This window comes from Leptospira haakeii (assembly GCF_002812045.1).
Classification (GTDB): domain Bacteria; phylum Spirochaetota; class Leptospiria; order Leptospirales; family Leptospiraceae; genus Leptospira_B; species Leptospira_B haakeii.
The window spans coordinates 57,672-115,342 of sequence record NZ_NPEG01000011.1; the positions used below are offsets into that span (position 1 = coordinate 57,672).

Genomic DNA, 57,671 nt, shown 5'->3' on the forward strand with positions numbered 1-57,671 from the left:
CCGTCTTTCGCAAGTTCGTTGATAAACTCGGAGTGGTGGATTACTTCGAAGTTTCCACCGAACTGAGGATATTCATTTTTAATTGTGTTATAGCAGTGAGGACAAGCGGTTACAACTTTTTTCACATTGTATCCGTTCATTGTGTCCACATTAGATTGTGCTAATGTTTGGTAGAGATATTCGTTACCACCTCTACGTGCGGAGTCTCCGGAACATCCTTCTTCAGTTCCTAAGATACCGAACTTAACATCTGCTTTTTGCATAATCTTAACGAAGGATTGAGCGATCCTTTTGTTACGATCATCAAAAGCTCCAGCGCAACCAACCCAATACAGAACATCCACATTGGAATCTTCTGCCATGGTTTTAACGCCAAGACCTTCTGCCCAATCCGCTCTGGAGTGTGCAGCAACTCCCCATGGGTTGGAGTTGTTTTCCATGTTTACGAATGCACCTTGTAATTCAGCAGGGAAGTTAGAATCAACTAGTACTAAGTGTCTTCTCATTTCCATAATCGCGTTCACTTGGTTGTTTCCAACTGGACAAGCTTCTACGCAAGCGTAACAAGTAGTACATCCCCAAAGAGCTTCTTCGGAAAGACCTTCGTATTTTCCGATTACAGAAGTGTCTAATGCAGCAACTGCGTCTGCAGCTCCTTCCGGATTTGTTTCTCTGATCTTTACAACTTCCGGCATTTTATCCATAAGCGCGTGTTTTAATTCCACGATGATCGCTTTAGGATTCAGGACTTTACCAGTACGGTTTGCAGGACATTGCACTTGGCAACGACCACACTCGATACAAGAAAGTCCGTCTAAAAGATTTGGCCAAGGGAAATCTTCAGTTCTTGTAACTCCCCAAACAGCAGTCTCATCTTCTAAATTTAATTTAGAAAGAGCACCCTTAGGAGTATCTGATTGTAAGAAATAGTTAAATGGCGCGAAAATCAAGTGAGCGTGTTTGGATGTCGGAACATACAACATGAACGCGAACACAGAAAGAATATGAGTCCACCACATGATCTGGAAGACCAAGTCAGCGGAAGAATATTCTATACCGATTGCTTCCCAAAAAGCCCCGATAGCGGAAGCGATAGGAGCTGCATCATGGAATGGGTTTGCGTATTCTGCTCCAACTGCTCTTGCACCTTCTCCCAATAGGGTAGAGAGCATGAGTAGTGAGATCATTCCTATTACGATTGCAGAAGCAGGAGAATGAACATCTAATCCTTTTGCTTTTTGGATCCAACGTCTCCATGCAAAGAATCCAAGTCCTATTAATACCAAAATAGAAACTACTTGAAGAGCAGCTTCATAATAATGGTTGGCAGTTTCGCCGAATAGACTTCCAACCAAGGTGAATTTGTAAGGATCATCCAACGCATATCCAAATACACCGGAGATGAACTGACTGGTAGTATGCAGTAAGTAAGTGACGAATCCGTAAAATACGAATGCGTGCATGATACCGCGTAATGGTTCTTGGAAGTTCTTTTTTTGTAAGATTACGTTTAATACGAAACTTTTGATCCGGAATCCCCAGTTTTTATGTTCCAGGAAGTTTTCGGTTCCGTTTGCCTTTCTAGCATTAAATACAAGATTTAATCTGTAGAGAACGGCACGAACGAATACAACATTTGCTACTATAAATAGAGCCGTGAAGATCACGTGGAAGGCGATTTGAGAAATAGCCATAGTTTTTCAGGTTACCCTTTGTATTTGGATGGTCTTTCATAGCAGGCTACTGATTAGGAGGCGCCCTGTCCAGGAAAAAAGATACTTAGTCTCTTTGTAGGAATTCCTACATGCATAGAAAAGGCCCGGTCCCTTCTTCCCTTAAATCGTGTACATATTTAACTGCGACTCAATCGCAATAAATGAGAATGTGATTTAAAAAGGACGTGCATTTTTGAAGAAATAGAAAACTTTGAAGAAGTTAAAGGAAGAAAACTTTCCATCCAGATGAGCCGAATATTCCCAAATCATTCCACAGATTCTATATTAGAAAAATCCTTAGATGGAGAACGTATTTCTCCCCAAGAGGCGCTGGAGTTATACGAGTTTGGAGACCATCTTAAGATTATGGCAACCGCTAGAACCTTGAGAGAAAGGGTTCTTCCGCATACTAGTGCCAGCTATACAATGTTCCGAGTGGTGAACTACACCAACTATTGCAATGTTGAATGTAATTTTTGTTCCTTCATGGATGAGATAGGAAATGGAAAAGGTTACGTACTTTCTAAAGAAGAAATATTAGAAAAAATGGATTATGCCGTTTCGGAAGGAGCGGACCAAATGTTTTTGCAAGGTGGTGTTTATCCCGATCTACCTTTCGATTATTATTTGGATGTGATCTCTACCGTAAAATCTAAATATCCTGACATGCATATACGTGCATTCTCTCCTGTAGAAATTATCAATTTAGAAAAAATCACAGGCAAATCTTTATTCGAAGTTTTGCAAATCTTGAAATCAGTTGGTTTGGATTCTGTTCCCGGAGCAGGCGCTGAAATTTTAACGGATAGAATGAGAAACATCATCTCTCCTAAAAAAGCAACCACTGAAGAATGGGTTCGTGCAATGGAAACTTGCCATGAAGCAGGACTTCTTGGAAGTGCAAATATCGTTTTTGGTTCAGAAGAAACTAAAGAAGAAGTGATAGAACATCTCACTGTCGTGCGTAATCTGCAAGATAGGACTGGAGGATTTCTTTCTTTTATTCCTTGGACATTCCAACCTCAAACTAAAAGATTTAAAGTAAGAGCAGTTTCTACCCAAGAATATCTGAAAGTTCTTGGGATTTGCAGGATCTTCTTAGACAATATTAAACATATTGAAACTTCTGTGATGGTTCTCGGAAAAGGTGTAGGACAGTTGGCACTTACAAGTGGCGCGGATGATATCTCTTCCGTGGTGATTGAGGAGAATGTGCTACGTTCCTTCGGTTTAAAAACCGAAAAAGAAGCCATCAAGTTCCTGAAAGAAGGTGGATTTACACCTAAAAGAAGAGACCTTCTCTATAATTACGAAAGATATGAGGGAAGGGAACTTTCAGCAGTCTGATCTTTTCTTTTTAAATTGTAAATTTTTTTCAAAAATCCGAGTGACTTAAGTCCGTTAACCTTCCCATATAGATAGATTCGAACGGGGGAAGAATGAAAAAATCTTTGAGCTCTAAAATACTGCAGTTATCCGCGATCTGCGGATTTTTATTCTGTGTATCGAATTGTTTGGATTCTCATAGAGAACGGATCCATATGGATACCGGAGTCAGTGTAAAAACCTTAGGTCCTCATAAATACCAATTCATAGCAATCGGAAAGGCCTCCGTTCCTTCCGTAGAAGAACAGGATTTTTTTAAAATGAAAAAGACTTCCTGCGAGGCCGCGAAATTGCAAGTTACCCAAAGATTGGATGAGTTAGAATCAGACCAAAAACATAGACAATTCTTCCTGGAACAAAAGGAACAGAAATATTTTGGCGACGGGGAATACTGCGAACTTACTTATATATACGAACTTCCTCAGGCCAAGAAGCAGAAAGATCAACCATAGTATTTAGTTTAGTAGCTTCTACTATAGTCACTCTGTTTCGACCGGAGGATTTTGATTTATACAATCCTGAGTCTATGGATTGGTATAAATCGTCGAAAGTAAAATCTTCGTCATAAGAAAGAATAGCTGCGCCTATGGATACTGTGATATTCACAGGTTTGTTATCCGAATCTCTGATGGAAAGTGGATGAGACTCTACACCTTTACGCAAAGATTCACATAAAGTTTTTAAACTTTTAGGATCTACTGAATCTAAAAGAACACAGAATTCATCTCCGCCGATACGTGCACAAATGTCGGTGGATCTTACTCTAGATTTCATAACTGCAGAAAGAGTTTGGAGAGCATCATCCCCTGCCATATGTCCATACTTATCATTGATCTCTTTTAAATGATCTAGGTCCAAGATCACAAGTGCCATTTGGAAACTATGGCGTTTTGCTCTCTTCTTGAAGATATCGAATTGTTCTATCAAGTATCTGCGATTATAAAGATCAGTCAGATCATCCAAATTGGAGATCATTCTGATATGCAGATTTTTTGCCTTTAGTCTCAGAACCGCGCCGGATAATTTCCTTTTATCACGGTAATCCATGGTTCTCCAATAATTCATGATCACATTCCCGAAAGTTCCTACAAACAAATAGGTTAGAAGGATGGGGAATTCTTGCATTGCCTCTACAGGAGAATCTCCCAAGTAGCATACACCTAAGAACATCAGACAGAATGCAAGGTTAGTGGCGACTGCAGTGGTAGTGGTTAACCAAAGAAGAAGGTTCATACTAAGCAAGATCGCGGATGCCTGGTGAAGATAGACATCATAGTGAACCTTATCGGAATATAGGAAAGGAAAGAATGAGATCAGAAGTGTAGAAGAAGTCCATACTTTGTAGAACTCCAGTTTTTTAGGGACCCAATCCTTTTTACGTGCATGTCTCCATAAGAATATGAGTGAAAGAATGATTAAAGTGATTCTGCTGGATTGTAGAAGGATCAGAGATTCATCTTCGAAGTCCCGCGAATTCGGCAGGAAATAGGTGATTAAACTGATTACAATACAAAGAGAATAGTGGGCTACCAAGGATTGCCGGATTTCGCTCCAATTGGTCTCTAAAAATCCTTGGGGGTATCGATTAAAGAAGATCCGCTTTGATAGTAAGCGAATTCTTCGGTCTATGCCTGGGAACCACTTGAACATATGTTTTCATTTCCGCATGGAAGGTTTTTTGGAAAAAACCTCCATAATAAGACCACGGTTCGCGCATAACGTGCCTTGGGGCAAGAAAGAATCAAACTAAGTCAAAAAAATTCCAGCCAAAAGATTGTGTCGACTTTGTCAGAAGAAAGGAATTCCAGTTTCTTATCCCTTTTCGGATAGGTTTTTCAATATGGTCTTATCTACATAAAATGTTCCGAATGGAATGCTTGATGCCAAAAGTACAATCCAAGTCCTTTCTCTAAAACTCCAGGAGTGTTCGATCGAAAAATGAAACGTTTGGAGAATGAATAATAGGAAGAGTCCTCCGTGGATCGGGCCAACTAATTTGACTAAGTCAGGGATTCCAAGGCCGTATTTAAGAGGAACTCCGACTAGAACTAATAAAAGTAAGGAACTTCCTTCCAAAAACCCTAGAAGCCTGAGTCTTCCTAAATCGGTGCTAAAAAACTTTCCCATTAAAATCCTCTAAAATACGGCCTTTCTACGAATGGTGAAAAGGGCCAAGGTATTGCTATGAATATGAGTAAGAGTGAGGTTATAAACCAGAATAATAAACTTTTGAATTTTTCCTGGTTTTCCGTTTTTCTTTTGGCAATTGCGGATCCCAAAGTGAGTAAAATAACGGAAGCGATCATGAGGGAGATATGAGTAGAGCCAAAAAAGCGGGCTTCCGGAACAAGAATCGATTCTGCTTTATTTGCGAAAAATGATCTGACGATCGGGCTATAAAAATATAAGGTAAAACCGATTACCAATTGTAGGTGAGAAAGGGATATCACGAGTATTCGAAATAGATCATCTATTTTTCCAAAAGACCTTCTTCTTAAAAATCCCAAAAGGGAAAGACTTATGGAAATTAAAATTACAACTAATACTACCCAGCGCACATGAGAGTGAATGATCAATAAATATGGATATATCATAGATTAGATTTTTTCCCTTTTTGTTTTTGGATCGGATAAGATCTATCTAATAGAGCTTGGAAGGCTTTCTCTGCGCGGCGATCCGCTTTCGGGTCTTTTAAAAAACGAAACGATGTATGATGGACCAAGTAAATTCCACAAAGCTCCCATACAAATTGGTCCAAATCCAGATCAGATCTTAATTCTCCCAGATCCACGCAGTCTTTTGTGAACTTCTTTAAAAGGGCTCTCCATTCCGATTCCATAGACAATAGTTTTTCCCGGACTGGACCTTTTGAATCATCTAATTCGAATAATCCTGCAGCAATAGGGCATCCTCCAGGAAGTCCTGCTTTTTTAGACCAACCCAGCCAGTGTTTTACCAAAGAACGAAGTCTAGGAAGTCCTTCCTTGGACTTTAATGTAGGCTCCAAAACTTTTGATTTAGAGAACTCCGCTGTATGATCCAGAATAGAAATTTGAATTTCTTCTTTAGAGCCGAAATGAGCAAACAAACCGCTCTTGGACAAACCGGAAAGTTCCGCCAAAGGACCGAGGCTTAAACCTTCCAAACCGGATCTACTTACGACTTGAAGTCCTTTCTCTAAAATACGATTCCTCGTTTCTTGGCTAAGTTTTCCGCCTGAGATCATAAATAAAAAGAACGACCGATCGTGCTATTTATGCAAGAAAAATATATCAAATCTAAAAGATTTTAAAATTAAAGAGTAGCGATCTTTCTTGGATTTTTGGTCAGGACTTCAGGTATAGGAAGCCCCACGCCGCCTAAAGAGCGGACTTGTTTTCCGTTAATAAATAGTCTGATCCCTCTTAGTTCCGAGTTTTCCAGAATACTATAACAGATCTGGTCCACTCTATCTTTCAAAAGTTCAGGGCCTGCACCTGCTTCGAAGTCAGGGCCAAGATATAGCTTTAAAACTCCATTCTCCACGGAGTATTCTTTGGAATATTCCATTCTATTAGGAAGTGCGTTCAAAACACCTTGGGTTTTTTCATCGGAAGAAGGTCCCTTTGTGAGTTCCTTCAGTATAAATAGGATCTTATCCCCATGATCGAATTTTCTTTTTAACTGAACTAGTCTGGAATGACTTTTGTTTCCTCTTCCATAAAACTTCAAAAAGTAAAGTTTGATCTCTCCTGGAGAATGATCCAAACGGATTTTGGGAGAAGGCCCGATCGGTCCAGGTTTAGGCATTTCCACGATAGGGATAAACATTTCTTCGGGATCGTTTGAATCGGAGGTAATATCTTCAGAAGAGGAGTTTTCCGCATTCTGCATTAACTCGGTTAAAATTTCATCTTCTGCTTGGTCCATTACCTGTTCATGGGTCTGTTTTCCCTTGTTCTCTGAAGAAGAAGGAGATAATGGATTTGTTTTTCCGATCGTATTAAATTTTGAAAAGAAAGAAGGGGATTCTTGTCCGGGGGAGGATATACTCTTATTCCCCATAGACTTATCTAATAAAACTAGAACGAATAGAGCCCCTGTCAGGATATAAAGAAGCGATTTAAGTTTATCCGATTCGGGCACAATACAATTTTCGGCTGATCCGGAAACTGCCTTCTCACTTTTTCCGCAGAAAACGGATTAGAATATTCGATCCAGGTCTTCTAGTTGGGCCAGACTCACTTCCCAATCCGGGATTTCTCCCTCAGGAGCGTGGCCATAGGCGCAGAATGCAAAAGGGCTACCGTTTTTGCGGGCTGCCTCATGGTCGGAACTTCTGTCCCCGATCATGAGGATCTCCTCTGGGGAATAAGAATAATCTCGGATATATTTTGCGACTATGTCCGGCTTGGTTTTGATCGTTTCGTTGTCCAAAACCACGATTGGATCGAATAAGGGCAGGATTCCGGAAACTTCCAGGATGGTTTTTACGTAAGGCATTCTTCCATTGGAAGCCGCTAAGATCTGGTACCCCTTATTTTTGAGAGAAGTGACCGTTTCTTTGACCTTCGGGTAGAATTCACCTTCTCCTTGTCGGATCTTAGACACTAAAAGTTCCAGGACTGAGTCGGAGATCTGGTCTCTTTCCGACTCCTTAAGTTGAGGAACCAGGTTTAAAAAGATGGTTTTGACCGGTTTTCCGATTTCTAACATGATCCTGTCTCTGTCTGGGACCTCGAGTGGGATCTGGGAGTTTACCGAAAATCTGCGGATTGCTTCCGCATAGGTTTCTAAGATGATTCCTTCAGAAGAAAATAGGGTTCCGTCCACATCGAAGGCAAGTGCGCGGACCCGTTTGGGATTCCAATCCATTAGCAAGACAATAGTTTTGGCTGGGGAATTCGAGGCATTCCTTTTTTCCTTCGCTTGATTTTCCCTGCCTGGGCATAAGGATGGGAAAAGAGTTCCGGATGGAGAGATTGGGGAAAAACCGGGGAATAGCGGATCTAGAGTCACCTGCTGATTCTAGGAAGAGTTTATATTCTTCTTTCGCCTGGACAGATTATAAAGCCCAACTCCAAAAGAGAATAAGGGCAGAAGACCTTTCCAAATATTTTCATTTAACCGAATCCGAAAAAATCGGGATCCAAGAAACCATCCGACTGAATGTAGGAACTACTCCTTATTATCTTTCTCTTTCCGATCCAAACGATCCGAATTGTCCCATCCGAAAAATGATCGTTCCAAGAAGAGAAGAGTCCTTCTTCTCTCCGGAAGAAACATTAGATCCATTACATGAAGAGGATCTTTCCCCTGTAAAAGGGCTCACTCATATGTATCCGGATCGAGTATTACTTTTTTCGAATCATGAATGTTCCGTCTATTGCAGACATTGTATGAGAGGAAGAAAGGTATCTGATTCTTCCGAAAGAATGGAAACTACTGATTTGGAATTATGTTTTGATTATATTCGAAATCATCCTGAAATTTCGGATGTGGTGATCTCAGGCGGGGATCCGCTTAATCTTTCCGATTCCAAAATAGATTGGATCTTGGAGAATTTAGAAAAAATACCTCATATAAAAATTTGCAGGCTGGGAACTCGAAACCCGGTCACACTTCCTATGAGGATTACTTCTGATCTATGCAAAATCATAGAATCCCATAATACGGATCGTTTATCCATTTTTTGTAATACTCAATTCAATCATGAAAAAGAATGCACACCTGAAGCAAAAGAAGCAATCCTAAAACTTCTGAAAGCCGGAGTGAACGTCGGAAACCAATGTGTGATCCTGAAAGGTATCAACGATGATGGAGAAATAATGCTTAGGCTCCATCGAAAACTTTTGGAACTTAGGATTCGTGCTTATTATATGTATGATCCCGAACTGATCCCGGGTTCTCGCGGCTTCCGAACACCTCTCGCAAAAGGGATTCAAATAATCGAATATATGCGTGGAAAAGTTGCCGGTATGGGAATTCCTCAGTTTGTGAATGATCTTCCAGGTGGTGGGGGAAAAGTAAGCCTTGGTCCGAACTGGTATTTAGGATTTCATAAACCTTCTAGAAATCATGTGTTCCGATCTGCGGTGAGAGGAACTTATCATCTGAGTCCTGAGCCAATCGACAGTGAATATGAGGAATTTTATCCGGAGATCAGCGAGGAAACTTGGTCGCAAATACTACAGAATTCCTATTCCGCATTTAAAGGCCTTGGTCCTTTAGGAGAATCTGGAAAATGAATTCAGATTCTCCATCTGTTTTGATCGTTGCAGATATCCAAAATCCAGGCTTGGATCCAAAGGATACACAGGAATGGGAAGACCAGAATTCCGTCCAAGAAATCAAACGTTACTTGGAAGAACTGGGAGAGAGAGTGGAGATTATTGAATTTCCGTCGAAGCTACTACAAAAACTCTCTAATTATTCTGACTTAGAGCCGCAAAATCGACCTGTTCTATTCCATTTAGTCGAAGGTTTTCGTTCCAGAAATAGAGAAGCACTGCTTCCCGGGGTTGCGGAATATTCAGGATTTCCTCATACGGGTTCTGATGCTTATGCGCAAACATTGAGTTTGGATAAACATCTTTCTAAATTGTTTTGTATGTCTGCAGGTGTTCCTACCAGTCCTTGGACGATATGGGAGAAAAATTCTGTCGAAGATACTACAAATTCGCCGCAGAACGCAGATTCCTCGATATTCAAAGGCACGCGACTTCCTTTGGAATTTGAATTTCCTGTTTTTTTCAAACCAAGATTCGAAGGTTCAAGCTTAGGGGTGGGGGAAGAAAACCTGATTGGCGATTCAGTGGCTTTAGATCAATTTCTCCAATCCAAGTTTAAGGAATACTCTTCCTGGATCTGCGAATCCTATTTACCGGGAGAAGAATGGACATTGGCTATTATAGGTTCGCCGACCTATGGATATAAGGCAAGCAAGGTCGCAAGGATCGGATTAGAAAATTCTACCGAAAAAATTTACGGAGAAATTACTAAGACCAAATTGAGTATGCCTGAAAAATTATATTTTGATTTGGATAAAGAGAGATCGGATTTTGTCCAAAAGAGTTCATTAGAATTATGTAAATTGCTTAAAACTTCCGGAGCAGTCCGTTTGGATTGGAAAGCGGATGCCGGGGGAAAGCCAATGTTCATAGAATGGAATTTAACCCCAGGCTTATCTTCCTTTTATAGCGCTTTTCCGATCTGTTATTCGGAAAGTTTCGGGACTTATTCGGATCTGATGAAAGAATTATTGGAAATTGCAAGAGAGGAATTTTTAACGGAAAGATTCCTCTATTCTAAACTGAAAAAAGAAAAACAAACGAGCGGGATCGAAGGATGAAAACGTTTCGAGAAGAATTAATAGACCAAGTCAAATATCATCCTGTATTGACTGCAAATTTATGGTTGGAAGAAAAAGAAGAGAGAATGGAACATTCCGATCTTCTCCTTTGGTTGAAGCAGGAATATTTTGTGTCTGTGGAATTTGTGAACTGGTTCTTAAATACTGCGGCTCTTACTAATTTTGTGCCATCTAAAATAGTTCTAGTGCAAAATATTTGGGAAGAATTGGGAGAAGGTAAAGAAGAAGATTCACATGTTTCTATCCTTCGAAAATTTCTTTCTGAAATGGGGGAGGTTGTGACCGGGGAAGATATACTTCCTGAAACTGTAGCTTATTTGGATTTAATGAAAAGAATTACTACCACTGATTTTTATTCAGCTCTTGGCGCACTCGGGCCTGCGAACGAGTATCTTCTAAAATTAGAATATTCCAGAATGTATAAGTCTTATTCCGATCTAAAATCCAGGATTCCCCTTCCGGAAGGTAAATTTTTCCAGGTGAATCTGGAGGCAGACGAATCTCATTCCGAAAAAATGTTTAGATTGATAGAAACTGTTGCGACTGATCCTGAAAAAATGCAAAAGGTAAGAGAAGGTTCAAAACTTGCATTGGATGCACGTTTAGTATTTTATGAAGGTCTAAAAAAGGTAATATCTCCGATTCCTCTTTAAACCTTAGATCGAATCGATTTTAATAAGCTCATAGAGAGCATTCCGAGTAATGGAACCAAGGGAAGATATAAAAGGGGAGAAACCCATCGCCATCCTTTTAAAGAATGAGAAAGTTTCCGGACTGCAAAAAAACCGGGATATCTCATATTCCCGGAGACGAACTGCACATTACCCGCAACTAATTTAGGTTCTAAACTTGGATGTACTTCTTTTAGATCCCCGGGAGATAGATCTCTAAAACTTACAAATTTAACATTTTTATCCAAGGATAGTTTTAAAAGTTTAGAAGCGAGGCTTGAACAAAATCCACATTCCCCATCATACAAGAATACATTCTGTTCCATTAGGAATCGATCCGTTGTTTAGATTCCAGATCTTCCGGAAGGTTTCTTAAAAAATCACAGACGGCAGGAATTTCTTTCTCTTGTAATCCGATCCAAAAATAGATCCAGATACCCTCTTTTTGAAGGCCGCTACATTCTTTCGCATACCATTTGGAGATCGTATTTTCCGCTCTGGCTCTCCAGAAAAGTACAGGTGCTTTTTTTAACATCTCGTCCCAGATATCTCTTCCTACACCTTCACCTCTTGCGATCTCGTTTACTGCGAATTTAGATAGGAAGGTGCCCCAAGGAGTATTTTGCAGAAGAGCACATCCTTTGTATTCTGATTCCAGAACGATCCCTGAAAATTCTTTATTCCAAAAACCTTGTTTTAGTCCTCTTCCGAAAGAATCTTCTATCAAACCGTTCAATCTTTTGGGATCTATCTTTTGGAAATCTGAATAGAATTCTATTTTATTCTTTTTTCTTAATAGAGTCCCGCTACCTTTGATGGTGAATAACTCTTTTAATAAGCCGGGAGCAGAAGTGATCGCGATCTGAAGATTTGGATCTCCCGTATATTCAAATATCATCTTACATTCTTTGAATAACGACTCGTCTTCTTTCTGGAGAGTTTCAGCCGATTCGAAATCTAGGATGGAGATCTTTTTATCTTCAGAATTATAAAGTCCACTTCTGGTCGTAAGAAGGATTAACTTTTTAGTTCTTAGTTCCTTACATAAGTTAGAAAGATAAGGATAAATTTCAGATCCACCTTGGTCCGTTACGAAGACTGGGATCTTTTTCTCTTTTAAAGAAGAAAGAACCGACTCCAATGCTTGGCTCGGGTTTCTGAACCATTTAGCTGGAAGGTTTCTGGAACCGGGAAGTTCTTGTCCTTCTTCCAATGAGTCCTTGATGGATTCTAGACTGATCTTAGAAGCAGGGGAGCGATAGAATAGATTTGCGTAAGATACTCCGTCCTTCTCGAGAACGACTACCGGGAAAAGTTGTAATTTTTGTAATAACTTTAAATTGTATAAGAATGCTTCCGCGGATTCAGTTAAAGTCTCAGAGCTTGCATGGATGACCGCGAATTTTTCGGGCTCCAAGGACCGGAATAGTTTCAGGAACTGAAAACTGTCCTTGGAGTTTTCTGTGACTTCTAAAAGTTTGAGTAGGATCTCCTGGTGATTCATCTCTCCCTGGAATCTGGTTTAGTCGATTTGGTAGGCAACTAATTTTCCTTTTAACTTAGCAATGGTGACAGATTGTTCTTTGTCAGACTTCAGTTTTAAGAAGCCTAAAAGAGAAGGATCTCCTGCTACTAAAGCTATATAGGATCCGGAGAAATTCTTTTTCAAAGCCTCACCCCAGCTGGAATACAGTTCGGAAACGGATTCCTTATCTCCCAATCGAACTCCATAAGGAGGATTGGTCACAATTTTCCCTTCTTTGAATTCAAGGCTGGAATCTAATTCTTCTGCGGAGGCAACCTTCCAGCGGATCAGGTCTGCGACTCCGGCCTCTTTTGCATTCTTCTTTGCAAGTTCGATTGCATCTTCTGAAATATCCGAACCGAAAAGTAGGATCTCCTTGGAGTCCCATTCTTCTTTTGCTTTGCAAGGTCCGAAAAGCCTAGTGAAGATAGAAGATCTGGATAAACTTTTATAATTTACCCAACCACCATTTCTCATTCTAAGCGCTGCCTCTATCAATAGAGTTCCGGAACCGCAGAATGGATCGTACAATGCTTCTCCAGGCTTCCAACCTGAAAAACGGAGTAATGCTTGGGCCAGAGTTTCTCTGAGTGGAGCTTCTCCACCCTCTCTTCCATGCCCTCTCCTTTGTAAAGGTTGAGCATGTAATGCCACAAACAATTTTACCTGGTTCATTCTGGAACGAAGATAGAATAATACCTCGGGCTCTTCCCGATCTGCTTCGGGTAGTTCAAGGCCCTGTGCCCTGAATCTATCGAATATCGCGTCTTTTAGGCGATAAGTCGCATAACGTGAATCTTGCAGATTATCTTTTGTTGCAGCATCTATTCTAAACTTTGTTTTAGGAGAAAGTAATTTCTCAAAAGGGAACATTGCCGCAACTTCGTATAAATCGTCCGGTCCTTGTATGTCTGACCAAGAAGACAATTCGAAGCTGATCCCGGAAGAAATTCCTGAACTCAAGCAGAAGTCCCTGACTTTTTTAGAAGGTCCTTTGAAAAAAACTCCTCCTCTATTGTCGGAGAGAATTTCTAAACCTGCTTCTTTCACTTCTTCTTTTAACAAGAATGCAAGGCCATCTCCGCATGACGCGTGATAGGTGAGCGCTTCAGGTCTATCGAATTCAGAAAGAGAAAGTTTTGCCGACTGCCAGCCTGCACGGATACCTTCTCTGTAATTATCTTCTTCATAAGGACGAGTTGGACGTTCGGAACGAAACCCTTCTTTTCCGCGCGGTGAAAAAGGTCGTCTTTCTCCACGGTCTGAGTCACGGGAGAATGGTTTTCTATCTCCACGATCTGAGTCGCGAGAGTATGGCTTTCTTTCACCTCGTTCAGAGTCACGAGAGAAAGGTTTTCTCTCTTCTCGGTCAGAATTACGGGAGAATGGTTTACGGTCGCCACGGTCAGAACTTTCACCGTAGGAACTTCTACCTTCTCTTCTTGTATTTCCAGAAAATGGTTTTCTTTCTCCGCGGTCGGAGTCACGAGAGTACGGCTTTCTATCTCCGCGGTCAGAATCACGAGAAGAGGATTTTCTTTCTCCACGATCTGAATTTCGGGAAAACGGTTTACGTTCTCCGCGATCGGAATCTTTTTCTCGATATGGTTTTCTGTCGTCGTCAGAAAATTTACGATTTCCTGAGCGCCCAGGAGGCTTTCTATCATCGCCGGAACGAAACGGTTTGGAATCGCCTCTTTCTTTTTTGAAGTCAGGCTTTTTAAAGGATCTATCTTTCGGTTTGTCGGAAGAATATCCTGATTTAGAATTTCCGTCTTTGGAGCGATAGGGTCTTTCTGAATCGTCTCTTTCTTTAGAGCGATAAGGTTTACGATCGGAATCTCTATCGGAGCTAGAGTTTTTGGAGCGAGTCGGTTTGGAAAAAGAAGAACCTGATTTATTAGCAGGCCCCTTCTTGCCATAACCGGAAGAAGGGGATTTTTTAGGGGATGGTTTTTTGGAATTCAATGCTTAGGCGATTTGTTGGGCCAAATAATTTTGGACCCCAATGGTTTTGATGATCTCTAGCTGGGCCTCGAGCCAGTCGATATGCTCCTCCTCGGAGACGAGGATCTTCTCGAGCAATTCACGTGTGCCGTTATCTTTATTCTTGGTGGTAATTTCTATCCCACGATTCAAACGTTCTACGGCATTATACTCTACGTCTAAATCATTCTTTAGGATACTTTCGATATCCTTGCCTACATTGATCTTCATGTATCTTTGCAGATCAGGAATTCCATCCAGGAAGAGTATACGCTCGATCACTTGGTCTGCGTGATTCATCTCTTCGATGGATTCTTTCTTCATGTAAGAAGCAAGCTTGTCGTAACCCCAGTTCTTGTTCAACTTAGCGTGGATAAAATACTGGTTGATCGCTGTGAGTTCGGCGGAGAGCACTTCCGCTAAGATTTCGAGGACTTCTTGGTTTCCTTTCACGTCGTTTCTCCTACCTGAGATCACTATAAACGAGAGTGCCTATTTTGAAAAGCGAGATTCGAAAAAAGGCAGAGTAGATCTCTAAGTTTTTGACTTTGCTCGAAATCAGGAGCAGTAAAATTTGTAGGAATATGACCTCGGCCTATGTGCTCGACTCTCATTTAAGTAAATTTGGCAAGACTGAGTCCGACTATCAATCGCTATCTTATGATACTGCGAATCATTTACTTAAGAAGAATCCGGGTTTTATTCCTGAATTTCTAATATTTGCATGTATGGCCCCGGAACGTTATACAGGGGAAATTTTTTTACCGGCAAAGATCAAAGAAGATCTTGGACTTTCTTCCTTATTCGCGATCCGTTCCGAGACTGCATCTTCCAGTGGGGCTTCTGCTCTACATCTGGCCCGCTATCTTCTTCTATCAGGAAAATTTAAAAGAGGGATTGTGATCGGAACTGAGGTCATGAGTAGACTTCCTAGAGAAGAGAATAACCTTCTTTTAGGGTCCGTACTTTCTTCCCAGCAAAGAAACTTGGCGATGTCAATGACTCAGGGTGGGGCGCTAACTGCTACCAGGTATTTAAAGGATTTTGGATATACTAGAAAAGAACTTTTTAGATTATCTAAGAAACTTCATGATAACGGTCTTGAAAATAAGATCGCACATATTCAAAAAAACTTAAGCGAAGAGGAATACTTCTCCTCTCCTATGTTCTCCAGCCCATTATGTTTATATGATATTTCTCCTTTGTCGGACGGTTCTTGTGCGTTACTCTTGGAAACGGATCCTGCAAGATTGAAGAAGGATCGCAGAAAAATTGAAATCACCGGAACGGGACATGGATTGGGTCAGGTAAATGGAATTCCAGGGGCCTTGAGTTTTCCTGCATCCAAATCAGCATTCGAGCAGGCTTATACAGAAGCTGGTAAAAAACCTTCCGATATTAAAGTCGCAGAACTTCATGATGCGTTTACTATCTTCGAGATCATTGCAGCTGAAGATGCAGGTTTATTTCCTCAAGGTAAGGCGCTTGCATATGTGGCAGAAGGGATCACCGACAAAAGAGGAAGGCTTCCGATCAATCCATCTGGAGGGTTGAAAACAAGAGGTCATCCAGTGGGAGTTTCCGGCCTGGCACAGATTGCTGAACTTTATGAATTTATGAACCAGAATGATTCGGATACTGCACTTAGTTTATCCATCGGAGGATTGGGTGTAAATAATTTTGCAACCATCCTGGAGACAAAAAGCTAATGTCTGAAAATATTTTAGTTATCCAAACTGCATTCCTGGGAGACTTGATCTTAACAACTCCGCTTTTTAGGGAGATCAAGAGAAGGTTTCCTGGTTCAAAAATGACAGTGATCGTGAACAAAGGAACTGAATCAGTTTTGGAAGCGAACCCTTGGATTGATCAGATCATTCCTTTGGATAAGAAGCAGATAAAATCTTCTTTTTTCGGTTTTTGGAATTTTTGCAAAGAATTAAGAAAACATAATTTTACAATTTGTATTTCTCCACATTTTTCGTTTCGTTCTTCTATTATTTCTTTTTTAAGCGGGGCTAAAAGAAGGATCGGATATAAAACAGCAGGATTTTCATTTTTGCTAAATGAAAGAAAGTCTAGATTATTGAGAGGACCTCACGAGGTGGATAAACTTCTTTCTCTTATCTATTCTGAGGAAGAAAGAAAAAATATTTCAAGGCAACCTGAATTGTTTTGGAAGCCGGAATCAGTTACCGGAATCCAATCCGAAATGAAAAAGAATGGTTTAGAAAAAGGAAATTATATCATAGTATCTCCTTCTTCTGTTTGGGAAACAAAACGATTACCGGCGGATAAATTTAAAACAGTCAGTAAACTTCTGCATGAAAGGACCGGACTGAAAATTGTTCTAACAGGCGGCAAAGGAGATTCTAAACTTTGCGAAGAAGTGGGGCAAGATTTCGGGATCAATCTTGCAGGCAAAACTAGTCTTCCCGAGATGAGTTATCTGATGAATGGGGCGGCACTTCTTGTGACCAATGACTCTTCTCCTATTCATTTTGCTTCTGCATTTAATGTTCCAACTTTGGCTGCTTTTGGTGCTACAATTCCCGCATTCGGTTATACACCTTTGGCAAACAAAGTGTATATATCCGAGGTGAATGGCCTAGGCTGTCGTCCTTGTGGTATTCACGGGGGAAGGGTCTGTCCTAAAAAACATTTTCGTTGTATGTTGGAACAAGATACAGGCAGAATGTTGGAAGAAGGAATTCGTCTAATAAAAGGATAATTATGGACCAAAACATTTTTAGAAAACGGATCAGAGAAGTTCAGAATCTTTTAAAAGAATCGGAAGTCCTACTCATCTTTGCTGCTCCTCAAAAGATCCGTAATAGAGATGTGGAGTATAAGTTTAGACAAGACTCGGATTATTATTATCTCTCTGGCATTGAGGAAGAAGACGGTATTTTGGTTTTACGTAGGGACTTCTCCGCTCATTTTGCACTTCCTAAAGATAAAGAAAAAGAAATTTGGACAGGCATTCGACTAGGCAAAGAAGAGATCAAGAGAAGATTGGAGTTGGATCAAAGTTTCGATCTTGGAGAATGGGATTCCAAAATTTCGGATATTCTCACTAATCAGTTTACATTATATCATTTTTTTGGAAAGGACTCTAAAAAAGATTCGGAGTTACTCGAACTAATCAGCTCATTAAATAGAAGATTAAGAGAAGGGAAATTCGGTCCTCAAAGATGGGAGATCCCTAATTTTCTCCATGAAATGAGAATGTTAAAATCTCCTGAAGAGATCGAAAAATTAAAAGAATCTTCCAGGATCACTGCTCTTGGTCACGAAAGATTATTCAGAGAGACGAAAGTTGGAATGTACGAATTCGAATTAGAGTCTATTTTGGAATCTGAATATTTAAAACATGGTGCCTGGGGTGGGGGCTACGGTCATATAGTTGCGGCTGGAAAAAATGCTACCATTCTACATTATACTACCAATCGTGCAAAGATAAGTGATAACGAACTTATATTAGTAGATAGCGGCGCGGAGAAGGATTATTATACCGCAGACGTTACCCGCGTTTTTCCTTCTGGGAAAAAATTCACTTCAGAACAAAGAACCATCTATCAGTTGGTTTTGGACGTGCAGAAACAGGCGATCTCGGACACAAAACAAGGCGTCGAATTCAATGCAGTACATGAGAAGACTGTGAAAAATCTGACTTCCGGGCTAATCGATCTTGGACTACTAAAAGGTGGGCTTTCCGAGATCATAGAGAAGGGAGAATACCGCAGATTTTATATGCATAGGACCGGTCATTATTTGGGAATGGATGTGCATGATGTAGGGCGCTATTTCGAGAATGGAAAAAGTAAACCTATGCAGAACGGACTTGTGGTAACCGTGGAGCCTGGATTATATTTTGATCCTACAGATGAAACAATTCCTGCAGGATTCAGAGGGATCGGAGTTAGGATAGAAGATGATATTCTGGTGAATGGGGACAATCCTATCGTTCTAACTTCTATGATCGCAAAAGAAGTAAATGAAATTGAGGCCATGAGAAGCTAATGTATTTTTTCAATTCAATTTGTATAATATAGCCCGGAATAATGATTCCGGACTATTCTTAATCTGTGATAGCCCTGTCGGCTTTTGGTTTTACTGAGGTTTTGATTTCTTGTTTACGTCTCCAAACTTTTCACCTTAGTGTCGAAACTCGATCTAAGGTGAACTAAATTCAAAAATTTTAATATTCTTCCTGTTTTTCAATTGAAGATATCTGCTTCATATTATGGATTCGATCTCGACATTCGGGAGCGAATATGGAAGAAGTTTTTAGAAAACAAATTTTAGAGAACAAGGGGACGATCCAAATAGACTGGAGAATTCCTTTAGAAATGGAATCAATCTGGAGAGATGCTGTCTTACGCATAGGAGAGCCGAAGGAGATCTTAGAATTCGTAATTTCATCTTTTAAGGAAAAGAATCAAAAAGGGAGAATCCTAAGATTCGATTTTGAAAAAGTAAAAAGTAGCGATTCCAGAAAAAGGATCAGGGTGTATGGTTCTGATTATTGGGAAGCAATGGGTTATGCTCATGAAAGAAATGTATCTACAAGTAGTTTTTTAAGTTCACTTTTGAGAATGGAGTGGATCTTGAGTTCCGGATTTCGGTCGATTCGAAAAGAAAAGCCGGAACTGAAAAAGGAAACTTCAAAAACTGAAGAAAAGTATCTTCCCTGGGGGGCTTGAGCTACTACTAAGAGTGAACACACATGTTGGAATTCCAACATGTGTTGTGAGTGAAAATGAGGTTGAAGTTTAGAGGTTTTTAGTGTATAGGGGAATGGCTTCTCCCACAAGCCCACCTCCTCCACCCGAACCAGGGCGGGGGCGATCTCCACTCCCACGTAGGAGTTCCTACACGGTTAGATCTTCAGTTATTTTCCAAATAAAGTCTGATTGCTTCCTTCATCACTGACAAACCGATCGGAAGAGAAGTTTCGTCTATATCAAACTTGGAACTATGATGTGGATGGATAAGACCTTTCTCTTCATTCATGGAACCTACAAAAAAATAACATCCAGGGACCTTCATTAAAAAGGCAGAGAAATCCTCTCCGCCCATAGTCTTGGCATGTTCTTCTGTAACTGAGTTTGGACCTAAAATATTTTCCGAAGCCTTTCGGACGATATTTGCCATCTCAGGGTGATTGATTGTTGGGGCATTTGTTCTTTCGTAATGAATAGTTGCCTTAGCGCCAAAAGCAAAAGCAGTATTCTCCACAACTCTTTTGAATAACTCAGGCGCTTTATCAAACATTTCTTTTGTGAATGTTCGGATCGTACCTTTCAACTCCGCAGTTTCTGAAATTACGTTAAATGCATGTCCTGCATGAAATGCACCCACTGTAACTACACAAGAATCCAATGGATCAGTATTTCGTGACACGATACTCTGTAGAGCAGTGACTATATGAGAACCTACTAATATCGGGTCCACTGTATGTTGAGGCATCGCTCCGTGACCGCTGATCCCTTGGACAATAATTTGGAATTCATCCACTGCCGCCATCATCGGGCCGTCTACAACTCCCACTTTGCCTACTGGAATATGATTCCAAACATGAAGAGCTAATGCAGCAGAAACATCGTATTTTTCTAATATTCCTTCTTCTATCATTCGGTCTGCGCCTTGACCACCTTCTTCCGCTGGTTGGAATACCAACAAAACTTTTCCTTTTGGGATTATGGCGCCTGGATTTTCTTTTAGTTCGGAAGCAAGTCCCATTAAAACGGAAGTATGAGCGTCATGACCGCATGCATGCATAACCCCATTATGAACGGAAGTGTAATCTGTTTTGTTTTCTTCAAAAATAGGAAGAGCATCCATATCCGCTCTTACCAAAAGAGTTTTGCCCGGTTTCCCTGAATCTATCAGACAAGCAATTCCAGTTTTTGCGATCCCAGCTTGGAAAGTATAACCTAAGGATTCCAAATGTTTAGAAACGAAATCCGCTGTCCCGACTTCTTCATATCTGAGTTCGGGATGTTTGTGAATGAATCTGCGGTATTGGACCAGTTCTTTGGTCCTTGTAGGGGATACTGTTTTCATGATCTGTTCTAGGATGATTTACCTTGAAATCGGTTTTTAGTCCCTTCTTTTTTTATTTTTTCGAAAAGAGAGAAACCTGGTCTTTCGGCTTGTTTTCTATGTTAGAAGGATAATAAATTTAATAAGATGGAACTGATATCTAAATTCCAGAGGATCTGCATTTATACGATCTTCCTGTTTTTTGTATCTTTGGCGCAATGTTCTAAGCCTGGTCATTCTAATATTCCATTTCTTCCTTTTTTAACCGGATGTAGCGAAGATAGGGACCCTCCTTGTTTGAAACTTACTGAAATTGCTTCCGGGTTCCATGCTCCATTGTTTCTTGTTTCTCCATCTGGAGATACGAGTCGGATCTTTGTTTTGGAACAAGGAGGAAAGATCCGTTTAATCAAAAATGGCACTCTTCTTACCTCTCCTTTTTTAGATCTTGGATCAGAAGGTCTGGATCTAATTTCATTTTCAGGAGAAAGAGGGGCACTCGGACTAACATTTCATCCTAATTATAATTCTAACGGAAGGTTTTGGGTAAACTATACTCGCAAATCGGATGGAGCTACCGTGGTCGCTGAATATGCCAGATCTTCTTCCGATCCTGATCTTGCAAACTCAGGTTCCGGTTCCGTTTTGTTTACAGTAAACCAACCATTCAGTAATCATAATGGAGGAATGATGGCCTTCGATACAGGAGGTTATCTTTTGGTTGGAATGGGAGATGGAGGAGGATCAGGTGATCCGAATAATGAGGCCCAAAATTTGGAGTCTTCTCTTGGTAAAATTTTAAGGATAGATATAGATAATTATCCAACGCCTGCTCCTGGAAATAGGTCTGCAACTGGATTAGAAAATCCTCATATTTGGGACTGGGGCCTTAGAAATCCTTGGAGATTCAGTTTGGATCGAGGAACCGGAGATTTATATATTGCAGATGTAGGCCAAAACGATTACGAAGAATTGAATATAGAAGCAGCCAACACCGGGATTAAAAATTACGGATGGAGGCTCACGGAAGGAAATCATTGTTATAACCCTTCTGTCGGATGTAATACTTCGGGGATCAGTTTTCCGAAATTAGAATATAGCCATTTTGTCGGAAGTTCTATTACAGGTGGTTATGTGTATAGAGGATCGAACTTCCCTGAATTAAGCGGAAGATACTTTTACGGAGATTTTGTCAGAGGTAAGATCTGGTCCATTCTTTGGGACGGGACTAAAGTAAATGGACTAATCGAGCATACTTCCGAAATGGGATTTTCCTCCAATGTTGCATCCTTCGGTGAAGATGCAAATGGAGAACTCTATGTAGTAGACTATAACGGAAAAATTTTTAGGATAGAGACTAGATAGAACTAGAGAGTTCTATCATACTCATCCAATTCTCTTTTCCAAACTTGGGTTCCGCAATAATGATCCCCTTCTGGGCAATACGGTTTGATATCACCTTGCAAACGGATCCAGCAAGGGGCCTTGATCCATTTTGCGATCTCAGGTTGGACTTTTGTCAGATCTATAAGTTCGTTGATAGAGGCTTGAAAAATTTCTTCCTGGGCATTATAACAGGTTCTCGCTCTCCATTTATGATGAAGATTCAATAAATCCCCACTTTCATAAAAACGGACAGGAAAAGCATTCGGAAGAAGATAAGAGGCATGTTCAGGAGATCCTCCCGCTTCGATAAAACGGTTCAAGTTCTTGAAAATACCGTCCATTCTTCTTCTATAAGTTTCTTCTAATTGAGGATATTTTAATACTACTTTTGGAACGATATAATCCGGCATTCCGGTATATTGGCTCATTAACACTGGACGAGAGCCTGGAACCATTCTATGTCTTTGGTCTTGGCTATCCGCAGAGTGAGAGATCCTCTTTTTGAAAGAATAATGTACATTGAACATTGCTCTAGAAAGAGGGCTCATAGTAGTTTCATTCAAGGTAGAAGTCAGATGTTTATTTTTAGAAGGATCCATCACGAGTCGGATCGCTTCTTCATCATTTAGAGAATTTTTAGATAAACCTAAAACTGCACGAACGGAAGAAGCCAAAACTTCAGGTCCGTTAGAAGAATAGGAAACCAATCTGGAATAACGATTGTCCATATCTTCATCGAATTCTCTTACAAAATTTTTAGCCGCTTCCGGTCTATATTCAGAATGGCCATCTTGGTAGAAGTCAGTGAAAAATTTATACTCTGCAGTTTCTTCCAGAGGGATCGGATCATCCATTTCTTCCACATACAGCGGATCGATCTCTTTTACTTTTTCGATCATCTCTTCTACAACTAAACGTTGTTCTTCCGGAACATCGAAAGAATTCATTAGGCGATGGTATCTATGAAGAGTAAGTCCGTTTACAGAATGATATAAATAAGTATAAGTTCCTAAAGGAAGAAGGTAACGTGCTACTTCTAGGCACTTCTTTTTAATCGGTTGCTGCCATTTTTCAGGATAATTCGCACGAGCCTTATAAACTAGGAAATATTCATCCTGGATGAACGGATGTAATAATTCCACATATTCAAAATACGCGTTAGACGCGTATTCTACCGCTTCCAGATAAAGTTCCTTCTGCTTTCCCGAAAGAGTAGGTGGGATATAATAATTTTCCTTTTTAACTTCTACATATCTTTGGCTCACCTGTTCTGAGTTATAGTACGGATGAGAATGTAAAAAGGACCAAACGAACTGACGGGACACCTTATCCAATGTGAATATAAAATGAGGATGTTGTCTTGTGGTGAGGTGGCCCGCTTTTTTAGTAGATTTGGCCACCTTGTCCCTGATCTCTAGGGATTTTTCAGTGCGGATCATGTCTTCAGGAAGGAGGATCCCTTTAGAAGAATAGCAAGTCCTAGCAGATGCGATCGCCAGATTGAAAGGTTCTCTAGTTGCATCTAAAAGTTGAACGATTGGTTTTTGGTGGTCCATGGATTTGCTACTCCGGAACGCTAGAATGGTATTATGTCGGAAAGCGAAAAGCAAGAAATGTGGGAATTCCCACAAAAATCGGACCAAGAAAAGGCTTGCCATTTAGTTACAAATTATAAAAAATGTAAATTGTAACTAAATGGAGGTTTCGAATGAAACTGAGAAAATTAGGCAAAAACGGTCCTGAAATTTCCCAAGTAGGCTTGGGTTGTATGGGGATGTCGGACTTTTACGGAACAAAAGAGACCAGAAACAGACAGGAATCCATCGCGACCATTCACGAGGCCTTAGATTCAGGGATCAATTTTTTGAATACTGGAGACTTCTACGGGATCGGTCATAACGAACTTTTGATCTCAGAAGCACTGAAGGGTAGAAAAAACAAACCGTTGATCAGTGTGAAATTCGGAGGGCTTCGTAAGCCAACAGGAGAATTCATCGGATATGATTTCAGACCGAACTCTGTGAAAAATTTTGCAGCACATTCTCTTACCAGACTTGGAGTAGATGTGATCGATATTTATCAGGCTTCCAGAGTTGATCCGGAAGTTCCGATCGAGGATACTGTTGGTGCGATCGCAGATCTGATCAAGGAAGGATACGTACGTTATCTCGGGCTTTCGGAGGCTTCTCCCGAAAATTTGAGAAGAGCTCATAAGGTTCATCCAGTTACCGCTTTGGAAATTGAATATTCTTTGGCAACTCGAGTAATTGAGAAGGAACTCCTTGAAACTGCGAGAGAACTTGGAATCGCGATTGTTCCATACGGAATCGTGGGAAGAGGGCTTCTTACCGGAAAGATAGAAAGTTCTTTAGGCGTTGCCGATTTTAGATCTATTTCTCCTCGTTTCCAGGGAAAAAACCTTGAAGCGAATTTGGAGCGTGTGAGTCTGCTTCAAGAGCTTGCAAAGAAGAAGGGTTGTACTACTGCCCAACTTGCTATCGCTTGGGTGCTTCATAAAGGAGAAGATATTTTTCCTCTGATCGGTTCCACAAGAAGAGAAAGTCTTAGGGAAAATTTAGAAGCTCTTTCGGTCCATTTAACTCCGGAAGAACTTAAGACCTTGGATGATTCTTTTCCGGAAGGGGCCTTCCAAGGAGATAGATATCCTTCTCATTCGATGCAGCTCGTCGTCAAATGAGAGATGCCTAAAACAGGTTTAAAGCCAGAAGAACTACAAGAAAAAGTGCTCGATGCCGCTGAGATTGAGATCAGAAGAAACGGTGTCGAGCGTTTGAAACTTACTGACGTGGCTAGAAATTTAAACCTAAGCCACGCCGCATTATACAAACATTTCGCTGATAAAGAAGCGTTACTAGATTCTATTTCCAAAAGATGGTTGGACCGGATCGATCTTGCTCTCGCAGAAGTTTCCTCGAAAACAAGTCCATTAGAAGAAAGGATCCTGGAATGGCTTATGACACTTCATATGATGAAAAGGGAGAAGGTCCAGTCAGATCCGAGAATTTATACTGCATTCAATAATTCCGCAGAGAAAACAAGGCCCTTCGTTCAAAAACATATCCAAACAATGTATGTGCAATTGGAATCAATGGTCCAAGAAGGAATGCAAAAAGGATTATTTTTTTGTAATACTCCTAAAGAGGGGGCCCGCATTATTTTTGAAGGGACTGCCGCTTTCCATCATCCTAGGATGGTATTCGATAATATAGAAGAAGATCGGGTCGAATTTCTGCGATCCGTCGTGTCTACACTTCTATCCGGGCTAAAGAATAAGAAGTAAAACTGCGAGTCTTACTTCCTTTTTTTCACTCCGTTTTTAGAACGTTTGGATTTAGAACTTCCAACTTCTTCCGGTTCTTCGTGAGTAATCTCTTCTGAATCCCAGGAAACTTCTTCCAAAGTATGCGGGATTCTTTCGTGGGCTCTGGAAGCTTGGAACTCGGACTCCAATTTTCGTTTACGAGCTTCCTTTCTTCTTTCCTGGTCTTGGTAAATATTCAGTAGGAATTCCATCACGATAGGAAGAAGGACTCGAGAAAGAACAGTCGCAACGATTACTCCGAAGATCACCACTGTCGCCAAAGGTCTTTGTACTTCCGCTCCAGCCATGGTGGATATCGCCATCGGAATAAATCCGACTGCAGCAATGATCTCAGTTGTCATTACAGGGCGAAGTGAATGAAGCCCGGCAGACAATACAGCTTTGGAGATGGTGATCCCTTTTTCTAATTCTTCTTTGAGAGTGGAGGCGTATACAACCCCGTTCAATACTGCGATACCGCTCACCGCGATAAATCCAACACCGGCAGGAATACTGAAAGGAAGTCCCCTAAGCACAAGGCCAATGATCCCTCCAGCGACTGCGAGTGGCACGACGATAAACACTCCCGCTGCATAATAGATATTTCCGAATGCGGCGATTAACATCACGAAGATGATGCCGAGTGCGATCGGAACCACGAGCATTAATCTGTTCTTTGCTCTTTGGAAGTTCTCGAATTGACCACCCCAGTCCGTTCTATAACCTTCCGGTAGATTTTTTTCTATATCAGCTGTGACTTTTTGTGCCTCATTTACGAAACCTACTAAGTCTCTTCCTCTTACGTTTGTTTCTACCATGATCCTACGTTTTAAGGATTCTCTATAAATTGCTGCGGGACCTTCTACAAATTCGATGGTTGCTACTTGTCCAAGAGGAACTGTAACTCCGGTAGAAGTCATGACTGGAATATTTTCCAATTTATCTAGATCCGAAACATCCAACTGAAGACGAACTACTAAGTCGAATCGTTTGAATCCTTCGAATACTTTTCCGGCCTTTCTTCCTATACGTAATGATTCTACAGTGGTTAGGATTTCTTCTGCGGCAACGCCGTAACGTGCCATCTTCTGTCTGTCTGCTTTTATCTGGATCAAAGGAAGACCCAGAACTCTTTGCACTCTTAAGTCCGCAGCTCCCGGAACCTTCTTGATCTTATCCGCAAATTTTGCAGCGGTATCCTTTAAAGTTTGGAGATCATCTCCATAAATTTTGATTACCACGTCCGCTTTAGATCCGGAGAGAAGTGCATTTACCCTGTTTTCGATCGGTTGTGAAAGTGATATCGTACTAGAAGGAACGGATTTTAAAATTGCGTCCTTCATTTTATCCATAAGTTCGTTTCGGGAAGAAGCGCTTGTCCATTCTTTAGGAGGAATGAGCTTCACCATAGATTCTCCCTCTTCCGTTCCGATTGGCTCTGCTGCAGATTCACCTCTACCCATCTTGCTGACTACACTTGTCACTTCAGGGAACTGAGCGATCACCTTCTCAATTTCGGTATTCGTATCTCTGGAATAATTGATAGAAGTAGAGGGAAGTCTTTTGATATCTATCGCAAATTCTCCCTCATCAATTCGTGGAAGGAATTCCGATCCTAAGGTGGATCCCAATATTAAAGAAACTGCAAATACACCTATGCCGGCTCTTAAGAATAACTTTTTGTTAGCCATTCCGAAGTCCAAGAGTTGCATATACAATTCTTCCGCTCTGTCCCAAAACTTACTATGATGGAATATTGGAGTTTGGAATATGATACTCGCCGCAGCAGGGAAGGTTGTAAGAGAGAATAAAAGCGCCATGGCAAGTGAGATCGCAACAGTCATTGCCATAGGTTTGAACATTCTACCTTCTACACCTTCTAATGTCATGAGGGGTAGGTATACCAACAAGATAATTCCCACAGAGAAAGCAGCTGCTCTTGCAACCCTCACACAGGAATCAGTAATGATCTGTTCCGCTGCAAGTTTCCTGTCTTCTTGTGAATTCTGTTGTTCATAGAATGCTTGTTTTAGGATAAAACCGTGAAGAACGGATTCCAACATCACGATAGTTCCGTCTACTAAGAGTCCGAAGTCTAATGCTCCCAGAGACATTAAGTTACCAACGATACCGAACATTCTCATAAATATCGTGGCGGCAAGCATCGGGATTGGAATGGATAAGCTGACGAGTAGCGCACCTTTTACTGTTCCGAGTGCAAAGATCAAAACTATGATTACTAGTACCGCAGCTTCTGCCAGGTTTGTGAAGATGGTGCCTAATGTTCTTCCGATAAATTCGGAACGATCATAGAATGTTACGATCTTCATTCCTTCCGGAAGTCTGGCTCTTAATACCTCTACCTTTTCTTTGACCTTTTTTACTACTTCCAAAGAGTTTTGGCCCATAAGCATCATTGCAGTGGCGCCGACTACTTCTCCCTTAGCGTCTTTGGTCATTAGTCCGAAACGAAGTGCTGGGCCGGTTTCTACAGTTGCAATCTGCCCTAAAAGAAGTGGAACACCATCTCTTTCCGTTTGGACTGCAACGTTGCGGATCTCATCCACAGTTTTGAATTGGCTTTCTCCACGAATTACGATTTGTTCCGCACTTTTGGTGATATAACCACCACCTGTGTTCTGGTTGGCGGTCTCTAGTTTATCACAAAGTTGAGATAATGTAATATTATGAACTGCTAATCTTTGGGGATCTATCTTGATCTGATACTGCCTTGCTTCCCCACCAATAATGTTTACGTCGATAATCCCTTCGGTGGATTTTATCTCCCTTGCAAGTTCCCATTCCATATAAGTCCTGAGCTCTTCCGGATTATGGCGATCACTTGTTAGAACGAATTCATAAATATCCCCTAGTCCGGTTGCAATAGGAGAAAGTTCAGGGCTACCATAACCTTTAGGGATCACTGCCTCTGCAGCTCTTAACCTTTCGTTAATGAGCTGTCTTGCAAAATAAATATCAGTCCCATCTTTAAAAATAACTGTAACACTACTCACTCCCGTTCTGGAAATAGAACGAATCTCTGTTACGTGAGGAACTCCAGTAAGTTCCATCTCTATAGGATAAGTAATGAATTGCTCCACCTCTACAGGAGAAAGACCTGGAGACTGGGTGACCACGGAAACCTGAACGTTTGTAATATCCGGAATCGCGTCGATAGAAAGTTGATACGCATTATACAAACCTATTATGGTGATTCCTGCAGTGAGTATCAGGACGAAAATCCTGTTCTTAATGGAGAGACGTATCAGTTTATCTATCATGGAAGGGTTCCGGGCAAGGATACGTACAAATTCCCAGTAACTCCCGACTTGTCGAACGGTTTTTGGGAAAAAGGGTCTCTTAAAAGTAACTATAGAAAGGAACTGATCTGAATGTGGAGGGTCTAATCAAAGCTTTTCAAAAAGTAAAAACTTCATCCCGTTTTTCTCATCCTTTCTTTTCAGTCCAAAATTTTTCTGAGAAACAGTTTTGATCAAATCATCGATCGGAAGTATCAATTTGTTATACGAACTGCAAGTAGCGGTCCAACCTTTATCGGTCTTCTCGTGAAATATATCCGTAACTTCCACTTTATTTTGAATGAATTGTAACTGGCAGGTGAAAATCTGCGATTCTTCCGAACGAACTACGAATAGACTTTTATCTCCGGATTTTCCATAACTCAGATCTCTATAACCTAAAATTAATTTACTTCCTGGAGAAAGGAAACTAGACCAAAGACTTACGGTATTTTCCCAATCTTTTTGGGACTCTAAATGGGTGATCGTATCTCCCATACATAACAGAATTTCCGGAGAAACTCCTTGGTACAAGTCCCTGGATCTGATATCCGCAATCTTTGTTCTGATCTTAGTATCCGGCTTTCTTGTCTTGATCTCCGATAATAATTTTTCGCTGAAGTCTATTGCTAAAACTTGAAATCCTAATTCCTCCAAAGGAATGGATTGTATCCCACTTCCCGCTCCTAGATCCCAAGCGACTCCGTTTCCTTGCGGAGAAATTTCGAAAGATCTGAATATTTCCAATTGGTCTTTTTCCTTAGCGGAAAGATCCCCCAACATCCAGGAATATTTTTCGGCTAAAAAGTTTTCGTAATGTGATTCTGGAGTTTGCATCAGGTCAATTTATAGATAAGAACTTCTTTTTCTCTTCCTTTTACTTTTACTGGGGGAAGGGACTCTGCTTCTAAAAAATGTTTTACATGTTCGTAGACAGTATCTGTGGCTAAAATTTCACTTCCGAAATCTTTGTTCAATTGTTCCACTCTGGAAGCAAGATTGACCGTGTCTCCGATGATAGTGTATTCTTTTCTTTGAGAAGAACCTACACTTCCTGTCATTGCTTCTCCGAAATGTAGACCTATTCCGATTTTAGTTTCGGGGATCTTGCCGGAGACATTCATTTCCAATACTTTTTTTTGGATTTCTAATGCGGCAGAGACTGCATTCTTTGCGTCCTTTCCATTATCAGAGAGTGGTGCGCCGAATACCGCCATAAATCCATCTCCCAAAAATTTGTTTATAATTCCGTTATGTTTATTTACGATCTCTATCATATCTTCGAATAAGGTATTCAAATATGAGATTACTTCCGAAGGACTTTTATCTTCCGAGAATTTTGTAAAGTTTCGGATATCCAGAAACATCACGCATACGTCTTTGTTTTCCGAGGCTGTGTCCGCTTTTTGACTCATCAATTTGTCCACTACGGATGGGGAAACATATTGACCGAACATTCCTAAAATTTCGTTTCTTTCTTCCAGTCGTTCTACTGAGTTTTTTAGGATCTTTTTCAGTCTCAAGCCTACGAGTCCGGCTACGATCCCTGATGCTAAAAATAATCCGGAACGCATGTAAGTAGGAACTTTAGAATAGAAGAAGCTGTAGGCGGATTCTCCGGCTAAAGGAGAGTCCGGGACAAAAAATAAACCGGTGATTAAATATTGGGCCGCAGCTATTGCTCCTGTGAATAGAGAAAGTCCAAACTCCATTCTTAGGACTGAGAGTATTATAAAAATAAAATATAAATTCGAGATGGGAGAATTTGAAGGGACTACGGGATGAGTATGTTTTTGGATCAGAATGAATAATATGATCCCGGGAAGGGAGGTTTCTATTAATGCGTTTCCGAATCTGGGTAGAAGTGGAAGTTTAAATTCTCTTTTTTTTAGATAATTCAGTAATTTTAAAAATCCGAATTCGTAAATCGTTCCGAATGCCAAAGCTCCTATCAATACTTCGAAAGGAAATTCTATCCCCGTACTTTGATTGAATTCTTTTTTTAAAAATAAGAATAGGATACTCCAGGAAATTCCTGCAAATGCAAATGCAGCCAAAAGGATTTTACTTCGGATCTGTTCACTGGCTAGTATCTCTTTTTCCAGTGTGTTAGATAAGGTTTCGAAATGTCTGGATAACATGGATGATTCCTAAGAAGGGGGAGAATTTTCGAATTATATTTGTCTTCTTCTTTCTTTAAGCAAGAGAAAATTTTCCAAGAAGAAGGCCCCAATCGCAAGAGAATATTCCAAGATCATGACCCAATTCTTATCATAAAACGAAGGGGAGGAATAAGTAGAATAAGATAATATCCAGATGGAAGACGCGACCAAGGGCCAAATCGTTTTTGTAAATACGGAAGCTGCAAGGATAGGGAGAAAATACCAAGGATGTACGGTGCTCGAAAATAAATAATACATCCCGCATAAATGGATCCATACTGTGAGTAGAAAAACCGTCTTGTCATTCGTTTCGATTTTAGAAACTTTAAAAGAATAAAGACTGATCGTGAAAATACTTAAGATCCCGAGCACAATTCCGGTAGAATAGGGATACCATGTGTGTCGGATCAAGTTTTTAAGAAGATAATAAACTCCTCCATGGAATTCAAATAATGTAAAATAGACTCCGATCCCTTTTCTCCAATGTTCTTCTAAAATTTTTTCTCCTGTTTCTGAAAATAGAAACCATACAAATGCAGATCCGAATATTAGGATACTGGCACCAAAAAAGAATGAAATAACGCGAGCAGTTGACCTTCTACACCAATAAAAAAACAAAAAGGGTAGGGCTAATAAGGGAAGTATTTTGGTAAGTATAGAAGCCAGATAAAATATAGATCCTCTTAGAACTTTTCCGTTTTCCCAAGAGAGTATTCCTAAGAATAAAAAGAAAAATAAGATAGGTTCAGGATGGCCGTTCCCGATTCCTTCCCAAAGAACGAGTGGATGGAGCCAGTATTTTAGAAAATTTCCGGTTTCTTCTTCCTTTTTTCTTTTTGAAAATATATAAAGAATTCCTAATTCAAATAAAATTAAAATTCCTTTCCAGATTGAGATAGCCCAGAAAACGGAAATCCCTTTTTTTAAGAAGAATACCGGAACTAAAAATAAAAACTGCAATATGGGAGGATATACTGAATAATAATTGGGAGAATTCATTTTGGAGAGTAATTCTTTCTCCAAGTTTTGATCGAACCCCAAATTTACATTTGTGGGAATTTCCGAGTAAGGAGATATACCCTCTGAGACCAAAAGGCCGTCCCATAAAAAACGAAATGAATCTTCCGACAAAAATACAGGAGTAAATAAGAACCAAATCCTGAGTAAGATCCCTGCCCAGATCCCGATCTTCTCCCTACCTTTTGAAAAGAACTTTAGAAATAAGAAATATAGGCTTAGGCTCAGGAAGAATGTTCCGCAGAGTAACCAAATATCGCTTCTTTCGAAGAATAGTGGGAAAAGTGCGAGTGGAACCCCCCAAAGGAGTAAAATTGTAGAAGTGCCTACAAAATCCCGGCAATTATTTGTATATCGTACAATTATATTAACCATTTTGTCCAATATAACGAAAATATTCTTGAATTCCAGAGTGTCAAAGTCTAACTAGGCGAAAGGGTATCGGGCAAGAAGAATGATTCGAATCGGTAATTTTCCAGACACTGTTAATGAATATGCTGCAAGGACCGTTGCGGGCCTGGTTGTCATCTTAAGTTTGGCCGCAATAATTACGCAATCGCTTTGGTTGGTAGGAGCACTTTTCTACGGATTTTCAGCCAGAGTATTATATGGGCCGAAGTTTTCACTATTTGCAAAACTTGCAATACATGGGATTGTACCGTTACTCGGCCTTGGATCTAAAACGGTGGCTGGCCCTCCTAAAAGATTTGCGCAATTCGTTGGAGTGATCTTCAGCGGGACAGCATTTGTTCTGCTATTTTTAGGACAGGTCTTCGCTTTCCAAGTTGTGCTTGGGGTTTTGGTCCTTTTTGCAAGTTTAGAATCCATTTTAGGATTTTGTGCTGGTTGTTTTGTTTTCGGATTTCTGATAAAATGGGGATGGATCCCGGAGGAAGTCTGTGAGAAGTGCAATAACCTGCAATTCGTAATTAAAGAATAATTAAAATGATGGAGGCCTTTTGTGGCTCAAGAAACAACTTATTACAAACCGGAAGATCTGAAAAAATTCGGAAATATCGGAGAATTCGAGCCTGATCTAGCGAAGAAGTTTTTCGACTATTACGGAGCAGTTTTTGCGGATGGAGCTTTATCTGCTAAGGAAAAATCATTGATCGCTCTTGCAGTAGCGCATGTCGTACAATGCCCTTATTGTATTGACGCTTATACTACTGATACAGTAGAAAAAGGTGTAACAGAAGAACAAATCTGGGAAGCGATCCATGTTGGTGCAGCCATCCGTGGAGGAGCAACTTTAGTTCATAGCGTTCAAGCATTAAATAAAGTTAAAGAACTCGGTATATAAGGAGTTTTTAAAGTATGAAATCCCTATTAGCCAGAGGGAGCGAACTCGCTTCTTCCAAAGAACAATTGAAAATTCTTACGGAAGTTTCCGGAAAACTTAATCTGCCTAGTTTTTCTGAAAAATTAAAAGAAGCGGGACTCTATCCTTTGCGCCCTACGGGGGTGGACATACTACAAGTGAACGTGGGGAAACTCTGCAACCAGACCTGCAAACATTGTCATGTGGATGCAGGCCCGGATCGCAGAGAGAATATGAGTAAGGAAACCATGCAAGAATGTTTGGTTGCCCTGGCAACTCCTGGAATTACCACTCTGGATATAACAGGTGGTGCTCCTGAGATGAATCCTAATTTTAGATGGTTTGTAGAAGAAGCTTCTAAACTAGGGAAGAAGATCATGATCCGCTGTAATCTTACCATTCTTCTTGCCGGAGAGAAATACAAAGACCTTCCCGAATTTTTCGCAAAACATAAGGTAGAAGTAGTTTCGAGTCTTCCTTATTTCCAAAAAAGAAGAACAGACGCCCAAAGGGGAGAAGGTGTATTCGATCGTTCTATAGAAGCATTAAGAAAATTGAATGCTGTCGGATATGGTATCCCCGGTTCCGGGCTTGCGTTGAACTTAGTATATAATCCTGTGGGCGCCTTTCTCGCAGGTGGGCAATCCACTTTAGAAAATGATTTCAAAAAGGAATTAAAACAAGTCCACGGAGTTGAGTTTAATTCATTATTCGCACTTACTAATATGCCTATCAGCCGTTTCTTGGAATCATTACTCGAAAATGATAATATAGATGCATATTTGGAAAAGCTCGTGACTGCATTTAATCCGGTAGCGGCGACTGCAGTTATGTGCCGTAACACGTTAAGTGTTGGTTGGGACGGAAGCCTATACGATTGTGATTTTAACCAAATGTTGGATATGAAGATCGAAGGTAATGTAAGCAAAATATCTGAATTCAATAAATCCGTATTGGATTCCAGAGAGATCTTATTGCACCAACATTGTTATGGATGTACCGCGGGAGCAGGCTCTTCTTGCGGTGGTTCCATCGCCTAAGAAAAAAAGTAAAGAAACCTGCCTTTTTTTCCAAATATTAAGCCAGAATGACAGAAATATATATCACTTTCTGCATTTTCTCAAATATTGAGATTGAAACTCAGACCCGTTCTTGGGAAACGAGTATAAGGAACGACTGTTCTGTGGAGATAAACTCAAATGAAACAAAAAGCTATATGGTTATTATTGGTGCTTTTACTCTCGGCCTCTTTCGTAGATTGTAAGAAAGACGATGGTGAAGACCTAACAAACTTGGCACTTTTAAACGCACTTAGTGGCGGGGGAGATTGCTTGGTAGATTTCCCTGGTAAGGCAGCGGTAGGTGTGAATCGTACTCGCGTTACTAAAAATACTACTGGGACAAGTATTGTATGGGGAAGAATTCCATTTGTAAATCACCCGATTGCAATTGTAGAAATTTTAGGTATCCAAAACAACGATTCAGTAGTATTTCACGGTGTTGATGTAATAGAAAATCCGAATGTTTCTGGTCAGCCAACGATTTATGCATCTAATGACTGTCCATTGGCTGAATCCGATATCATCAATGATGGTACTACTAAATTTAATATCTCTGGATCGGATCCTTACACTTATGCAAGTAATAATACAAGTGGAAATTTCTACTTCTTACTTTATATCGTAGGTTCAGGTAATCCTCCGGCAGCTACCGTAGATTATAACGATCTATAATCACTCTTTCAGGACCTGGTGGAACTTGCCAGGTCCATTCACCTCTTTCCCGAATTCTTAATAATTGCATCTACCATTTCCGGTAAATCGTCTAACGCTGAAATTTTTCCCGTCAATTTCCAGATTTGTAATACTCCTTCGTAGCTAGCGAAAATTTTTCGAGCCAAGGATTGAATATCTGCGTTTTTGGGGATCTGTCCTTTCTTTTGCCTTTCTTTTAAATAGATGGCTAGGAAGTCGACTGTTCTCAGAGCCAATTTTTTAACCTCTTCTGAGATAGAAGGAGAGGTGGATGCGATTTGAGCTGCTGTGTTTGCCATGGGACATCCTGCGAATTCGCTATTTCTGGTCTGTCTTCTTAGGATATGAGTCCAGGCTTGTATAAAGTCTCGTGCATTCTCCGATCTGGATTGTAGTTTTTCCAATAAGACTAATTGTTCTTTCCCATAAAATTCTATGTATGCCTTTCCTAAAGAATCCTTGGAAGGGTAATAATCATAAAAGCTTGCTTTTGCAGTCTGGGATTCTTGGATAATTTGATTGATCCCGGTATTCCCGTAACCTTGGGTTTGGAAAAGCTTAACTGCAGTTTCCAAAATCCTGTCTTTTACCCCTTTTTCTTTGGTTGACATTTTCTTTTTCCTGGGATGAAATAACAGACAGACTTGTCTGTTCGGTTCTTTCTTCTTCCAGAAAGACCTAAATTAATCAAAATGCAAGTCTAAATCGGAGGTCTATATGTCTTCTTTATCCCCAGAAACCGAATCGATCGATATATCTGGAATTGCTTCCAGCGTAGAGGAAGCTGTCTTCACCCGTCATAGTATCCGGGATTATCTTTCCAAACCCGTGGAAGATTCCGTATTAAAGGAATTATTCTCTAAGTCTTTGAGAGCACCCAGTTGGAAAAACAGCCAACCTTGGAAGGTGCATGTGGTGAGCGGTGCTAAACGAGATAGAATGGCGGAACTCCTACAGGAAAGGGCAAAACAATCGGAAACTCCTGTGCCTGATACGATTTGGCCTACCGGTTTTCCATCGGATGCAAAGCGTAGAATGTTCGATCTTGGAATGAAAATTTACGGTGCTGCAGGGATTGAAAGAAAGGATAAGGAAGCTAGGGATAAGTTTATGCTCCGGAACTTCGAGTTTTTTGGAGCTCCTACAGCAGTATTCATTACTACTGAATTCGAACTTAATTTTTATATCGCATTGGATATAGGCTGTTTTTTGAACACAGTTATGCTTCTTGCAAGAAGTTACGGATTGGGGACTGTCCCTCAAGCAGCATTATCTGCCTTCCCGGAAGTGGTCCGAAAAGAATTAGGGTTAGCGGAATCCGAAAAAATAGTATGCGGTTTAAGTTTGGGTTATCCTAAGCCTGATTCAACATTAAATAAGTTTCATACGCCAAGGGAAGAAGTTTCCGATTTAGTTAAATTTTATACATAAATCTTAACGCAAAATTAACGCGTTTATCGGCTCCTCTCACGCGGGTTCGCATTGACGAATTCCAAAAAGCAGGTTACGTTTTTGGAATAGACGGAATGTTTCTGCCTGGGAGGAATCTTGTCTTATACATTTCTTATCGTTTTAGTCATTGCATTATGTGGTTATCTCTCCTTCTCTATTTTAAAACCGGAAAAATTTTAGGAGATACCGATGAACGGAAACGACTCGATCTTCTTCTTTTTATATTTTGCAGTTTTATTTCTTCTCTCTCCCTTTTTAGGAATTTATATCGCAGACGTTCTCAAGGGAGAAGTTTCCAAACGATTTCTATTCCTTTCTAAATTTGAATCCTTTCTTTATAAGATCTCCGGAATAAAGGAAGATCAAAATTCGGATTGGAAAGTTTACCTATTTGATATCGGGGTTTTTACACTTTCCAGTTTGGTCTTGGTCTTATTAGGTCTCCATTTTCAGGACATTCTTCCCGGAAACCCGGAAGGTAAGCCAAGAGTTTCTTGGGATCTGGCTTGGAATACTTCCGTGAGTTTCGTGACGAATACGAATTGGCAGGCTTACTCCGGAGAAGTTTCTCTCTCATATTTAAGCCAAATGTTACTTTTAGGAGTACAGAATTTTGTAAGCGCAGGAATCGGGATTGCGGTGCTTGCGGCTATGGCAAGAGGAATGAGTTCTAAGCCGGGTGACTATCCATCCGGACTCGGTAACTTCTATATCGATCTGACCAGAAGTATATTATATATTCTTTTACCGATTTCGATCTTAGTGGCGTTCATTTTGGTCTCTCAAGGTGTTGTCATGGATTTTTCCAAATATGTGGATGCGGTTGGGATCGAAGGTCATTCCGTTAAGATACCGCTTGGGCCTGCTGCTTCTCAAATTGCTATCAAACAATTAGGAACGAATGGGGGTGGGTTTTTCGGCGTAAATTCTGCTCATCCTTTTGAGAACCCGACCGTATTTTCCAGTTGGATCCAATGTATTTTGATCTTACTTCTTCCCGGAGCATTACCTTTTGCTTATGGAAGATGGGTGGGTTCTTGGAAAGCAGGACTATCTATCTTTTTCGGAATGACCCTTCTTTTTTGTTTGAGCCTTTCTATATCTCTTTGGGCAGAAAGTAATTTTGCAGGAAATTGGGAAGGTAAAGAAACCAGATTCGGAGTGGCCCAAAGTATTCTTTGGGGAATGGCTACCACAGCTGCATCTAACGGTTCTGTGAATGCTATGCATGATAGTTTTTCCCCTCTTTCAGGAGGATTAGGTATTTGGAATATTCTTCTGGGTGAAGTTGTATTCGGTGGTGTGGGGGTTGGCCTTATCGGAATGTTATTCTATGTTATCCTTACGGTGTTTATCGCGGGACTAATGGTAGGAAGAACCCCTGAATATTTAGGCAAGAAGATAGAAGCAAAAGAAGTGAAACTTGCGCTTATTGGGGTTTTGGTCCCTGGGCTTTGTATTCTTTTATTCACAGCATTTTCTCTTCTTCATGAATCCGCTCTTTCTTCCAGGACGAATTTGGGACCTCATGGTCTGACTGAGATCTTATATGCTTTTGTCTCCGCTTCCGGGAATAACGGATCTGCATTCGCCGGTTTGAATGCGAATACTCCATTTTATAATATAGCTCTTTCGTTTTGTATGCTTGTAGGAAGATTTGCGGTAATCTTTCCCGCTTTGGGACTAGGCGGTGCCTTATTAGGTAAAAAGATCGCTCCAAAGGGAGAAGGTACGTTCTCTACGGAAAGTCCTCTGTTTGTGTTACTTCTTCTTTCCGTAATCTTCTTGGTAGGAGCTTTAACATTCCTGCCCGTTTTGGTTTTGGGGCCTGGAAGTGAGCATATTCTTTTACATTCCGGTTCTAAGTTTTAGGTTTTAATATTATGAAAAACAAAAATACTTCCTTTTTTCAAGATCCAAAGTCTTTATTAAAAGCGATTTTGGATTCTTTCGTAAAATTGGACCCGAGAGTTCAATGGAAAAATCCTGTGATGTTCATCGTTTATATAGGAGCGATATTAAGTTCTTATGATCTGATTTTTCATCCTGTAAATTTAAGTTTTGGTCTGCAAATTTCCATCTGGTTATGGGTGACGGTTCTTTTTGCGAATTTTGCAGAAGCACTGGCAGAAGGTAGAGGAAAAGCAAAAGCTGAATCTTTGAAAAAAACGAGAAAGGAATCTAAGGCAAATAAACTAAACGGAAGTTCTGTTATTATAGTTCCTTCTTCCGAATTAAGAACTGGGGACAAGGTGGTCTGTCAAGCAGGCGATCAGATCCCAGGTGACGGAGAGGTGGTAGAAGGTATCGCCTCTGTAGATGAGTCCGCGATTACTGGAGAATCTGCGCCTGTGATCAGGGAATCCGGCGGGGATAGGTCTGCAGTCACTGGAGGCACAAAAGTTTTAAGTGATAAGATTATAGTCCAGATCACAACAGATCCCGGAAAAACTTTTATAGATAAAATGATCTCTCTTGTTGAAGGGGCTTCTAGGCAGAAGACTCCGAATGAGATTGCACTCTCCATTCTTCTTTCCGCATTATCTTTGGTATTCTTAGTTGCAATTACATCCCTTGTTCCCGCTGTGATTTATAGTCAAAAAGAAGGTGGAGGAGGTTTAGGACTCTCCGGTTCATTCCCTGCGTTAGTTGGTCTTTTGGTATGTTTGATCCCTACTACGATTGGCGGATTATTATCTGCGATAGGTATCAGCGGAATGGACAGACTAATGAGAAGGAACGTAATCGCTAAATCTGGTAGGGCAATAGAAGCAGCAGGAGATATAGATGTTCTATTACTGGACAAAACAGGGACAATTACCTTGGGAAATAGAATGGCTACTCGATTTGTTCCTGCGCCAGGAATTTCAGAAAAGAAAATAGCAGATGCAGCACAACTTGCTTCTCTTTCAGACGAAACACCTGAAGGAAGATCTATTGTAGTATTAGCGAAAGAAAAATTCGATCTAAGAGGAAGAAATTTATCCGAGTTAGGAGGGCGATTTGTTCCGTTCACTGCAAAAAGTAGAATGAGCGGCGTAGACTTTGATCCTGATGCAGAAGGAAAAACAAAACCTGCGATCAGAAAGGGAGCCTCTGACTCCATCCGAAATTATATTACAGGTTTAGGTGGGGAATATCCAAAGGAAATTTCTGATATAGTAGATGAGATAGCAAGAGAAGGAGGGACACCTTTAGTAGTCTCGGAAGGTAGAGAAATTTTAGGAGTCATTCATTTAAAAGACATTGTAAAAGGTGGGATTAAAGAAAGATTTTCAAGGCTAAGACAGATGGGGATTAGGACAGTGATGATCACTGGAGATAATCCTTTAACAGCGGCAGCTATCGCTGCAGAAGCCGGAGTGGATGATTTTATCGCAGAAGCAACACCGGAAACAAAACTAAAACGTATCCGTGAAGAACAGTCGGGCGGAAAACTTGTGGCAATGATAGGTGATGGAACAAATGACGCACCGGCTTTAGCTCAAGCAGATGTAGGCGTTGCGATGAATACCGGAACCCAAACTGCAAGGGAAGCTGGGAATATGATCGATCTGGATAGTAATCCGACCAAGCTCATAGAAATTGTGGAAATCGGAAAACAACTTTTGATGACAAGAGGTTCTTTGACTACGTTTAGTATCGCAAATGACGTATCTAAATATTTCGTGATCTTGCCGGCTATGTTTGCCGGTCTGTTTCCGGTAGCCGGCGTTGGCGCATTATCTATTTTGAATATTCTGGGTTTTGCAAGTCCTGAATCTGCTGTTTTAAGTGCGGTGATCTTTAATGCCTTGATCCTGGTGTTTTTGGTCCCACTAGCATTAAAAGGTGTGAGTTATAGGCCAGCAGGTGCGGATTCGGTTCTGGCTCGAAATGTATTTATCTATGGTTTTGGCGGACTTATTCTTCCGTTTTTCGGGATCAAAGGAATAGATCTGATTTTAAGTTTTACTCAAAAGGTTTTTGTATGATAAGAGCTGTTTTACAATTAGGGCTTTGGACTTTTGTATGCGGGATATTTTATCCGGTTCTTGTATATGGATTTGCTAAGTTTTCTTTTCCAAAGACAAGTTCAGGTTCTTTAGTTGAAATAGACGGAAAGGTAATCGGTTCTGAGTTACTCGCTCAGTCTTTTGAATCTCCAGAATATTTTCACTGTAGACCTTCTGCAATCGGATATGATCCTTCTTCTTCTGGAGCTTCTAACCTTGGACCTACTAATTCTCAATTATATAAAAAGATAGAGGAAAGAAGATATTACTGGGTTGCAAGAGGAGGAGCTGAGCCTGTGCCTTCAGAACTTTTGCATTCTTCTGGAAGTGGATTAGATCCTCATTTAAGTCCGGAGGCAGTAAAATATCAAATTCCTTTGATTGCAAAAACAAAAGGAATTTCAGAAGATATATTGTTTCAATTGGTAGAAGGATCAATAGAACCTCCTGAATTGGGACTATTCGGTTCTTCCAAGATCAATATTTTAAAATTGAATCTAAAATTGAGATCTGTTTATACAGAAAAGAATATTCAGAAAAATTAAAGTTATAAGTGAGACCTGCAGAAGAAAATAGGCCTGATCCGGACGAATTGCTTTCTCGGATCGGAGGAGAAGGAACTAAGGCAAGAGGAAAATTGAAAATTTTCTTCGGTATGGCCGCAGGTGTCGGCAAAACTTTTGAAATGCTCCGAGATGCTCAAAAAGCAAAATCAGAAGGAATAGATGTTTGGATCGGTTATTTAGAAACTCATAATAGAAAAGAAACTGAGGCTCAGGCGGAAGGTCTTTCTACAATCCCCAGAAAAAGATCCAAATACAAGTCTGTCGATTTGGAAGAAATGGATCTGGATGCAATTCTAGAAAAAAAACCGGATCTGGTTCTGATTGATGAACTTGCTCATACGAATGTTCCAGGTTCTCGGCACCCTAAAAGATACCAGGATGTTTTAGAGATCTTGGACCAAGGGATAAACGTTTATTCCACTTTGAATGTACAACATTTAGAAAGTAGGGCGGGTATAGTGGAGGAAATTTCAGGAGCTCCAGTTTCGGAAAGAGTTCCCGATTCTATTTTAGAAATTGCGGATGAAGTGGAATTGATCGACCTGGTCCCGGATGATCTGATTAAACGCCTGAAAGAAGGTAAGGTTTATCCTTCTGATAAAGTTCCGCTGGCGCTTCATTCATTTTTTAAGATACCAAATCTGACTGCACTTAGGGAACTTTCTTTAAATTTCACTTCTAAACTGGTGGATCGAGAGCTTTCTCGTTTAGAACCAACCAAGAATTCCAAACTATCAGATAAAATTTTAGTAGCGGTCTCTTCTTCTCCGCAAGCAGCCAATTTGATACGTTATGCAAAACGAATCGCATTCGGATTAAAATGTCCTTGGGTTGCAGTGCATGTCGATGACGGAAATGTATTATCTCCGGAAGAGAAAGCTCTCCTGAGAGAAAACTTAGGTCTTGCTAGAGAGTTGGGTGCGGAGATACTAAATTTTTCCGATAGAGACCCGGTTCTCGGGATCGTCCGAGCAATCAATCGGGCCAAGGCGACTCATGTCGTAATAGGTAGAAGCGGCAAATCCAAACTTTCTAGGATTTTGAAAGGTGGTTCCTTTATAGATAAATTAAGCGAGCAGCCTGGAGATTTTCAAATACTTCTTGCTCCTACCGAAATTGCTAAAGAGAAACCTAAGTTCAGATTCGGATTTTTTACAAAAGGAACAAGATCCAAACCTATCCAATACTTTTTTTCTTTCCTCGCGTTGCTTGGGATCACTTCATTTAATCTTTTATTGAATATTTTTGCAGGTTATTGGTCTGTCGGGCTTATATATCTGTTTTTTATAATGTTTGTGTCTTTGTTTGCAGGAAGAGGCCCCGTTTTGGTGACCGCTTCTTTGAGCGCAATCTTTTGGAACTTTCTATTCATCCCGCCTAAATTCACTTTTTATATCGAAAAAGTAGAAGATTGGATGATGTTCGGAACTTATTTTATACTAGCTTTAGTATTAGGGGTCCTCACTACAAGATTAAGAGATCGTGAAGAAGCTCTTCAGACAGGAGAGGAAGCGCTCTCCGGTTTATATAGACTTTCAGTCGCATTGTCTAAAACTCATAGTATAGATGAAATTGCTTCCGTCGCGGTCGAAACGATAGGTAATACATTCCAATCTTCCGTTTTGATCTTACTTTCAGATCAGGATTCCTTACTTTCTAGTAATCCTCATCCTAAAAGTGGTTTTAAACCGGATATGAAAGAATCCGCCCTGGCTGCTTGGACTTTTCAAAATCGAAAACCATCCGGAAAAGATACGGATACCGTTCCAATGTCAAAAGGTTTATATCTTCCGTTACTCACTCCAGGTGGATGTTTTGGAGTGATTGGATTGGAGAGAGAGCATAAAGAGAGTTTGGAATTGGAAGAAGAGACTCTTTTATTTTCCATGCTAAATCAAATTGCGCTGGCTTTGGAGAGGATACAATTACTCGGAATTCGTGCAAACGCGAAGTTGGTGGAGGAATCCGAAAAGTTTTATTCTGCGTTATTTAATTCAGTCAGTCATGATTTTAGGACTCCTTTAACTGTAATCCGTGCCTCTTTAGATTTATTAGAAATAGGCGATGGAAAAAATGAAAAGGAGAAATCAGATTTATTTTCCGAGATCAGAATTGCCTATAAAAAGTTGGATCGATTAGTAGGAGACCTCCTGGATATGTCCAGGTTGGAATCCGGAAGATTGATGTTGGACCTTCAATGGGAAGATCCTATAGATCTGATTAATGAAACGGTCCGGATTGCTGAACATGAAAAAGGAGAGCATACATTGTCGGTTCAGTCGGACGAAAGTATGCCGCTCGTTCGAATGGACAGAAGATTGATGATCCAAGTATTGATCCATCTTTTGCAGAATGCATTTTTACATACTGTAAAAAATAGTAAAGTGATCGTAAGGGCAAGCGTGCCCAAAGATCATCTTCTGTTAACTGTAGAAGATAACGGGGTTGGAATTCCTCCGGGGCAAGAGGAAAAAATTTTCGAGAAGTTCACTAAAATTTCCGGTTCCATGCAAGGGACAGGCCTTGGACTTTCTATCTGCAAAGGTCTTGTAGAAGCACAAGGTGGGAAAATCTGGGCGGAGAACAGACAAGAAGGTGGAGCAAGGTTTTTGATCCGAATTCCCGTCCTTACTTTCCCTCCGTTGGAGGATTCGATTGTCTAGTCCAATCATTATGATTATAGATGATGAGATCCAGATCCGTCGATTGGTCCGAGTCGCTCTTGAAAAAGAGGGTTATAAAGTAGAAGAAGCGATCTCAGTTGATGATGCATTATCAAAAGTTTATATGGTTCGTCCAGATTCCATCATTTTGGATCTTGGTTTACCTGAAAAAGGTGGAGAAGAATTCTTAAAAAAGATCAGAGAGTCCGGTTCTAAGATCCCGGTATTAGTTTTAAGCGTTAGAGATTCCGAAAAAGATAAAATCTTTTTATTAGATAGTGGTGCGGACGATTATCTTACCAAACCTTTCGGAGTAGGAGAATTACTTGCAAGGATTAGAGTATTATTAAGGCACTCTTCTCCGGAAAAAACGGACGTTAAAGTAAAGATCGGACTTTTGGAATTGGATTTTGGGACCAGAAAAGTTTTGAAAGAAGGTAAAGAAGTCCGCCTTACACCTACCGAGTATTCGTTTCTAAAATTATTAGCCACTTACCCCGGAAAAATCGTGACTCAAACCCAAATCTTAAAAGAACTATGGGGTCCGAATCAGATGGCAGAATCAGGTTATTTAAGAGTGTATGTAAACCAGATCCGCAAAAAAATAGAAAGAGATCCGAGTAATCCTGAAATTCTGATCACTGAACCAGGGGTCGGATACTTTTTGAAAACGGACTCTTAATCTTTATAACGTACTAAGAAGAGTCCCGAACCGTCTGAAAGTTCCCAATTCCTAAATTCGGTCTCTTCTTCCCAGGTTTCTAAGTCGCAGATCACTAAGTCTGCTTCAGAAAGTATTTGCGGATTCTCTCCCTTTAGGATTATGATCTTTTCTTTTTTAAGAAGATTTCTTTCTTTTTGAGAAAATTGAGGTACTTTACCTCTTGGATCCCAAATGGAAAGTTTGGCTCCTATCTTTTTAGCCATTGCTAAAGCGAAACTTAATAGTTTTACATCTTTATCGGAATAAACTGCTAAGATAAAACGATCTAATTCCTTTAATTTTTCCGCGACTAAGATACCCGCGTTTGTTTCCGATTCGGAGAGAAGCGTTCTGATCTTACCGCCTAATACATCATCGCTGAATAAGGATTTGGCCCCTCCAGTCAGGAATATATTATAATTTCCTGATTGGATCGTTTTGAGTATATCTCTTGTGACATTGTCAGAAGGTTTATATAGAGTTTTCAGCTTGATCCCAAGTTCTTTAGAAAGTTTGAATAAAGGTTCGAAACTTTTTTTCTCGTATTTTTGAGCGGTTTTGCCTGAAATCCAGGAATCCGGAGTAAGGTGGAGCGCAGTCACTTCTTTTGATTTGTTTCCGTTTTGGAATAATCCAGAAGCAAGTCTTAATAGGTCTACACCTCTGGAATGTAATGCGAATGCGAGTAGTATACCTTCTTCTCTTTTGTCTTTTACAACTGAGAAAATTCTTTCTATTAAATTTAAACTCGGACCGGTCATATAAGTCGTGACCAATGCCATGAGCACCATCATAGAGAATATATGAGCGGATAATACGCCTATATCGTAACCAATATTGAGGACGATCAATTCCATGAGTCCTCTTGTGTTCATTAGCGCACCCAAGGATAAGGAATCTTTCCAGCTATTTCCGGAGGCTCGTGCAGCGATTGCACTTCCTGCAAATTTACCTACAATGGCAACCGTAAGCACCATTGCAAAGTCCCACCACAAATTACCTTGGTTCAATAATCCGATCTGTGTTCTGATTCCGGTTAACGCGAAGAATAAAGGAAGAAAAATAGCGGTACTTAAGTCTTCTACCTTTTCAGCAAGAAGTGTCCTAAGTTTGGGTTTGTCAGGCATAACAACGCCGGCTAAAAAAGCGCCAAACAATGCGTGTATTCCGATGGATTCAGTAATCCAAGCGGATGCGATCGGGAAAAGTAAAAACAGAGCCACTGCCATTTTGGTGAATGCTTCTCTGTTTGTGAAAATTCCTCCTGCTCTATGCATCGCAGGTTGTACAACCTTCCACATTATAATAACGTAAATGATTGCCAGGATTATGGTAAATAATGCGGCTAAAAGCCCTCCTGCTTGTACAAGAGCGATCACTACTGCAAGTAAACACCAAGCGGTTAAATCGTCTGAAGCAGCACAGGTAAGTGCAAGTCCGCCTAGTTTTGTTTTCGTAAGTCCTCTTTCCTGAACAATTCGAGCAAGAACAGGAAAGGCTGTAATACTCATGCCTATCCCCATAAACAAAGAGAAAGAGAGAAATGTTACCTCAGGAGGAGCTAATGTTTTATAAATAGAAAGTGCTAAGATCGCTCCGAGTAAGAAAGGAAGAAGAATGCTCGCATGAGAGATCAATATAGCAGAGTCTGCCTGGTTTCTGAGGAACTTTAGATCCAATTCCATTCCGACTACGAACATGAAGAATACCAAGCCGATCTGGCTTAATAGTTGTAAGGAACTTAAGGAAACTTTGGGAAATAAGAATTGATACTGTTCCGGGAATAATAACCCGAATAGGGATGGACCTAATAATATACCTGCAAGTATCTCCCCGACTACGAATGGTTGTCTTACAAGAACTGCAAGTTTACCCATTACTCGAGTAGCGGCTATTACGACCCCGATTTGTAATAATAGGAGTGGAAGAGGTTCATGGAAACCTTTCCAAAGTTTTGCCCCGGCTTTTTTCCAAACATCTATAGTATCTTCTGTGGGCTCGACCGAAGTAGAAGAACTTGCTTCGACGATAGCAACTTTACCTATTTCTAATGACTTGCCTTGTTTCGCTATGAATAGAAAGGCTCCTAAAGAAAATACTAATAGGGTAATGTAGAAAATTGCGTTTCGTTTCATCCTTAGAATCAGAAACCCTCGGAATGTTGGAGTTCCTCCATACTACAAAAATGGAAAGAATGAGAAAAGAATAATACTTAGTTTGAAGAAGAGAAATATTTTTCCCAAAACCCTTTTTCTCTCAGATATTCCATGCCAAACTTTGCAGCCTCTAAGGGAGAAAGGGTTTCGGATTCACTCTCTATCCTAGATAAAAATAAATAAGATCGTTTTGGGTCTTTCCAAAAGAACCAATACCAAGAGACTGATCTTCCTTGGGCATATCCTGTTGCAGAATCAGAGTAAAAACCGGAGTAGTTCCCAAAGTGCCCATCTAATCTATGGATGCCTGTTGGATTTTTGATTTCTCCCGGATTTCTTTCCAGCCCTTCTAATACCGAGTTTAGGTTTTTCTTTCTAACCTCTAACTCTCCGTTGAATAATTTCCATAAGAATAAATAGAATTCTTCGGCTGTCCAAGAATATCCTCCATCCATCCAAAAGGATCTAGAAGGTTCGAATGGAACGGATGTAGGAAGTCCAACAGAAGATAACCAGGTCCTAAGTTTAGTAGTGCCGGTATCCGTCCAGATTTTCTGAAAATACCAAACTGTGGAACTTTCTAAAGAAGACTTCAGGTTCTGTTCCTTTTGCCATCTGATATATGGAAATTTGGTTTTGTCCCAAGGGAAATATCCATGAGGATCTTTTAATGTTCCTAATTCCAATGCCGCCAGAGCAAGCACAGGTTGAAATACATACATAGATGGAGAACTTTTTTTGCAGTTATCTTCTCCCACTTTTAAAAGTGTACCTTCTTCCATTTCCGCCAGGAATAAGCAGACTTTTCTGTCGGAGAGATTGAGTTCTTCCTTTTGTATGGCCAAAGATTCCGTCCCTGTTTTTACAGAGCAGGAGAGAAGAAGGACCACAAAAGAAAAACGGAATATTTGCCTTATGAAAACCATGCGTAAATCGTAAGATAAATAACGAAAAGTGAAAGTGGGATGTAGAACATCAGGAAAATTTTTCCGATCCTTCTCCAATCCGTAACCGTATATTTTTTTACGAACTCGATCATTTGCTCCTGATCCATGGAGTATAACTCACTCGAATCATTCCAGCCGAAGATATTTCCTGCGAGTCTGCCTATTATTTCTTCTTTATAGGCTTGTATGATTTCCCAGGCTTCTTCTTTTTCAGCGTGGTTAGCCGAGAGAAGTTGCAGAAAAACTTTAGGGACCAAGAAAACTCTTCCAATCATTAAACTGGAAACTCTTGTAAATAATCCTAAAAAGAACATTGCTGAGAAGAGTGGATTTTCTCTTTTGAACCAGAATACGATTCCAAGACTTATCACGTAAGCTCCGTATCCAATATATATTCCTGCGAGTTCGAATCTCCGATTCGTTTTTTTCTCTTTTAAAAATTCTTCGTAAAGATGGGAGGATGCTACTTTCATTCTCTTGGCGATCCGAGCTTGGACTTATCTAAAATTCCGGATCTGAATGCTACGATTTTTGGATTCGGCAGGGAGACAAGTATTTCTGATCTCACTTCCGCCATTCCTCTCTTATGTCTCAGGCAAGATTATAAAAAGCAAAACTGAAAATCGCACCTTCTTCCGAAAATAAGAAAAAAGAAAAGGCGGAACGGATGAGCGGCGCAGTTCGTAAAAAAGAAAGAAAGATACTCACCGGTGAATTTTGGACATCTAAACAAAGGCAGTCTCATCCAATCCATTATGTGGTTAGTTACAGAGCTTCCTTTAAGCCTGAATTGCCCGCCTTCTTCATTGGAAAATATTTAGAGAATCGAAAAGGGATAGTATTCGATCCTTTCGGTGGAAGAGGGACCACTGCGGTCCAAGCAAACTTAGAAGGTTATGCTGCTATCCATAATGATATCAGTCCAATGTCCTTATTTTTGGCGAAGTCCAGACAAACTGTACCTTCTATCGAAAAACTGGAAAGGGCGCTTGATTCTCTCAATCTGAACTCCAAGATCCGGGAAGAAAAAGAAGACGAGGGTCTTTTACATTTTTATCATAAAGATACTTTAAAAGAGATCAAGAACCTTAAAAAGATCCTTTCTGATTCGGATTCTCCTGAACTTAGATATTTGGGTCTAACTGCATTATCCAGGCTTCACGGCCATAGTAACGGATTCTTTTCTGTCTATAGTTTTCCTCAGATCTCTATTCCTCCTTCGGCTCAAAAAAGAAATAATGAGAAAAGAGGAGTTGTCCCTGATTATAGAGAGATCAAGCCAAGGATCCTTCAGAAGATGAGAAGGGATCTGAAAGAATTACTTACTCCTTTTTATCATGAGTTTTCCTCCAGAAACGAATACACCAATCATTCTTCCTTAGATCTTTTTGGTTTAGAAGATGATTCAGTGGATCTCGTAGTGACCAGCCCTCCATTTTTGGACAAGGTAAATTACGAAGAGGACAATTGGCTTCGATATTGGTTTCTAGATATAGAACTGGAGAAGGACCAGAAACCAAGTATATTCGCAACTCTTGCCGGTTGGTGTGAATTTATCCAAGGAACTTTGTCGGAACTTTCTAGAGTGGTAAAACCCGGTGGAACGGTGGTCATGGAAGTGGGAGAAGTTCGAAAAGGTAAAACAGTCTTCAATCTGGATGAATACGTAATCAAATGTGCGGAATCTACGGGACTTGTCTGGGAAAATACGTACATCAATGACCAGAAGTTCACGAAACTTGCAAATTGTTGGAATGTTTCGAATAATGAGAAGGGAACCAACTCCAACCGCTGTGTGGTTTTCCGTAACCTGAAGTAGAAGCGCACTTCCGAAAAACCGGTATTTTGTCTCAAAAATCCCTAATATCCCCTGTGGATTTTTTGGGAATGGCCGATAGGTTAAGGGATCGAGGTATAAACTCAAATGATGCGTTCCCTTTGGACTGCCGCGACCGGAATGATCGCTCAGCAATTTCATATAGATACAATTTCCAACAACTTGGCAAACGTGAATACCACCGGTTTTAAAAAGAACCGTGCGGATTTTGAGGACTTAGTTTACCAACATATGGTTTTGGCAGGAACACCTGCTACTTCCGTGAGTGAAATCCCCACAGGTGTGAATGTGGGTCACGGGGTGAGGGCGGCTGCTTCTCAGAAATTATTCGAGATCGGTTCCTTTCAGGCGACCGGTAATAAGTTGGACCTTGCGATCACAAGCGAGATGGGATTTTTCAAGATCCAAATGCCTGATGGCAGTTTTGCATTCACTCGTGACGGTTCTTATAAGATTGATTCAAACCAACAAGTAGTAACATCTAACGGTTATTTGTTGGAGCCACCTCTTATTCTTCCTGAGGGAGCGATCCTAAATACTCTAATGATCTCCGAGCAGGGAGAAGTTACGGTAAAGATCGGAGCGGATATCCGTCCTACCGTGATCGGTCAGGTGGAACTTTATCGTTTCGTGAACCCTGCGGGTCTTCAGGCAATCGGTAAAAACTTATTCCAAGAGACTGTTGCTTCCGGCCCTGAAATTCCTGGGACTCCTGGTATGGAAGGTTTCGGAAACGTACTTCAGGGATTCTTGGAGATGTCTAACGTAAAAATCGTAGAAGAGATGGTGAATATGATCGTGGCTCAAAGAGCTTACGAATCTAACTCTAAAGCTATCCAGACTTCGGATAACATGTTATCTACTGCGATCGGACTTAAACGTTAATTAGTATGAGTTTCCGCTTTTACATTTCGTTCTGTATCTTAACCGGACTATCCTTTTCCGGTTTAGTAAAGATAGAAGGAATGGAGGCGGTATACCTGCGTGGAAAACTTCTGACCCAAAAGAAAGAAGTCCTACTCTCCGAGATCGCTAAACTTCCAGACGGGATGAAAGATAAGGTTGTATTAAGAAACTTGAATTCTCCTGTTGTCATTCGTCCAGAAAACTTAAAAGAAGTTCTGGCTGGAATCCCGGTTTCTGGAAAAGAAACATTAGTATTACCTTTGGATTCTGAATTAGATCCGGAAGACTTAGAAGAAAGTCTAAAAAAAGAAGTTTCTAAACTTCCTCAAGATAAAGAAGGGGATTTTAAAATTTCCTATATAGGCGGAGAAAGGTTTGTTCCAAGCCAAGGTGTGGAGCTGAAATGGGCGGGACTTCCTCAAGTCATTCATCCTGGACAAATCGTTGCTTCATTAGATTTTTATTTCGAGAGCAGAAAGGTCCATACTCAAAGGATCAAATTTAAATTAGAAAGAAGAACGAACGCGCTTTTCGCCAAAAAAGAGATCCGCAAGGGACAAAAGTTACAAGCAGAAGATCTGGAAGAAAGAACCGTTTATATGGAAGAATCTTTTACGGACGGGATTTCCGGTAAGGATATCGGTTCCACTGCACTTAAGGATCTACAGATAGGGGAACTTCTCCGTAAAAAACAATTTAGGTTCTTATTCGATGTGCAAAGAGGCGGGGACGTAAATCTTGTTTATACCAAGGGAAATCTGGTAGTAAAGTCCAAGACAAAAGCATTAAGTTCCGGTAATATTGGAGAGATCGTGGACGTTTCTTCTCATTCGAAAGAAGGGAAAATTTCCGCAAGAGTAGTGGAGAAGGGTACAGTCCTTTTAGAGAATTGATATGATCCGTAGTTTAAAATTTATACTTCCACTTTTATTTTTATCCGGAATGATCGCTCTATTCGCTCAAGATCTATCCCAATGGCAGGATAAAAATCCTTACTCCAGAAGCCAAAATCTGAAAGTAGGAACTACTATATTCGTAAAATTGAAAGATGGTTTTACTGCGGAGTTCGAGATTGAATCTACTGCAGATGAAAATATAACTATCAAGGCCGTTCCCGATAAAAAAGTGATCCCTGATAATCCTGCTTATAATACGGACCGTACAATCGTTCGTAAGAATAAAGGTAAGATCAAATCATTAGGTAAACTGAAAGGGAATCTGACAGCTGTAGTTACTGCGATAGATACAAATACAGGCCTTTTGACATTACAAGGACAACGCTCTTCTACTTATAATGGAGAACCTTCTCAAGTTCTTTTGACCGGAAGATTATCCCCGGAGTTTATTTCCAGAGACAATTCTGTAGATGCGGATCGGATTGCAGATTTGCAAATCCAGTTTACAGGAAGAATTGAACCTAAAAATTTACAACCTCCTATCACTTTAAAAACGATCAATAATCCTGATGGGACCGTAACCGTTAAGGCGGAACTTTCAGAAGAAGAAAAACAAAGATATATTCTGGAACAGTTGAATCGTTTATTGGGAGAGTCTAAATGAAAAGAGTAGTTTTACTTTTTATAATATTCTCCTTATCACTTTCCGGAGCAGAAGTTCGTTTAAAGGACCTTGCTAAGATAGAAGGGATCAGGGATAATCAAATCACCGGTTATGGTATCGTGGTTGGACTGCCTGGTACTGGAGATTCTAAAACTCCAATGACTACTGAGAGTATGAAAAATTACCTCAAGAACCTGGGAGTGGATGCGAATCTAAAGCCGGAACAAACTAAAAACATAGCATCCGTATTAATTACTGCTAATATTCCTTCTTATGCTAGAAAAGGGGATAGATTGGATGTGACCGTTTCTTCTATAGGAGACGCAAAGTCATTGGAGGGAGGGGTACTTCTTCAGTCTCCTTTAAAAACCGCAAATGATAAAATTTATGCGGTAGCAAGCGGAGTTATCTCCTTTGGCGGAAAAGAAAACAGCGCAGGCGGACTTGGAAGAGCTTCCAAAAAGACTGTGGGGATAGTTCACGCAGGTGCAATTGTAGAAGCCGAATTAAAAGAAGATTTCTTTTCCAACCAGAGAGTGGTAATTCGATTGAATAGCCAAGACTTCTCATTAATGAATAACGTAATCAATCGTATCAAAGAAACTGTTCCGGAAAAATTCGGGTTAAAAGCTGAATCCATCCAGGCTTTAACACCATCCGAGATCGTGATAGAAGTTGGTGCTGGATTCTCTGCTAAATCTCCAGGGCTTCTTAACCTTCTTTCTGATCTGGAAAACATCACTGTAGAATCGAATCCTAGAGCAAAAGTGGTGATTAACGAAAGATCCGGAGTCATCGTAATGGGCGGAAATATCACAATTGACGAGGTTGCGGTTGCTAGATCGGGCCTTAGTCTTTCCGTTGCAGATAAGAATAGAAGACCTACAAGGTTGAGCGGAGAAAAACCACCTACTAAAGAATCTTTCGTGATAGAAGAGGCCACTCAAGTCTCCGATGTGGTGGAAGCATTGAACAAAGTAGGAGCTTCTACAAAAGATATTATAGCAATTTTAGAAGCATTGAAGGCAGCAGGTGCACTTCATGCAGAATTGGAGATACAATAATGATAGATAAAATTCAAGACTATCGATCTAAATTGGATCTTACGGAAAGGCCGGAAGTTCAAAGACTTTTACGCGAGGAAAAAAACGTAAAGCCTGGTCAAAGTTTTCCGGACCAATTAAGAGAAGAATTTAATAATACTTTATCCGGAAAAGTTTCCTCTTCTGAAGTGAGAATGCCTCATAATATTAAGGAAGAAATCGCTGCCGATCCATATCGCAAAAAGTTATTTGATGCTTCCGGCGAATTTGAATCCATCTTCGTAAAGATGATGTTGAAAGAAATGAAATCCACAGTTCATAAATCCGGACTCATCGATGGTGGATACGCGGAAGAAATTTTCGAAGATATGCTCTATGACGAATATTCAAAGAATCTTTCCGCAAATTCATCTTTGGGACTGGCTGAACAGATTTATCAATCTTTGTCTTCTAATCTTCCACCGATCTCTAAACTAGATTCTAAAATTTAATTTCCTTCTTTTTCCCAGGCTCTGAGAAATCCTTTTGTGGAAAGATTTTTTGCAGCCTGAGGACTTACCCCGAAACTTTTTAATACCAGAGTCATCATTTCTCGATCGTGTGAAACATCTTTTGCACGGCCTTCTAAAATATTACGGATTCCATAGTGTAATGCTCCTACAAATAAGCCCAAAGCGGATTCTTCTGATTCGATTTGGAATTTTCCAGATTTGATTCCATTCTTTAAATCGTTTATAGGATAACTTAATAATAAATCGCTCATTCTAGGAGCGACTGCTGCGATTCTGATCAAAGCCCAGGCCCAATCGAAATCCTTTCTAGCTTTTTTAAAGAATAGAATACCTGCAAGAGCCATTCTTTCTGCCGGATCTTTTAGATCCTTCATACCAATTTCTATTTCTTCTGCAAGACCTTCGATCAATGCAAGTGAGGAAGCTTCGAGTAATTCTTCCTTGGTTTTGAAATAATTGTAGAAGGTTCCGTTTGCGACCTCCGCCTCTGCGCTTACTTCTGCTATTGAAGTTTCTGCTGCGTCTTTCTGAGCAAACAGACGCAATGCTGCTTTCATGATTTGAGCGCGGGTTCTTTCCCGTTTAGGGAGTAGCTTCTTTTTCGGAACGGAAGGCATTCTATGAATGTATACGAGCCCGACTCTCTTTTCGCAATTACATTTTTGAGAGACCTCTCAAAAATGTAATTGACCTTTATTTTAAATTTTGATCTAGTCCTCATTTATGAGGAATTCATGAAAAATGAGATATATCTCATATTTTTCTCAATCGGAAAAGCCTAATGTAGTGATCGTTGGGGCAGGGCCAGTTGGGGTCCTTACTGCCAATTTGCTGGGTATGTATGAAATTCCCACCCTTGTGATCGATCAAAATCCGGGGATTTTAGAGATCCCGAGAGCGATTTCTTTGGACCAAGATGCTTTAAGAATTTTGCAAGCGATCGGGTTGGAAGAAGAAGCAGCCCGTACTATGCCCGCAATTTCCGGAGTGCAGATGGTTTCTCCTTTGGGAGGACCAATTGCAAAGATCAATTCATCCGGTTCTCTTGATGGGCATCCAAGGCTTGTATCTATTTACCAACCATCTTTGGAAAGAATACTAAGGAAAGGTTTGGAGAGATTTGATCAGGTGAGTCTTTGGTCAGAATGTATTTATTTAGATCATAAGGAATACGATTCGGAAATTGTAATCAGAGTAAAATGTAAAGAGTTAGAGTATAGGATCAGCACGGGATTTTTACTCGGTTGTGACGGAGCTCATAGTTCTGTACGAACCAAACAAGGTTGGAAACTACAAGGATCTTCGTACAAGGAAGATTGGTTGATTCTAGATGTAGCAAATCTAGGTAAAGTTTGGGATACGGTTGAATTTTTATGTGATCCTAAACGGCCGATCGCTCATGTTCCAGGTCCAAACGGTTCTCAAAGGTGGGAGTTCCTACTAAAGAAAGGTGAAACCAAGGAAGAAATGGAGAAGCCTGGAAAAGTGGCCGAACTGATGAAACCTTGGGGAGATATTTCCTCTATGAACGTGGAAAGAACCGCGGTGTACAGATTCCAGGCTAAAACCGCCGACTGTATGGGAAAGGGAAGAGTTTATCTTTTAGGAGACGCCGCCCATCTAACTCCTCCTTTTGCCGGTCAGGGATTGGTAAGTGGAATGAGGGATACATTTAATCTAGGATGGAAGATCTCTTCCGTTCTGAAAGGTTCGGCCTCTTATAAAATTCTTTCAAGTTATCATATAGAAAGAAAAGCACATGCAAAAAAGATGATACGATTGGCCGTATTTTTGGGATCTATCATCATGACCCGGAATAAAGCGATCGCGCTCGTCCGAGATTTTATCTTTAAAATATTATATTATTCTCCTTTCCGCCCTTTTCTTTCCGATCTGCGGATTAAACCGGATAACTCATTCAAAAAAGGTCTCTTTTTAATGAAAGGTAAATCAAAAAAATATAATATTGTGCCCGGGGCTTCGTTTCCTCAATTTCCGGTAAAATTGCCCGAAGGACAAATCGTGTTTTCAGACCTTCTTTTAGGCAAGGATATGATCCTTATAGGTTATGGTAAACATCCTCTTTCAGTATTGCATTCAGAATCCAAAGAAAGATGGGAAATGATCGGTGGAAAATATTGTTTTCTCACAAGTCAGCAACAATTGTCGGAGAATTATTCCGCAGATGCGGAAGATATTACTTCTTCCTTTTCTCATTATTTCGGCGGAAGGGATCGGTTTGTTATCGTTCGTCCGGATCGAATCATTGCTGCTACATTCAATTCAGAAGAAGCAAACAATACGATCCTAAAATATTTGGATATTCACCAAGGAAAATCGCCATGAAACAAATTCCGTCCGCATGTCCCGTTCGTTCCGATCGCCCCTTAAGCAAGGCTGCAGACATCGCCTATATACGGTTAGGCCGGGAAAATTTGGAATCTGCCTCCGAATACTATCAAGATTTCGGATTGGATATAGTGGAGAAAAAAGAAGACCGGATTTTGTTTCGTGGAAATAGCTCCGATCTTCCCTGTTGGTCCTTGGAAAAGGCCGACAGGGATTTTTTAATCGGTCTAGGAATATATCTACATTCTTCGGAAGATTTTGAAAGACTGAAAACCATTCCTGGTGCAGAATTTCTACAAAACGGACGTATCAATTCTATTCCGTGTGTGACTCTTTTTGATCCTTCTGGACTTCCCGTGGATGTAATGTATGTACCGGAGGAAAAAAACAAAAATCCAATCGATCCTACGGAAGAACTTTGGAATTATCCGGGAGAATCTCGTAGAGCTAATCTCCCAAGGCCTTGCGAATCGAGGCCTTCTAAGATTAACAGATTAGGACATGCGGTTTTTCTAAAACAGGAATTTCTAAAGAATGCTTCTTGGTACTGCGATACTTTCGGAATGATTCCCTCCGATATTCAAATCCTTCCGGAATCCAAGGAGCCTGTAATCGTTTTTTTAAGATTCGATCGAGGGGAAATTCTATCAGATCACCATTCGATTGTGATTGCTTCAGGGATCACGGATAGTTTAGAACATTGCGCCTTCGAATTGAAAGATTTGGATGAGGTAGCAACGGGAAGAGAATGGCTTTTAGGAAAAGGATACCATTCCAGTTGGGGAATCGGAAGGCATTTACTAGGTAGCCAGATCTTTGATTATCATAGGGATCCTGCCGGTATGTTAGTAGAACATTATGCTGACGGAGATAAGTTCGATAACTCTGTTCCTACCGGGATTCATTTAATAAATCGAAAAAGTTTGTATCAGTGGGGAGAAAATATGCCCAAAGATTTTTTGGACACTAAACTTTCTCTTCAAAAATTATTGGAGTTATGGAAAGGAATTATTTCAGGAAGGCGAATCTCCATACCTATTCTCATAGAATTGAAGAAGGTCGCGGAAATTTCTCCTAGAACTTGGATTAAATATTAAGGAAATCTTATGGCAAAAAATTTTGTACGTTTCAAGAAGAATGATGGGATCGATTGGGGAGAATGGAAACAAGGAAAAGTTTTTCCTTTAGGTGCGGGAGAATTAAATACCAGAGAATTTTTGGAATATTCCAAAAGTAATCCATCTTCAAGTTCTAAATTTTATTCTCCGGAAGAATTGGAGATTCTTTCTCCGATCACGGCACCTTGCCAAGTGGTTTGCCAAGGTGCGAATTATAGACAACATCTAATTGAATCCGGATTGGATCCTGACGAAAAAAATTATATTCTATTCTTCAGTAAGTCCGATGCATCTTTGACTTCTCCTATAGGAAAAGTTATCCGTCCGAAACAAGTCCAACTATTGGATTACGAAATTGAATTGGGTCTTGTTTTTGGAAAATCCATTCAAGAACCTTGGAGTAAAAACTCGGGAGAAGTTTCCGAATACGTTGCTGCTTTCTTTATGGCTAATGATGTATCTGCAAGAGATATACAACTTCCTCAATTACAATGGTACAAAGGAAAATCTTATCGTACATTTTTGCCTGCGGGTCCGGTGCTTGCCGTTTTAGAGCCTGGAGATTTTCAGCTATGGAAAAGTTTGGAATTAACTTTGCTTGTGAATGATCGAGTGAGACAACATGACACTGCAGCGGATCTGGTTTTTAATCCAGAAGAGAGTATCCGAGAATTATCTCATTTTTGTAATATAGAACCGGGGGATGTACTTCTTACGGGAACTCCTTCCGGCTGTGCATTGAGAGCTCCTGGGAAACTTTTGCAAAAGATTGCAGCACTTCTGCCGGAAAAAAAGAAATGGGAATTATTCGTAAAAGGGCAACTAAAACGATCTGAATATCTTCAACCAGGAGATAAGATTCGTTCCTTTATTCGTAGTGCAGATCGAAGAATCGATTTAGGAGATCAGATTCTTAGAGTG

Annotated in this window: 54 protein-coding genes (2 of these 54 cut by a window edge); 32 read left to right on the forward strand and 22 right to left on the reverse strand. The window is 40.4% G+C overall.

Annotated features, from left to right (window positions below; genetic code table 11):
- A protein-coding gene (locus tag CH377_RS15060) for a heterodisulfide reductase-related iron-sulfur binding cluster (protein ID WP_100724585.1) crosses the window boundary here: on the reverse strand, positions 1–1,694 show its 5' portion. Its footprint begins 388 nt before the window's first position; 1,694 of the gene's 2,082 nt are visible here — the first part of the coding sequence; its start codon is at positions 1,692–1,694; its stop codon lies off the left edge, out of view.
- A 267-nt stretch (positions 1,695–1,961) separates the two neighbouring features.
- Here CH377_RS15060 and mqnC point away from each other — a divergent pair, with 267 nt between their 5' ends.
- Both mqnC and CH377_RS15070 read left to right on the forward strand, forming a co-directional pair.
- Complete coding sequence (gene mqnC, locus CH377_RS15065; RefSeq protein WP_100724586.1) at positions 1,962–3,062, forward strand: cyclic dehypoxanthinyl futalosine synthase; 1,101 nt, start codon at positions 1,962–1,964, stop codon at positions 3,060–3,062.
- Positions 3,063–3,154: 92 nt separating this feature from the next.
- On the forward strand, positions 3,155–3,553 hold the full coding sequence (locus CH377_RS15070) for an LIC11299 family lipoprotein (RefSeq protein WP_100724587.1): 399 nt from the start codon (positions 3,155–3,157) through the stop codon (positions 3,551–3,553).
- On the opposite strand, the gene CH377_RS15075 is transcribed toward CH377_RS15070, so the two are convergent.
- The 6 genes from CH377_RS15075 to CH377_RS15100 all read right to left on the reverse strand — a co-directional run bounded on the left by CH377_RS15075 (position 3,501) and on the right by CH377_RS15100 (position 7,955).
- Entirely contained in the window at positions 3,501–4,634 is a 1,134-nt protein-coding gene (locus tag CH377_RS15075; RefSeq protein WP_243402077.1) for a GGDEF domain-containing protein, read from the reverse strand. The genes CH377_RS15070 and CH377_RS15075 overlap by 53 nt on opposite strands.
- Positions 4,635–4,913: 279 nt before the next feature.
- Positions 4,914–5,228, reverse strand: a complete 315-nt coding sequence (locus CH377_RS15080; RefSeq protein WP_100724589.1) for a DUF3817 domain-containing protein — start codon at positions 5,226–5,228, stop codon at positions 4,914–4,916.
- Positions 5,228–5,695, reverse strand: a complete 468-nt coding sequence (locus CH377_RS15085; protein WP_207797638.1) for a hypothetical protein — start codon at positions 5,693–5,695, stop codon at positions 5,228–5,230. Before CH377_RS15085 ends, CH377_RS15080 begins: the two co-directional genes overlap by 1 nt.
- Complete coding sequence (locus tag CH377_RS15090) at positions 5,692–6,327, reverse strand: TetR/AcrR family transcriptional regulator (protein ID WP_100724590.1); 636 nt, start codon at positions 6,325–6,327, stop codon at positions 5,692–5,694. Before CH377_RS15090 ends, CH377_RS15085 begins: the two co-directional genes overlap by 4 nt.
- A gap of 68 nt (positions 6,328–6,395) precedes the next feature.
- Positions 6,396–7,226 (reverse strand): GerMN domain-containing protein, encoded by an 831-nt coding sequence (locus tag CH377_RS15095; protein ID WP_100724591.1) that lies wholly within the window; start codon positions 7,224–7,226, stop codon positions 6,396–6,398.
- A gap of 57 nt (positions 7,227–7,283) precedes the next feature.
- Positions 7,284–7,955, reverse strand: a complete 672-nt coding sequence (locus tag CH377_RS15100; protein ID WP_100724645.1) for an HAD family hydrolase — start codon at positions 7,953–7,955, stop codon at positions 7,284–7,286.
- Positions 7,956–8,053: 98 nt separating this feature from the next.
- On the opposite strand from CH377_RS15100, the gene CH377_RS15105 reads away from it, so the two are divergent.
- From CH377_RS15105 to CH377_RS15115, 3 genes are read left to right on the forward strand one after another with little or no spacing between them, the layout of a single operon-like run.
- Complete coding sequence (locus CH377_RS15105) at positions 8,054–9,328, forward strand: KamA family radical SAM protein (protein ID WP_100724592.1); 1,275 nt, start codon at positions 8,054–8,056, stop codon at positions 9,326–9,328.
- On the forward strand, positions 9,325–10,431 hold the full coding sequence (locus CH377_RS15110) for a D-alanine--D-alanine ligase family protein (RefSeq protein WP_100724593.1): 1,107 nt from the start codon (positions 9,325–9,327) through the stop codon (positions 10,429–10,431). The genes CH377_RS15105 and CH377_RS15110 overlap by 4 nt, the downstream gene beginning before the upstream one ends.
- Complete coding sequence (locus tag CH377_RS15115) at positions 10,428–11,105, forward strand: iron-containing redox enzyme family protein (RefSeq protein ID WP_100724594.1); 678 nt, start codon at positions 10,428–10,430, stop codon at positions 11,103–11,105. The genes CH377_RS15110 and CH377_RS15115 overlap by 4 nt, the downstream gene beginning before the upstream one ends.
- On the opposite strand, the gene CH377_RS15120 is transcribed toward CH377_RS15115, so the two are convergent.
- The 4 genes from CH377_RS15120 to bfr form a co-directional block, all read right to left on the reverse strand.
- Complete coding sequence (locus CH377_RS15120) at positions 11,102–11,449, reverse strand: DCC1-like thiol-disulfide oxidoreductase family protein (protein WP_100724595.1); 348 nt, start codon at positions 11,447–11,449, stop codon at positions 11,102–11,104. The genes CH377_RS15115 and CH377_RS15120 overlap by 4 nt on opposite strands.
- Entirely contained in the window at positions 11,449–12,627 is a 1,179-nt protein-coding gene (locus CH377_RS15125; RefSeq protein ID WP_100724596.1) for an acetylglutamate kinase, read from the reverse strand. The genes CH377_RS15120 and CH377_RS15125 overlap by 1 nt, the downstream gene beginning before the upstream one ends.
- A gap of 18 nt (positions 12,628–12,645) precedes the next feature.
- Positions 12,646–13,812 (reverse strand): THUMP domain-containing class I SAM-dependent RNA methyltransferase, encoded by a 1,167-nt coding sequence (locus CH377_RS19975; RefSeq protein WP_100724646.1) that lies wholly within the window; start codon positions 13,810–13,812, stop codon positions 12,646–12,648.
- Positions 13,813–14,619: 807 nt separating this feature from the next.
- Entirely contained in the window at positions 14,620–15,087 is a 468-nt protein-coding gene (gene bfr / locus CH377_RS15135) for a bacterioferritin (protein WP_100711546.1), read from the reverse strand.
- Between the two features lie 131 nt (positions 15,088–15,218).
- Between bfr and CH377_RS15140 the strand changes: the two genes are divergently transcribed.
- The 4 genes from CH377_RS15140 to CH377_RS15155 all read left to right on the forward strand — a co-directional run bounded on the left by CH377_RS15140 (position 15,219) and on the right by CH377_RS15155 (position 19,340).
- Positions 15,219–16,343 carry a thiolase family protein gene (locus CH377_RS15140; protein ID WP_100724597.1) on the forward strand — a complete coding sequence of 375 codons (1,125 nt, stop codon included), beginning with the start codon at positions 15,219–15,221 and terminating at the stop codon, positions 16,341–16,343.
- Positions 16,343–17,365: a glycosyltransferase family 9 protein gene (locus tag CH377_RS15145; RefSeq protein ID WP_100724598.1), complete on the forward strand. Its 1,023-nt coding sequence runs from the start codon at positions 16,343–16,345 to the stop codon at positions 17,363–17,365. Before CH377_RS15140 ends, CH377_RS15145 begins: the two co-directional genes overlap by 1 nt.
- A gap of 2 nt (positions 17,366–17,367) precedes the next feature.
- Positions 17,368–18,657, forward strand: a complete 1,290-nt coding sequence (locus CH377_RS15150) for an aminopeptidase P N-terminal domain-containing protein (protein ID WP_100724599.1) — start codon at positions 17,368–17,370, stop codon at positions 18,655–18,657.
- 254 nt (positions 18,658–18,911) lie between these two features.
- Positions 18,912–19,340, forward strand: coding sequence for a hypothetical protein (locus CH377_RS15155; protein WP_100724600.1), 429 nt, complete (start codon positions 18,912–18,914; stop codon positions 19,338–19,340).
- 184 nt (positions 19,341–19,524) lie between these two features.
- Here the strand turns inward: CH377_RS15155 and CH377_RS15160 are convergent, their stop codons facing one another.
- Positions 19,525–20,703 carry a M20 metallopeptidase family protein gene (locus CH377_RS15160; protein WP_100724601.1) on the reverse strand — a complete coding sequence of 393 codons (1,179 nt, stop codon included), beginning with the start codon at positions 20,701–20,703 and terminating at the stop codon, positions 19,525–19,527.
- A 126-nt stretch (positions 20,704–20,829) separates the two neighbouring features.
- On the opposite strand from CH377_RS15160, the gene CH377_RS15165 reads away from it, so the two are divergent.
- The gene (locus CH377_RS15165) at positions 20,830–22,047 is read left to right on the forward strand and encodes a PQQ-dependent sugar dehydrogenase (RefSeq protein WP_100724602.1); all 1,218 of its coding nucleotides are present in this window, start codon (positions 20,830–20,832) and stop codon (positions 22,045–22,047) included.
- A gap of 2 nt (positions 22,048–22,049) precedes the next feature.
- Here the strand turns inward: CH377_RS15165 and CH377_RS15170 are convergent, their stop codons facing one another.
- Positions 22,050–23,624: an FAD-dependent thymidylate synthase gene (locus CH377_RS15170; RefSeq protein ID WP_100724603.1), complete on the reverse strand. Its 1,575-nt coding sequence runs from the start codon at positions 23,622–23,624 to the stop codon at positions 22,050–22,052.
- A gap of 152 nt (positions 23,625–23,776) precedes the next feature.
- On the opposite strand from CH377_RS15170, the gene CH377_RS15175 reads away from it, so the two are divergent.
- Together CH377_RS15175 and CH377_RS15180 are read left to right on the forward strand one after the other, a co-directional pair.
- Positions 23,777–24,766, forward strand: a complete 990-nt coding sequence (locus CH377_RS15175) for an aldo/keto reductase (protein ID WP_100724604.1) — start codon at positions 23,777–23,779, stop codon at positions 24,764–24,766.
- A gap of 3 nt (positions 24,767–24,769) precedes the next feature.
- Positions 24,770–25,369: a TetR/AcrR family transcriptional regulator gene (locus CH377_RS15180; protein ID WP_100724605.1), complete on the forward strand. Its 600-nt coding sequence runs from the start codon at positions 24,770–24,772 to the stop codon at positions 25,367–25,369.
- 11 nt (positions 25,370–25,380) lie between these two features.
- Here CH377_RS15180 and CH377_RS15185 read toward each other — a convergent pair whose 3' ends face one another.
- The 4 genes from CH377_RS15185 to CH377_RS15200 form a co-directional block, all read right to left on the reverse strand.
- Positions 25,381–28,671: an efflux RND transporter permease subunit gene (locus CH377_RS15185; protein ID WP_100724606.1), complete on the reverse strand. Its 3,291-nt coding sequence runs from the start codon at positions 28,669–28,671 to the stop codon at positions 25,381–25,383.
- 126 nt (positions 28,672–28,797) lie between these two features.
- Positions 28,798–29,526 carry a class I SAM-dependent methyltransferase gene (locus CH377_RS15190; protein WP_100724607.1) on the reverse strand — a complete coding sequence of 243 codons (729 nt, stop codon included), beginning with the start codon at positions 29,524–29,526 and terminating at the stop codon, positions 28,798–28,800.
- Positions 29,526–30,830: an adenylate/guanylate cyclase domain-containing protein gene (locus CH377_RS15195; RefSeq protein ID WP_100724608.1), complete on the reverse strand. Its 1,305-nt coding sequence runs from the start codon at positions 30,828–30,830 to the stop codon at positions 29,526–29,528. Before CH377_RS15195 ends, CH377_RS15190 begins: the two co-directional genes overlap by 1 nt.
- A 33-nt stretch (positions 30,831–30,863) precedes the next feature.
- Entirely contained in the window at positions 30,864–32,243 is a 1,380-nt protein-coding gene (locus tag CH377_RS15200; protein WP_100724609.1) for an MptA/MptB family glycosyltransferase, read from the reverse strand.
- Positions 32,244–32,322: 79 nt separating this feature from the next.
- Between CH377_RS15200 and CH377_RS15205 the strand changes: the two genes are divergently transcribed.
- The 4 genes from CH377_RS15205 (at position 32,323) to CH377_RS15220 (ending at position 34,922) form a co-directional block, all read left to right on the forward strand.
- On the forward strand, positions 32,323–32,808 hold the full coding sequence (locus CH377_RS15205) for a DUF4395 domain-containing protein (protein WP_100724610.1): 486 nt from the start codon (positions 32,323–32,325) through the stop codon (positions 32,806–32,808).
- Positions 32,809–32,829: 21 nt separating this feature from the next.
- Positions 32,830–33,171 carry an arsenosugar biosynthesis-associated peroxidase-like protein gene (locus CH377_RS15210; protein WP_100724611.1) on the forward strand — a complete coding sequence of 114 codons (342 nt, stop codon included), beginning with the start codon at positions 32,830–32,832 and terminating at the stop codon, positions 33,169–33,171.
- 14 nt (positions 33,172–33,185) lie between these two features.
- A complete protein-coding gene (arsS, locus tag CH377_RS15215; protein ID WP_100724612.1) occupies positions 33,186–34,229 on the forward strand; it encodes an arsenosugar biosynthesis radical SAM (seleno)protein ArsS in 1,044 nt (347 codons plus the stop codon).
- A gap of 159 nt (positions 34,230–34,388) precedes the next feature.
- Positions 34,389–34,922, forward strand: a complete 534-nt coding sequence (locus CH377_RS15220; RefSeq protein WP_100724613.1) for an LIC20153 family lipoprotein — start codon at positions 34,389–34,391, stop codon at positions 34,920–34,922.
- Positions 34,923–34,960: 38 nt separating this feature from the next.
- Here the strand turns inward: CH377_RS15220 and CH377_RS15225 are convergent, their stop codons facing one another.
- On the reverse strand, positions 34,961–35,554 hold the full coding sequence (locus CH377_RS15225; protein WP_100724614.1) for a TetR/AcrR family transcriptional regulator: 594 nt from the start codon (positions 35,552–35,554) through the stop codon (positions 34,961–34,963).
- A 106-nt stretch (positions 35,555–35,660) separates the two neighbouring features.
- On the opposite strand from CH377_RS15225, the gene CH377_RS15230 reads away from it, so the two are divergent.
- The 7 genes from CH377_RS15230 to CH377_RS15260 all read left to right on the forward strand — a co-directional run bounded on the left by CH377_RS15230 (position 35,661) and on the right by CH377_RS15260 (position 44,301).
- The gene (locus tag CH377_RS15230) at positions 35,661–36,374 is read left to right on the forward strand and encodes a nitroreductase (protein WP_100724615.1); all 714 of its coding nucleotides are present in this window, start codon (positions 35,661–35,663) and stop codon (positions 36,372–36,374) included.
- A gap of 117 nt (positions 36,375–36,491) precedes the next feature.
- The gene (kdpF, locus tag CH377_RS15235) at positions 36,492–36,575 is read left to right on the forward strand and encodes a K(+)-transporting ATPase subunit F (RefSeq protein WP_008590037.1); all 84 of its coding nucleotides are present in this window, start codon (positions 36,492–36,494) and stop codon (positions 36,573–36,575) included.
- 9 nt (positions 36,576–36,584) lie between these two features.
- Positions 36,585–38,267: a potassium-transporting ATPase subunit KdpA gene (kdpA, locus tag CH377_RS15240; RefSeq protein ID WP_100724616.1), complete on the forward strand. Its 1,683-nt coding sequence runs from the start codon at positions 36,585–36,587 to the stop codon at positions 38,265–38,267.
- Between the two features lie 11 nt (positions 38,268–38,278).
- Complete coding sequence (kdpB, locus tag CH377_RS15245) at positions 38,279–40,369, forward strand: potassium-transporting ATPase subunit KdpB (RefSeq protein WP_100724617.1); 2,091 nt, start codon at positions 38,279–38,281, stop codon at positions 40,367–40,369.
- Positions 40,366–40,935, forward strand: coding sequence for a potassium-transporting ATPase subunit KdpC (gene kdpC, locus CH377_RS15250; RefSeq protein WP_100724618.1), 570 nt, complete (start codon positions 40,366–40,368; stop codon positions 40,933–40,935). Before kdpB ends, kdpC begins: the two co-directional genes overlap by 4 nt.
- Before the next feature lie 8 nt (positions 40,936–40,943).
- Positions 40,944–43,619 (forward strand): sensor histidine kinase, encoded by a 2,676-nt coding sequence (locus CH377_RS15255; RefSeq protein WP_100724619.1) that lies wholly within the window; start codon positions 40,944–40,946, stop codon positions 43,617–43,619.
- Positions 43,620–43,629: 10 nt separating this feature from the next.
- Positions 43,630–44,301, forward strand: coding sequence for a response regulator (locus CH377_RS15260; protein WP_100724620.1), 672 nt, complete (start codon positions 43,630–43,632; stop codon positions 44,299–44,301).
- Here CH377_RS15260 and CH377_RS15265 read toward each other — a convergent pair.
- From CH377_RS15265 to CH377_RS15275, 3 genes are all read right to left on the reverse strand, one after another.
- Positions 44,298–46,457 (reverse strand): cation:proton antiporter domain-containing protein, encoded by a 2,160-nt coding sequence (locus CH377_RS15265; protein WP_100724621.1) that lies wholly within the window; start codon positions 46,455–46,457, stop codon positions 44,298–44,300. The genes CH377_RS15260 and CH377_RS15265 overlap by 4 nt on opposite strands.
- 77 nt (positions 46,458–46,534) lie before the next feature.
- The gene (locus CH377_RS15270) at positions 46,535–47,323 is read right to left on the reverse strand and encodes a penicillin-binding transpeptidase domain-containing protein (RefSeq protein WP_243402078.1); all 789 of its coding nucleotides are present in this window, start codon (positions 47,321–47,323) and stop codon (positions 46,535–46,537) included.
- Between the two features lie 68 nt (positions 47,324–47,391).
- A complete protein-coding gene (locus tag CH377_RS15275) occupies positions 47,392–47,898 on the reverse strand; it encodes a hypothetical protein (RefSeq protein WP_100724622.1) in 507 nt (168 codons plus the stop codon).
- A gap of 194 nt (positions 47,899–48,092) precedes the next feature.
- Here CH377_RS15275 and CH377_RS15280 point away from each other — a divergent pair, with 194 nt between their 5' ends.
- From CH377_RS15280 to CH377_RS15305, 6 genes are all read left to right on the forward strand, one after another.
- Complete coding sequence (locus tag CH377_RS15280; protein ID WP_207797640.1) at positions 48,093–49,244, forward strand: DNA methyltransferase; 1,152 nt, start codon at positions 48,093–48,095, stop codon at positions 49,242–49,244.
- A gap of 105 nt (positions 49,245–49,349) precedes the next feature.
- Positions 49,350–50,147 (forward strand): flagellar basal-body rod protein FlgG, encoded by a 798-nt coding sequence (gene flgG, locus CH377_RS15285; RefSeq protein WP_008590869.1) that lies wholly within the window; start codon positions 49,350–49,352, stop codon positions 50,145–50,147.
- A gap of 80 nt (positions 50,148–50,227) precedes the next feature.
- Positions 50,228–51,061, forward strand: coding sequence for a flagellar basal body P-ring formation chaperone FlgA (flgA, locus tag CH377_RS15290; RefSeq protein ID WP_244283715.1), 834 nt, complete (start codon positions 50,228–50,230; stop codon positions 51,059–51,061).
- A 1-nt stretch (position 51,062) separates the two neighbouring features.
- Positions 51,063–51,728, forward strand: a complete 666-nt coding sequence (locus CH377_RS15295) for a flagellar basal body L-ring protein FlgH (RefSeq protein WP_100724624.1) — start codon at positions 51,063–51,065, stop codon at positions 51,726–51,728.
- Positions 51,725–52,792, forward strand: coding sequence for a flagellar basal body P-ring protein FlgI (locus CH377_RS15300; protein WP_100724625.1), 1,068 nt, complete (start codon positions 51,725–51,727; stop codon positions 52,790–52,792). The genes CH377_RS15295 and CH377_RS15300 overlap by 4 nt, the downstream gene beginning before the upstream one ends.
- On the forward strand, positions 52,789–53,262 hold the full coding sequence (locus CH377_RS15305; protein ID WP_207797641.1) for a rod-binding protein: 474 nt from the start codon (positions 52,789–52,791) through the stop codon (positions 53,260–53,262). The genes CH377_RS15300 and CH377_RS15305 overlap by 4 nt, the downstream gene beginning before the upstream one ends.
- Here CH377_RS15305 and CH377_RS15310 read toward each other — a convergent pair.
- On the reverse strand, positions 53,259–53,840 hold the full coding sequence (locus tag CH377_RS15310) for a TetR/AcrR family transcriptional regulator (RefSeq protein WP_100724648.1): 582 nt from the start codon (positions 53,838–53,840) through the stop codon (positions 53,259–53,261). The genes CH377_RS15305 and CH377_RS15310 overlap by 4 nt on opposite strands.
- A gap of 184 nt (positions 53,841–54,024) precedes the next feature.
- Here CH377_RS15310 and CH377_RS15315 point away from each other — a divergent pair, with 184 nt between their 5' ends.
- The 3 genes in view from CH377_RS15315 to CH377_RS15325 are tightly spaced (at most 9 nt apart) and all read left to right on the forward strand, a layout consistent with a single transcriptional unit that may run on beyond the window.
- Positions 54,025–55,629 carry an FAD-dependent monooxygenase gene (locus tag CH377_RS15315; RefSeq protein WP_100724627.1) on the forward strand — a complete coding sequence of 535 codons (1,605 nt, stop codon included), beginning with the start codon at positions 54,025–54,027 and terminating at the stop codon, positions 55,627–55,629.
- The gene (locus CH377_RS15320) at positions 55,626–56,729 is read left to right on the forward strand and encodes a VOC family protein (protein ID WP_100724628.1); all 1,104 of its coding nucleotides are present in this window, start codon (positions 55,626–55,628) and stop codon (positions 56,727–56,729) included. The genes CH377_RS15315 and CH377_RS15320 overlap by 4 nt, the downstream gene beginning before the upstream one ends.
- Positions 56,730–56,738: 9 nt before the next feature.
- Positions 56,739–57,671: the 5' portion of a fumarylacetoacetate hydrolase family protein gene (locus tag CH377_RS15325; RefSeq protein WP_100724629.1), read on the forward strand. 15 nt of this gene lie beyond the right edge of the window; 933 of the gene's 948 nt are visible here — the first part of the coding sequence; the start codon lies at positions 56,739–56,741; the stop codon falls past the right edge of the window.

Coding starts and splice junctions, on each gene's coding strand:
- CH377_RS15275 (WP_100724622.1), bottom strand. CDS start 47,898: ATGAAAGTAGCATCCTCCCATCTTTACGAAGAATTTTTAAAAGAGAAA.
- CH377_RS15265 (WP_100724621.1), bottom strand. CDS start 46,457: ATGAAACGAAACGCAATTTTCTACATTACCCTATTAGTATTTTCTTTA.
- CH377_RS15080 (WP_100724589.1), bottom strand. CDS start 5,228: ATGGGAAAGTTTTTTAGCACCGATTTAGGAAGACTCAGGCTTCTAGGG.
- CH377_RS15280 (WP_207797640.1), top strand. CDS start 48,093: ATGAGCGGCGCAGTTCGTAAAAAAGAAAGAAAGATACTCACCGGTGAA.
- CH377_RS15110 (WP_100724593.1), top strand. CDS start 9,325: ATGAATTCAGATTCTCCATCTGTTTTGATCGTTGCAGATATCCAAAAT.
- CH377_RS15220 (WP_100724613.1), top strand. CDS start 34,389: ATGAAACAAAAAGCTATATGGTTATTATTGGTGCTTTTACTCTCGGCC.
- flgA (WP_244283715.1), top strand. CDS start 50,228: ATGGAGGCGGTATACCTGCGTGGAAAACTTCTGACCCAAAAGAAAGAA.
- CH377_RS15195 (WP_100724608.1), bottom strand. CDS start 30,830: ATGTTATCCAGACATTTCGAAACCTTATCTAACACACTGGAAAAAGAG.
- CH377_RS15140 (WP_100724597.1), top strand. CDS start 15,219: ATGACCTCGGCCTATGTGCTCGACTCTCATTTAAGTAAATTTGGCAAG.
- CH377_RS15230 (WP_100724615.1), top strand. CDS start 35,661: ATGTCTTCTTTATCCCCAGAAACCGAATCGATCGATATATCTGGAATT.
- CH377_RS15115 (WP_100724594.1), top strand. CDS start 10,428: ATGAAAACGTTTCGAGAAGAATTAATAGACCAAGTCAAATATCATCCT.
- CH377_RS15315 (WP_100724627.1), top strand. CDS start 54,025: ATGAGATATATCTCATATTTTTCTCAATCGGAAAAGCCTAATGTAGTG.
- mqnC (WP_100724586.1), top strand. CDS start 1,962: ATGAGCCGAATATTCCCAAATCATTCCACAGATTCTATATTAGAAAAA.
- CH377_RS15125 (WP_100724596.1), bottom strand. CDS start 12,627: ATGAATCACCAGGAGATCCTACTCAAACTTTTAGAAGTCACAGAAAAC.
- CH377_RS15150 (WP_100724599.1), top strand. CDS start 17,368: ATGGACCAAAACATTTTTAGAAAACGGATCAGAGAAGTTCAGAATCTT.
- CH377_RS15155 (WP_100724600.1), top strand. CDS start 18,912: ATGGAAGAAGTTTTTAGAAAACAAATTTTAGAGAACAAGGGGACGATC.
- CH377_RS15085 (WP_207797638.1), bottom strand. CDS start 5,695: ATGATATATCCATATTTATTGATCATTCACTCTCATGTGCGCTGGGTA.
- CH377_RS15300 (WP_100724625.1), top strand. CDS start 51,725: ATGAAAAGAGTAGTTTTACTTTTTATAATATTCTCCTTATCACTTTCC.
- CH377_RS15190 (WP_100724607.1), bottom strand. CDS start 29,526: ATGCAAACTCCAGAATCACATTACGAAAACTTTTTAGCCGAAAAATAT.
- CH377_RS15205 (WP_100724610.1), top strand. CDS start 32,323: ATGATTCGAATCGGTAATTTTCCAGACACTGTTAATGAATATGCTGCA.
- CH377_RS15295 (WP_100724624.1), top strand. CDS start 51,063: ATGATCCGTAGTTTAAAATTTATACTTCCACTTTTATTTTTATCCGGA.
- CH377_RS15090 (WP_100724590.1), bottom strand. CDS start 6,327: ATGATCTCAGGCGGAAAACTTAGCCAAGAAACGAGGAATCGTATTTTA.
- kdpA (WP_100724616.1), top strand. CDS start 36,585: ATGAACGGAAACGACTCGATCTTCTTCTTTTTATATTTTGCAGTTTTA.
- CH377_RS15070 (WP_100724587.1), top strand. CDS start 3,155: ATGAAAAAATCTTTGAGCTCTAAAATACTGCAGTTATCCGCGATCTGC.
- CH377_RS15145 (WP_100724598.1), top strand. CDS start 16,343: ATGTCTGAAAATATTTTAGTTATCCAAACTGCATTCCTGGGAGACTTG.
- CH377_RS15100 (WP_100724645.1), bottom strand. CDS start 7,955: ATGGATTGGAATCCCAAACGGGTCCGCGCACTTGCCTTCGATGTGGAC.
- kdpC (WP_100724618.1), top strand. CDS start 40,366: ATGATAAGAGCTGTTTTACAATTAGGGCTTTGGACTTTTGTATGCGGG.
- CH377_RS15185 (WP_100724606.1), bottom strand. CDS start 28,671: ATGATAGATAAACTGATACGTCTCTCCATTAAGAACAGGATTTTCGTC.
- flgG (WP_008590869.1), top strand. CDS start 49,350: ATGATGCGTTCCCTTTGGACTGCCGCGACCGGAATGATCGCTCAGCAA.
- CH377_RS15180 (WP_100724605.1), top strand. CDS start 24,770: ATGCCTAAAACAGGTTTAAAGCCAGAAGAACTACAAGAAAAAGTGCTC.
- CH377_RS15310 (WP_100724648.1), bottom strand. CDS start 53,840: ATGAAAGCAGCATTGCGTCTGTTTGCTCAGAAAGACGCAGCAGAAACT.
- CH377_RS15175 (WP_100724604.1), top strand. CDS start 23,777: ATGAAACTGAGAAAATTAGGCAAAAACGGTCCTGAAATTTCCCAAGTA.
- arsS (WP_100724612.1), top strand. CDS start 33,186: ATGAAATCCCTATTAGCCAGAGGGAGCGAACTCGCTTCTTCCAAAGAA.
- CH377_RS15320 (WP_100724628.1), top strand. CDS start 55,626: ATGAAACAAATTCCGTCCGCATGTCCCGTTCGTTCCGATCGCCCCTTA.
- CH377_RS15260 (WP_100724620.1), top strand. CDS start 43,630: ATGATTATAGATGATGAGATCCAGATCCGTCGATTGGTCCGAGTCGCT.
- CH377_RS15225 (WP_100724614.1), bottom strand. CDS start 35,554: ATGTCAACCAAAGAAAAAGGGGTAAAAGACAGGATTTTGGAAACTGCA.
- CH377_RS15170 (WP_100724603.1), bottom strand. CDS start 23,624: ATGGACCACCAAAAACCAATCGTTCAACTTTTAGATGCAACTAGAGAA.
- CH377_RS15120 (WP_100724595.1), bottom strand. CDS start 11,449: ATGGAACAGAATGTATTCTTGTATGATGGGGAATGTGGATTTTGTTCA.
- CH377_RS15200 (WP_100724609.1), bottom strand. CDS start 32,243: ATGGTTAATATAATTGTACGATATACAAATAATTGCCGGGATTTTGTA.
- kdpB (WP_100724617.1), top strand. CDS start 38,279: ATGAAAAACAAAAATACTTCCTTTTTTCAAGATCCAAAGTCTTTATTA.
- CH377_RS15165 (WP_100724602.1), top strand. CDS start 20,830: ATGGAACTGATATCTAAATTCCAGAGGATCTGCATTTATACGATCTTC.
- CH377_RS15160 (WP_100724601.1), bottom strand. CDS start 20,703: ATGAAAACAGTATCCCCTACAAGGACCAAAGAACTGGTCCAATACCGC.
- CH377_RS15105 (WP_100724592.1), top strand. CDS start 8,054: ATGGAGAGATTGGGGAAAAACCGGGGAATAGCGGATCTAGAGTCACCT.